The following is a 48,717-nucleotide window of genomic DNA, read 5'->3' as shown; positions in this document are numbered from 1 at the left end:
GTTCAACTTTAGGGGTGCACTTCAAAAGAAGGCACTCTCTTCGGGTTTTCGGTCTGTACTGAAATCAAGGTATTATTGGGAATCCCAGCTTAAATCATAGATACCGTAAGGGATTTTATTCTTTATTTAAAACTTTGCAACAGAACCTTTTTGTTTATATTATTTTATTTTTAAATTTGCTATTATTAAATGGAATTTAAAAACTCCAGGTAGAGAAGTAGAGGATGTTGTTATTTCTGGTACTGTTGAAAATACTACAGATTCTAAAGAGCTTTTAGAAGCGATCATTGTTGCTGTCGGTGGTAAAGATAATATTGAAAAAGTAGATGCTTGTTTTACACGTTTGAGAATAACTTTAAAAGAGCCAAGTAAAGTTGAATCAAGTACTCATTTCATGGAAAAACTAGGGGCAAATGGTGTTGTTAATGTTCCATCTGGTATTCAAATTATTTATGGTAATAAAGCAGCAGTCTATAAGACAGAAATGAGAGAATTACTAGAAATGGAGTAATTGTTTCTTTGAAGGGAAGATAAAGTGTGAATTTATTTAAAAAATTTAAAAAGAAGACGAACCAATTAACCCTACATAGCATAAATACAGGGGTATTTGTTCCAATTACAGAGGTGAAAGATGATGTGTTTTCTCAGAAAATGTTAGGGGATGGTTTTGCTATTAGACCTAATATAAAAGAGGTATATTCACCGATTAGTGGTAGAAGCATTTAGAGGGTCAGGATACCCTGATATGCCAGAGTTAGAACTGGCTCCTCATTTAGATTGGTATAAAGATGTAGATATACGTAAAGAATACAATTGAGTTATATAATATCTGTAGAATCGAATAAACTAAAACGCATTTTAAGACTGTTTCGTGGAGAGTCATCCACTCGGAGATTCGAAACTGCCTTAAAATGCTTTTTTTTTTTACTATTTTAAATATCGATAGAGTGTAGCTTTACTAATACCAGTCATTTCCGTAATTTCTTTTACACTATATTCCTGACTGTCATATAGTTTCACTGCTCTTTCAATATCTCGTTGATTAACGCGTGGGCGACCACCTTTTCTACCTCTAGCCCGCGCGCTTTTTAAACCTTCTTTCGTACGCTCTACAATCAAATCACGCTCAAACTGACTGAATGCTTGGAAAACGGTCATCATTAAGCGTCCTTGGGGTGTACTAGTATCGAAGTTTTCTTTCAGACTTACAAGCTTCACTTTATGCTCTTCAAAGTAAGTAACGAGATCAATTAAATCTTTAGTACTACGACCTAGACGCGAGAAACTTTCCACTATAATTGTGTCTCCAGGGCGTATCTTATCTTTTAGTCGGTTCAGCTGAGGCCGATCGGATTTTGTTCCAGTCATTTTTTCAGTAAGGATCTCATTGCAATTTTGTTCATTGAGTAAATCTAGTTGTCGGTTTAACTCTTGTGATCGTGTACTCACTCTAGCATAGCCATATATATATCCATTCATAAAACTCATCCTTTTTTTGATTTTATTGTATCATAAATGGTGGTTAAAGATTCATACATAAAGAAAAAAGTTTTGATACTGAAAAGGACTACTTTTTTAGTAAAAAACAGTCCTTAAAAATCGTATCATAATCGACTGTTTTTGAGACAAAGTAATTTATAAAAAATATGCCTCTAACGTTTTTAGAACGTTAAAGGCATATTAACTTCAGACAGTTATTACTATACCCTAGCTTTATGGGTTTTGATAGAATTAATTAGATTTTAATAAACGAAGTCCATTCAGAATAACGACCAACGTACTTCCTTCATGAAGGAAGACACTAATTGCAATATCCATCAAACCTAAGAAACTAGCAATAATTAAAAAGACAACAACGGCCATTGAGAAAAAAATATTTTGCCAAATGACACGATTCATTTTGGTTGCAATATTATGAGATTGTACCAATTTGGATAAATTATTCTGCATTAAAACCAAATCAGACACTTCTACTGCTACATCTGTTCCGTCCCCCATGGCAATACCTACATCTGCATTAACAAGGGCAGGGGCATCATTTACACCATCACCCACCATTGCTGTTACGCCGTATTTCTCTTTTTGCTCGTCAATAATTCGAGATTTATCTTCTGGCATGACATTCGCGATTACTTCATCTATTCCTAATTGTTCTGCAACTGCTTTTCCTGTCATTTCTGAGTCACCAGTAATTAAAGTGGTGTGTATGCCGTGTTCTTTAAAGTAATTAATAGTTTCTTTTGCATGTTCACTTGGAATGTCCATGAGAGCTATAAGTCCAATGACATTCTCATCTTCTGCTACGTATACGACTGTCTTACCTTCTGATGCCCATTCCTTATTTAAACGAATATATTCATTTTCAACATTGTCAAACGAAGTTGGTTTTCCAATCCGATAATTTCTTCCGTTATAATCTCCCGTCAACCCTTTACCAATCTGATTTTCTACTTCAATGGTAAGCTTATTTTTTTGTTCAAACTTTCTTAGAATGGCATCTGCTAAAGGGTGATTGGATTCTTTTTCAAGAGCCACTACGATATCAATAATATTTTCTTCATTCACAGAATCGGCAAAATAATAATTGGTTACTTCTGGTTTTCCTTTGGTCAAAGTTCCCGTCTTATCAAACGCAATTGCTTGAGTATCAGCTAATTGAGACAGATAAGAACTACCTTTTGAAAGGACACCTTTTTTGGCCAGGTTAGAGGTTGTTGATAAGGTTACCGATACGGTAGCTGCTGCTAAAGCACAGGGTGAAGCTGCAACTAAAAGAACCAATCCCCTATAAATACTTTGTGACCATGTCCAATCAAGTAGAACAGGAGCCAATAACACGAACAGGGGAATGGCAATTAAAACAACTGTGACGTATTTCGGTTCGAATTTTTGGATAATACTCGCAGCTTTTGTTTGATTATCTTGGTTCTGGTTCACTAATTGTAAAATTTTTGAAAATACTGTATCTTCGTTTTCTTTGGTGACTTCCATTGTAAACGTGCCTGTCCCATTAATCGTACTCCCAAAAACGGTATCTCCTTTTGTTTTTTCATTGGGTATACTTTCACCATTAATAGACGATTCATCAATGGAAGTAGAGCCAGATAAAATGACTCCATCAATGGGTACTTGGTCACCGTTTAGTACTTGAAGTTGGTCCCCAACTGTTAATTCACTGACGTCAACAATCTTTGTATTCCCATCAGGCAAAATTAACCGAGCAGTTGTTGGGTTCATTTCGAGTAATTTCGTTATTTCTCGTCTACTTCTTCCTTCAGCGTAATCTTCCAGGAAATGTGCGCCTGAAAAAATGAGAATCAACAACGTTCCTTCCCAAAAATTCCCTATCGCTGAAGCTCCTATAGCCGCTAATCCCATTAAAATATGAGAATTAGGCGTAAACTTATTATTTGCTTTTGTATTCTCAATTGTCTCTCCAAGACCTTCCAGAACAATGACATGATAGCCCGCACTAATTGTGGCGAGTGAGAACATGATGTTTTTAATTAATTGATATTCTCCACTTAAGAACAATGCAACAATTGCCAATGCCAAACCAATAAAGTATAGAATAATAGGCATCTTCCCGTGATTGTGATCATGGTCGTGGTTATGTTTCTCTTTTTCCTGTGAATGTTGCTCTTTGGTAGTTTCCATTTCTATCACCTTTCTATTAAATTTCTTTGATTTTTGTTGACTTTTTTTGTGCCTTGCAAATTCTGAGCTCGTTTGTTTGCTTAAGTAAGGCAAGGATTCAAATGGTTTGGGCTTATCCAGTCTCCATCTCCTTTTATTTGTAAATCGGAATGATTATGATAAAGATATGAAGTTATATTCATATGTTTACAAAATCATATTAACTCACTGTATGAGTTTTGTCAAGACAAGATGCTTCTTATTCAAATGGACTACTATTGCTGATACAAAAGTCTTAATTTTGTCTATAAACAAAAAACTAGCATCGTTTTACTCACGTGGTATTATATATATATGAATGAAAAATCATGTGAGAGGAATAAGATCATATGGATACATCAACAACTTCGCCAATCAATAAAGAGAAGATCCAATCAATAAGCAAAGTATTCAAAGTGATTAGTGACCCTACACGCTTGTCAATTCTCTTTCTTTTACAGAAAGAAGAGCTCAGTGTTGGAAACATTGTGCTTGCATTGGATATGGAACAGTCCGCGATTTCACACCAACTAAAAATATTGAAAGATTCACGTTTAGTGAAGGCAAGAAGAGAAGGGAAAAGCATGGTTTACAGTCTTGATGATCTTCATGTTTTCAGTATTCTCGAACAAGTCTTAACTCATATCAATGAACAAGAACAATAAAAGCTAATAAGGTATAAAAGGTTCTGTTGCAAAGTTTTAAATAAAGAATAAAATCCCTTACGGTATCTATGATTTAAGCTGGGATTCCCAATAATACCTTGATTTCAGTACAGACCGAAAACCCGAAGAGAGTGCCTTCTTTTGTAGTGAACCCAAAAAGTTGAACTTTTTATTAAGCTACTTTCATTAAAGCAAGATTTCTGTATTCTACAGGAGTCTTGCTTTTTAATTTTCTCTTCTTTCTGACTAAATTATAATACTCCATATAGTCAATAATCTCCTCTTCTAGTTCATCATAAGAATCAAATGTTTCTCCATAAAACATTTCTTGTTTTAAAATACCAAAGAAATTCTCCATCGGAGAATTATCAAGACAATTACCTTTTCTAGACATGCTTTGAATAATTCTATTCTTTTTCAAAGATTGTACCCAAGATTTATGCTGATATTGCCACCCTTGATCGGAATGGATTGTAGTTCTATAGGGAAGGTCTGGAATTACATTAATTGCTTTTAACAATGATTCCATAACGAATTCCAATGTTGGACGCTTACTAATTGAATAAGAAATAATCTCTTTCGAACATACATCAAAAATTGTTGACAGATATAGCTTAGTTCCATTTTTAATGTTGAATTGTGTTACATCAGTAAGTAATTTTTGATATGGGCGATTAGTTACGAATCTGCGATTCAATTTATTCTTAGCTGTTTTGCCAACTTTCCCTTTGTACGACTTATATGTTCTATTTCTATGCTTAAACTTTGTACAAAGTAAATTATTTTCTCTCATTATTCTAAGAACTTTTTTATGGTTAACTACAAAACCTAACTCTCTTAGTTCGTCGGTTACTGTACGATAACCTATCCTATTTTTATGTTTGTTAATGATTTCTTTAATCAAAGTAATTAAATAATTGTCTTTATGTTTAGTGACACTAAGTCGTAATTTCCAATAATGGTATACACTTTTCGCTATCATAGCTACTGATAATATTTCTTTTAACTTATAGTTAGATTCATTCCTTAACTCAATAATAGCAGCTACTATTTCTTTGTTTGATTTTTTCGAGCTAAGGATTGTAACTTTTTTTCGAGAGCAATTGCGATTTCTAATCTCCTGTTTTCCTCACGTAAGCGTATTAATTCTTGTCGTTCACTTTCGTTTAAACTAGTGTTATCAACCTTTTTATTTTTCATAGTTTTAGACGCACGACCCTTCGGTTTTGATTCTAAACCTAGGATACCATATTGATTGTATTTCATCTGCCACTGAGCTATTAAAGTAGGATTAGTAATCTCAAAGATTCTAGCAGTTTCTTTATATGAAAGTTGATTAGTAATTCTATACTGAATGATTCTTAATTTTTCATCTGTTGAATATTTCTTTCTGGTCATACTAGATATAAGGCCGTCAATACCGAAGGTATCAAATTGGTAAGTCCATGTTTTTAGTTGTGAAGGATCGATATCATATTTGTTACTTAATGAATCATAACCAATATTTCCTTCTTTATATTCTTTGATTAGTTTTAATTTAAAATCAAGATCATGCTTTTTATTCAAAATAAACACCCCTAAAGTTGAATTTTAAGGTTCAACTTTAGGGGTGCACTTCAATTTTGCGGTTTTTTTATTTTTGATTATTTTGCTGATTCGCTATATATCTTTTTCTGTTTCGAGTTGCTCCGATAATAAATAAAGTGAATAATATGATAATCGCACCAGCAGCAATTAGGTAACCATTGTTAAATCCTTGATTCTTCACAACTGCATATAGTTCCGCTTCTTCACGATTTGTAATCAGTGAAAACTTATTATCTTTATAATGAATACGGTCTCCTATTAATAATCCACTTAACATTTTATCTTTAGGGACACGGTTGCTATCCAGCTTAATATTCGTTGCCTTGCTCGTATTATTAATGTTATAGATAAAGTCAACCTTGTTTGTATCAAAATAAATTAATTGATTACCTTCATTATTATAGATAACCTCAGATTTACCATCAAACATTTCATTATACTTTTTGTAAACACCACTCGTAACTTCTAAGTATTCAATAACTTCTTTATCAACACGGAAATCAAGTAACTGATGAATATCAGGTGCTTTATCTCCGTTCATTGCTATTTCAGTACCATACGTCATACTAATAGGCATTTTCTGAACCATCAAATAGCTCATAAGCTGCTTTATACGAGTACCCGGAAACATATTTTCATTCGCTGCATAATTTGTAAACCTCGGCATAAAGAAGTTATCACTTGCTAGTAATTCATTCATTTCGTACTTTTTAGGAATATCTTGATCAGTTGTCTTAAAAGCATTAGCGATTGCTTTTGTAGTAGCTAATTTTTGTATGTGTTTGAAACCTGTCACATTAATATCTTCATTTAATATTGCAATCGTTTCAACATTCTCAGGGAATATTGCTTTTGCATCGATGCCATCCTGCATAACGTACATCGAAACACCGTCAATATTATATTTATCAACAAATTGCGTCACTGATGTTTTGAATTTTTTTTGGTTATTACTATTTTTTAAGTCTATGATTTTCATGTCCTTAAAATAAGCTCTTTGAAAGTCATTCATCTTCGTGTCATTTGTCTCAGTATAACCTTCTGTCACAGTAGACGGAATATCTACAATAACTTTCATCTTCTTATTATGAGCGAGTTTAATCATCTTTTTAAATTGTTTCTCGCCACCGTAAACATCATCAATCGTATTATAATTCTTAACTTTATAACCTAAATAATCATTTTGGTCTTTTTCGAATACTGGAGAAAGATGAATGGTATTAAACCCCATCTTCTTAATATAATCCATCTTATTGATAACACCATTTAAATCTCCACCATATGGTAGTGTATTATCTTTTTCGTTATGAATATGTTTGTTATTCGCAGCATTGGCATTCATAAAACGATCGATTATTAAACTATAAATACGTAAATCCTTTTTTGTAGCAGCATCAGCATTCTGATGAAACGTTAATAATAAAAGAATGCTTGCTAGTAGTGTTATAAATTTTTTCATTCTAATTACCTCACTTTAGTCGTTATCTTTGATTATACTAAAATAAACAGAACGTGGGGAGAAATTCATAAAAAGTTCATGAATTAAAAAAAGAACCTCAATTCTGAGATTCTTAACGGATTACTTAAACATACCTGTGATTGGTCCAAGTGGTAAATGAACACCTAGTCCAATCGTAATGAGTGCAACTAAAATCACAATGTAGAAGAAGTTTCTTGAAGGTTTCTTTCTCTTCTTACGTGCTAAAGTTACTTCCATCAAAGCAATTGTTGCTAGTCCTAATAAAAATTTAAATCCATACATCATTGCATCTGCATTCATTGCTTTAAAGAAGATGTAACCTCCACTTACTAGAGCAAGTAAAGCAAAGATACGTAATAACATCATCAGTGGTTTAAAATATTTGCTTGGTCCTAAGCGATCTGAGAAGTTTTCATATGCTGCAAAAAAGACGATTAATAAAACAACCCAACTCATGATGTGTAAATGTAACATACCAGTAATCAACTGTATTCCCCCTATCTATAATACATACTCATATAGTTTAACATATATTTAATTTTTTCGTTACTAATGCGTATAGTTTATTAAAACTGTTATTATATTTATTCATAAAAAGAGACAGTCCGTTTAAAAAACTGTCCCTCTCATAAAAAGTTTTATTCGCCTACCGTGTTCATCAATGTACCAATACCATCAATCGTAACTTTGATTTCATCGCCACGTTTTAAGTAAACTGGAGGATTCATACCAGCTCCAACCCCACTTGGCGTACCAGTTGCAATAACATCTCCCGGGTGAAGTGCTACATATTTTGAAATTTCAGCAATTAAATCATCAATCTTTAATACCATATCCTTCGTATTACCGTCCTGACGAATTTCATTGTTAACTTTCGTCACAATATTTGTATTTTCAGGCATAGGTAATTCATCTTTCGTAACGATGTATGGCCCCATCGGACAACCACCAATTAAACTTTTCGAAAGAAATGCCTGTGAATGTGTTTTCTGTAGGTCACGTGCTGTAATATCGTTGATGATCGTATAACCATAAACATAATCTAATGCCATCGCTTTTGGAATCTTATGTCCGTACTTACCGATAACAACACCTAGTTCACCTTCATAATCCAGCGCATTCGTTACGTCACTATGTGAAGGAATTTCATTTCCATCACCAATTAAACTTGATGGTGCCTTTGTAAATACATATAATGCATCCACTTCATTATTTAGTTCAGATGCATGTTCTTCATAGTTACGACCGATTGCAATAACGTTATTTGTAGGTGTAACAGGTGGTAAGAATTGAATCGCTGTGAATTCATATTTATAATCAGCCTTTTTTTCAGATGCTTCAACTTTTTCAATTGTTGCACGCACTAACTCCTGAAAATCTACTGTATTATTTTGCTGTAAAGCTTCAAGTAACGTTTTAGGATAATCCCCTTCCTTGAAATCAGCAAATACTTTTACTAAATCCCAAGCTGCATCCTCACGTTTAACTTTAACACCATATGTTTCTTTATCGCCAACCTTAAATGTTAAAAACTTCATTCTGCTTCCACTCCTCTTCTGTGTTGCCCTCATTATACAGAATATTGTCATAACTTTCATGCTTTTTAGATTTATCTATTATTATTTTTATAATGTTTATCACTCAATTTACTTAAAACAATGAATAATATAGCTATAACAAGTGCCACTATCAAAGAATACTGTAATAAATTTATGATAGATGTTGAAGGATACGGTAATTTATATATTCCAGTAAATAAACTATAAATAATCAGTTCAATTAAACACATCATGCTTATAAATAATAATGCATGCTGTGTCATCTCTTCTGCCTTATACTTCCTCTCAATATATCTTACACACAAGATAATTAATAGCATTACTCCTATACCTTGTAAGCCTGAACCAAGAATTGCTAATGAAAATTGCAGAAAGCTATAGCTAAATTTAAAAATAAGTAACTTTACAGCTGTTCCACTAATTAAAAAAATGAGCGCCTGAATGATGATATTAATTGAGTCTTCCCTTTTATTACGATGATACATCCCCATTAACAATCCCGGCATAATTCCGACAAATAATACAACGATATAATGTAATAAGTGTGAAATAAATAACGTTATATTTAAACGTAAGAAATCAAATAATTGATGCTTATTATAAATCTCTATAAACTGCTGAAACTGATTTACATTTAAAAATGCTTCATAATCTTTATAAAGAATCATTAACGGAATGATGATAATAAACAAAAATCCAGCATATATACTGCCAGACAACAACAAATATTGTCTGGAAGATATTTGTTTTCTGCTTAAAAACTTTAATATCGGTAATATAACTGCTAGCTCTAACATCACACTCATTCTTGTGATAAATAATGAAAATAATAAACTAAATAGTATAAATAATAGCATCGATTTATTATTGAGCTTACTTAGAATAGAAAAACGATAAGCAATAATAAATCCGAACATACTAAAACTTACAAATAAAATCATCATAATATATAAAGATAAAGTTGGCATCTCCATTGCATTATAATATTCAAACGGATTAATCAGTTCAATCGGCTGATTGATTAAAAATGCCACACTTAATGTATATAATATAAGTGGTATTGCATATAACACATGTACTAAAGTTTGTTTCATGCTTTCACCTCTACTAATCCACCTTCAAAGAAATACAGATAAGGTGTTACAGGGGCATTCAACACCGTTTCTAGCGCTGCTTTATAATAAGTCATCTGAATACGATAATTCTCTGCCATAGAATGTATTGTTTCATCAATCGTTCTGCCTAACCTTGGCACAACTTTATCTGTCTTATAATCTAATAGATAATATTCATCATGATATTTAAACACACAGTCGATCATCCCCTGTACAAGTTGATCTGGATGTGCATCGACTAAATATTGTTTGCCGATAACAAAGGGCAGTTCATGATATACTTCTTCAGCCTCTATTAACATACTGAAAATTTCAGATGACATAAAGGTCTTTATATGCGCGATATTAATATATGCTACGTCTTCAGCAGCAATCAATTTCTTATCAACTAAACTTTCAATGAAGTCGTGTAATTCACTATCATTCATTCTCTTCTGTGGTAAGTGCTGCATAACGAGATGCATTAATGTTCCGACTTCCTGCGCTGTTTTCTTCTGTTCTGTCATAAACTTCGGTCGGTCAAATTGTTTCTTACCAAGTTTATATTGATTGACATACGTCCACATTGTTAAGTCGTCTTCTAATTCTGCTTTCTTAATATCAGATACACTTTCTTTTGTCGGTAGCGTAAATTCTTCCTCATATGGATAACGATAATTTTCTAAGTCAGTTAACCATTTTAATGCTTCTAAATCTGCATCGACTGAAGGTTCAGTAATATCTGGTTGAATAAACTCAAGTTCAGAAATCATAGTGACCGGAATATGCAGTGGTGCATCAGGCTGTAATATCGCAGGCAGGATAAATGCTAGAGGCGTCGTAGCATTCATACGATAGAAAAGATCAAGTTTATCGTGCATATCAATATTGTGATATTTCTCTATTGCTTCTTCCGTTCTAACAGAACCAAGTAAAATTAATTTCTCACGTGCACGTGTAAATGCTACATACATGAGACGTAATTCCTCAGATACTTGTGACAATCTGAGCTGATGCTTGAATATACCGTTTAACATTAAAGGAAATGAAACATTTGCTTTTGCATCGAAATAATTAATTGACAATCCCATACGCTGGTCCAGTAATACATCTGAATTCATATCTCTTAAGTTAAATTTTTTATTTAGACCTGCATAGATTACAAATGGAAACTCTAATCCTTTTGAAGCATGGACTGTCATCATTCTTACGACATCCGCTTCATCCGATATGATATTCACTTCACCAAAATCCTTTTGGTTATTTAACATATTATCGATATATCGAATAAACTGGAAAACACCGCGATAACTTGATTGTTCAAAGTTATCAGCTAAACTAAGTAACTTATTTAAATTTGCTTCTCGCTGTTGCCCGCCAGCTAGTAATAAATATTTTTCAACAAAATGTGTATCCTCATATATATATGACACTAACTGACTTACACTCATCGATTGTTGACAGTTACGATAATCTTCAATATCACTTAATACTTTTATTACTTTTGTTTTTAAAGTATCATTGCCACCACTCTCTTTATACTGCAATAAGTTTTGATAAAGATAGATTGAAGTATCGATAGATCGAATCGTTGCAATTTCATCAGCGCTAAACTGATAGATAATACTACGCAATATACCTGCTAACGGAATATCCTGCAGCGGATTATCAATAACACGTAAATAACTCATGATAGATTCAATTTCATCGGTCTTGAAATAACCTTCTTTACTGCTTACATGGAATGGTATATTATATGCTTTCATCACCTGCATATGTGTCACTGCATTACTAAAACCACGTTCAAGAATCGCAATATCTTTATATGTAGCTTTACGGTATTGTTGAGTTTTTACGTCATATACTTGCTCATTTTCAATAATTTGCTGAATACGTTGTGCAATATAATGACTTTCGGGATGTTCTAACTCAATATGCGCTTTATTAATGACAACCATTTCTGTTGATTGTGGTTCATCATCAAATGGTGCCCCGTAATATAGTTTTTGTGCAGCATCATACTCAATATCACCTATCGTTGTATCCATAATACGTTCAAATATTGCATTCGTATCATCAATAACAGAAAGACGTGATCTAAAGTTTTTAGAAAGTTCTACAACTTTGCCGGTTTTCTCTGTTTTAAATTCAGCATATTTTTGCAGAAATAGCTCAGGTTCAGCCTGTCTAAATTTGTATATTGATTGCTTAACATCTCCAACCATAAATAGATTACCTGAAGCTTCCGGATGTTTTTTGATTGCCTGAATAATACTTTCCTGCACACGGTTAGTATCCTGATATTCATCGACTAAAATTTCATGATAATGCTCACGTAAATTTTGTGCAATTTCAGTTGGTTTACCGTCAGATAATAATATCTTTAATGCAAAATGCTCATAATCACTGAAATCAATGACTTTACGTTCGCGTTTTAATGTTGCAAAACGCTCTATCACTTGAGCTGTTAGTTCAGTTAGTGCTGATACTTCACCGTACATTGCCTGTATATCTTCTGCCATTTCTTGTGGTGGCGCATATAACATACTTTGAAGCGTGGCAATAATACCCTTTACTTCAGATAGATCTTTAGTGATTAAATCATTCATCGTCTTCGCTTCAGGGTCGTCTTTTGTCTTTACAGCTGGTTTGCGTCCAAACGCAATATCTTTAATATGTTCATATTGAGCGTCTAATCCATTCGGCATTTCAAGACTTTTATCGATATTCTGTAAATATTCTAACGTCTTCTCAAACACTTCATCCATGCAGTAATTTTCTGCACGTCTGATGAGATATCGTGCATGCTGAATAGACGTGTCTATAATCTCAGCTAAACGTTTAAAATTTTCATCTTCTACATGTGCATCTCTGTATGCTGCTCGCATTTTTTGTAACCATAATAGTGGTTCACTATTAGCGATCGTAAAGTAATATAATTTAGATAGTAAGGCGCGTAATTCATTGTCACTGCGTTCATTTGTTAAATGTAGGATTAACTTTAAATAGTCATCATCCAGACGTTCATACGCCTCTTCTAAAACTTCATCAATCGCCTGCATCAATAATAGTGACATTTCTTCATCGTTTCCTGTCCTGAAAGTAGGATCCAGATCGATTGTATAGTAATATTTCTCGATTAAATTCAAACAGAAACGATGAAGCGTTGATATTTCTGCCTGATGAATTTTAATGAGCTGGTTTTTAAGATGTTCCGTTGGATTATTTCTTAATTCACTTAATATTCTTGCATGAATACGTTCGCGCATTTCTTTGGCACTCGCATTCGTAAATGTCACAATCAGCATTTCATCGATATTTATTTTTTGATCGATTATTTTTCGTATAATTCGTTCAACGAGAACAGCAGTCTTACCACTGCCTGCTGCCGCTGATACTAAAGTATCCTGACCAACTGTTTCTATCGCAAGCAACTGGTCTTCAGTCCACGTCATCGCCATCATTTTGTTCTCCTTTCATTACTTCTTGAATAGCATCTATCTTCTCATCTTTCACACGGATATCCTGTGCATTTAAAATTGGATCGATATGACATACCGGTTTGAAATCACAAAAATCACACGGTAACTTATTATCATATGATAAAGGCATAATACTACAGTCTCCAGATAACACATTTTGCGCCGTCTGTTTAAAGTTATTTCGATTATGTTCAATAAAGCGATAAAGCACATCGACAGGTAATACTTTTGATGCAGCAGTAAATTCTCCTGATTTTTTTAAACTAGCAGGTACAATATCAGATTTATTCGATTCACTAATCGCATTATCAAAATAACTCACCAAGTCTAAATCATCAATAATATAACCGTCCATCTTGTATGCCGCAGCTCTTTTCTTTAACAGATCTTCAGACATTTCATTTTTATGATTTAACTTAAGCTTTGGTTCATAAACATGAAAATACAGCATCCCTGCAGGAAGTGTTGTCTCTTTAAGTCCAAGGGCTGATTTATTTTGTAATACGACATCCATATACGTCATCATCTGCATCTGAATGCCATAATAAACTTTTCGTAAGTCAAGGGCTGTAGACCCGGATTTATAGTCTATAACAGAGACATAATCCTGATTCATATGATTTAATATATCAATTCTATCTATCTGACCACTAATTTCGACCTTTTTTCCTGCAGGTAAATTAATCTTCTGGCTTTCAAGTGCTCCGCCTTTACCAAATCGAGTTTCAAATTTAGCCATCTTAAATTTACTTTGTTTCTGATGTGACTGAATCATGCTAAATGTATCCGTCAGCATCGCTTCAATCTTAAGCATCATAAAACGATAATGTTGTTTAGAATACATTATTTCAAACTGTACGTTCGGTAAATATTGTGCTAAATATTGACGTACTGCTTGTCTGATATCCTCTTTAGAAATGTTAAATAATTGGTCTTTAAACGTTTCACCTAAATAGGCCAATACTTCATGATAAATATTTCCAAGCTGGAAACTTTGCAGTTCATAATTATCACGAGGTCTCAGTCTTAATCCATGATCAGCAAAATGTTTAAAAGCACATTGATTATAGCTTTCAAAGCGCGATACACTTGCTTTTATAACATCACCATATAGTGTATCAATATTTATTTCATTCAGCGGTTTTGTCTGGTTACGGTATCTACCTAAATCAAATATGTCGCTGTAGCCATTGTTAATGTAGTAGTTAATAATAGCCTGCCACTCAGCATCCTGATAATGATGCGCTGCAACATTAATACCAGTATTTATCGTCGTTATTCGTTCGTTTGGTTTAAATTGTGACGTGTTAACTGTATGGGTAAGAGTGATGCCTTTAATATCGTTAATAAAAGGAGAAGGACGCATCGCCTCATAAGACTGATTCATCAAACTATATGACAGGAAAAGCAATTCAGCTGCATTGGTCATCGCTATATACGCAACAAAACGTTCATCTTGCGTCAATAAATCAGTGGTTGGTGCTAATTTTAAGCCACCGATATCTGATATATTTCTTTTTTCATAATCAGTAATAATTGCATCTTCTTTGATGCGACGTGGTAATATTTCATCATTCAGTCCACAAATAAAGATAACTTTTTTATTTTCAACTTTAGCTAAATCTAAGTTCAAAATTTGTATTTGGTCCAAGCCTTGTGGCGCAGCACTATATTCTAAAGCAACAAGTCCAACATCTAAGATTTCTGCCATTACTTGATAAGGTAAATCTTTATCACGTAGTACTTCAACAAAATCGTCCAGCACTTGGTTAATCCCTGTTAACAATTGATCAAACTCAAGCGCCTTATAATTTTGTCCCACTTCATGCATCTTATCACGGCTTGCCATCAAATATTCAGGTAACTGAATATTTAAAAGGAATTGATATAAGTGTGTAGCAAATTCATTCGCATTCGTAGCATTCATCAAACTAATTCTTAAAGGCTCAATAATTTCCAGTGTCGTATCTATGTATTGTAAAAACTGCTCCCACACTTCCGTGGAATACATATCATCTTTATTAAATTGAAGCTTTCTTCTTTGAATCAAGTCTTTATATTGCATACCTCGTGTTATCATTACATTTTCAAGCATATCAACAAACTGTATGTCTAAACGTTCAACATTTTTCGTGAGTAAACCTGTTTTTAGTGCTCTAAACAGATGATCGATTTGATAAGTATTTTTAAAGAAATCAAGTAATGAACGAATTAATTCTATACTATGGTGATGATGCATCACTTCTTTTTTATCCGTATGATAAGGAATCTTCAGTTGATTTGCTCTTTTTATTAAAGCATCCGCATAAGATTGATCGCGATATAATACGGCGATATCTTTATACCTGTATTCAGATTTTCCTAGATTATATATTTTATGCATAATTGCATTCACTTCAGACTGGATGTTATCTGATTCTAATATTTCAATTGAAGATTCAGGATAAGCATCTACATGAATTGCATCGAAATTTTCTTCTAAATGGTTTAAAGCTGCATTTTTAAAACGATATTTCGTAATAAATTTTTTGATTTCAAAATCAATATGAACAGTCTTTAAGTATTCTGTAATATCATGATAAGTTTCTTCTGTTTTACGAAATAGATCACTTCGCTTTTCCGGATCAATCGTTAATGCAATCGTCACAGATTTTGCATGTCTGCACAGCGCTATAATAACTAAATATTCGATTGTCGTAAAATTATAAAATCCATCTATATATATATCAGATTGCTTTATTGATGCAGATGATTCTATCAGCTGAATTAAATGATAGAGTGTGTCTTCAGATTGCATAAATTCATTGTTCATTTCATTATTTAAATGATCATAAACAAGTGCAATATCATGCAGTTTATCCTGCGTTCTTACTTCTAAGTTAGCAGTCGATAAAGCTTTTAATTGCTCAACTGTTACATTATATTTTTTTAATTCACTGATCGTCTGACTGAGTTTTTGACTAAATCCATAGTACTGGCTCGATGTCTGGAAACGACGTAATTGCGTTTGTTGCTGCAATAATACGTCATACGTCAACATCTCAATGCCCGCTTTTGAAATCAATGATAAATCCGTGCCACCAAGTTCACTTTTCAGACGCCAATATAATCGATCAAAAGAATATATTGCAGTACGCATACTTCCTTTGATTAATTCATCATGACTTAACGCTTGTTCAATTGAAAATGTACTCTGTCTCGGTGCAATCATAATAATTGGATCACCTAATGCTTGTTCTTTCAATTTATCTTTAATGGATTCGATAATATAATGCGTTTTACCGGTACCACGTCTACCCATCAAAAATTTAACGGACATAAAATTTACCTCCTAAAAAAAATGCACTTCTTATAATAAATTATAAAAAGTGCGTTAGTTTTTATTTTGAATCAAAATTGTAATGAAAACTATTGAATGGCCAGTAGCGTAATGCAACTTCTCCGACCACCTGTTCCTCTTTAATTAAACCAAAATAACGACTATCTTTACTTACTTCACGATTATCACCTAATACTAATAAGCTACCTTCTGGTATCTTATTTTTCCCATTTGCATTTACTAGATCTTTAACACTAAAATTTTCAGTTAATAATATATTTGTTTTTGCTACTTTATTTTCTTCTAGATATGGTTCATCTACTTTTTTGCCATTAACATATAATTGGTCATCTTTGTACTCAACTGTATCACCAGCATTACCGATAACACGTTTTACATAGTCTGCTTTTTCATCTGCATGGAAAACAATCACATCTCCATTGTCAATATTTCCTAATGTGTAACCAATCTTGTTCACGATAACTTTTTCACCGTCTTTTAAAGTAGGATCCATTGAATCTCCTTTAACGGTATACGTTACAAATAAAAATTGATTAATTACAAATATTAGAGCTACTGCAACTGCTATCGCAATCAACCATTCTACGATTTCCTTTTTCAAATTGCCACCTCTTATTTTTTATTCTGCCAATACGTATATATCACTTTTCCTAACATCTGATTTCGACTGATACATCCATATGTTCTTGAGTCAGTACTATCATCTATATTATCTCCAAGAACTAAGTAACAATCCTGCGGAACAGTACGATATTTTCTCACCTTATCATCTAGCAATAGCTGCATCGACGAATCACTGTATCTTGACTTCTTTCCATTAATATAAAGCGTGTTCTTAGATATTTTTATGTAATCACCCGGCGTTGCAATAATACGTTTTATCATAGTTTCATTTTCATTCAGTTTAAAAAAGTATACATCATCTATTTGCGGTTCAATTATAATATCAATGAATTGATTGACGAGTACGCGATCACCATCATGATATGTAGGTTCCATTGAATGACCAGCAATTATATAGTTAGAAATAAAAAAAGAACGTAATAACATGATAAAAATCAGTGAAAATACTAACGAAAAAACAATACTTTTAATTTTCATCGTTTGGCCTCGTTATGTGTAATACTCCTTTCAATAAGCTTTCCGATCATCCATAAAATGAATAAAGCTATAGCTACAATTATACTCTTTTTCGGCTCTCTAACAAAGGAATATATATCGTTACCGATAAAACTTAATATGAATAGCATTACTGCTTTTCCACTTAAAACAGCAATAAGATATTGTTTCAAGGGTATTGTACTTAACCCAGCGACAACGTTTATCACACTTGATGGTGTAAAAGGAAAACACAATAAAATGAATAACGGCATGACACCTTTTTCATCAATACGTCTAATGAATTTCAAAGTATGAGGGTGGTTATTGAGGTGTCTCAGAAATTTGTGTTGTCCGTATTTCCTTATTAATAGAAATACGATATATGCACCACAAAAAGCACCCAACCAAGTAATAATAAACCCCCAAAAAAGACCATATGTATTTACATTAACAACTGCAAATAAAGCAATCGGTAATATCGGTAAAAATGCTTCGATAAAAGGTAGTAAGAATGCAATGATGATACCAAATGATTCAAAAGTATCAAAGTATCCTTTGATTGCTTCTTCACTAAAATACTGCATTATAAAATCCATAACGCCACCTACTCTCATCTCATTTTATCGAAATTAAAGAAAAAGTGCATTAAAAAAGCTAAGGCAATACACCTTAGCTCAATTAGACAACGATATTATTTATTAAAGCGTGCTTCAAGTTCAGCTTTTTTATCTTCGAATCCTGGTTTACCTAATAATGCAAACATGTTTTGTTTATAAGCTTCAACACCAGGTTGGTTAAATGGATTCACACCTAAAATATAACCACTCATTGCAACACTTAATTCAAAGAAATAAACCATATATCCGAAAGTAAATGCATCAAGTTGAGGTACTTCTACAACTAAGTTTGGAACTCCTCCATCACTATGTGCTAAAATTGTACCTTCAAATGCTTTCGTATTGACGAAATCTAACGTTTTACCCGCTAAGAAGTTTAAACCATCTAAATCATTTTCGTCCGCTTCAATTGTGATATCCGCTCTTGGATTTTGTACTTTCACAACTGTTTCAAAAATATCACGACGACCTTCCTGAACATATTGTCCTAATGAATGTAAGTCAGTAGAGAAGTTGGCACTTGATGGATAAATACCTTTAAAGTCTTTACCTTCAGATTCACCGAATAATTGTTTCCACCATTCATTGAAGTACTGAAGGCTCGGCTCATAGTTGATTAACATTTCGATTGTGTAACCTTTATTATAAAGAACATTACGAATAACGGCATATTGATATGCAATATTTTCTTTTAAGCTATCTGAACCTAAATCGATACGCGCTTGATCTGCACCTTGCATCATTGCTTCAATATCATGACCACTTGCTGCAATCGGTAATAATCCTACAGCTGTTAATACTGAGAAACGTCCTCCCACATCATCAGGTACAACAAATGTCTCATATCCTTCAGTTGTTGCAAGTGATTTTAAAGCGCCTTTAGCTTTGTCAGTAGTCGCATAAATTCTAGACTTCGCGTCTTCTTTACCGTATTTTTCTTCTAATAATTTCTTAAATACACGGAATGCTACAGCAGGTTCAGTTGTCGTTCCTGATTTTGAGATAACGTTAACTGAGAATTCTTTATCTTTTACATATTCGATTAAGTCGCTTAAGTATGAAGAAGATAATTGGTGGCCTGCAAAGATGATTTGAGGTTTACCTTGTTCAGTTTTTAAATGATCAAACGATTTGTTTAACATTTCAATCGCTGCACGCGCTCCTAAATAAGACCCGCCGATACCGATAACTACCAGCACTTCACTATCAGACTGAATCTTTTTCGCAGCAGCCTGAATACGTGCAAATTCTTCTTTGTCATAATCTTTCGGTAAGTTCACCCATCCTAGAAAGTCGCTACCTGCACCTGTTCCATCATGAATTGTGCTATGTACATTCTTAACAATCGACTGCATTTGCTCTAATTCGTGCTGACCAAAAAAAGTTTCAGCTGTACTGTAATCAAATTTAATATGTGTCATCATAAATCCTCCTGTTTGTAAATTCACATTTATTGTACTCTAACCAAACATACATCTCAATGGAATCGCATTTTGTAAGCGTATACATATTTATAAAATTTAAATTTTTATGACATTTGATTCTTTCTTAGAATACTTGTTATAGAGCACTTAAATAATAATTAAACAAAATTATTATTCTATAATTATGCACTTTTATGAATAAAACACTTGAAATCAATTTTCTATTCTGCTATCTTTATATGTATATTAATTCATAATATCAAATATTTATTATAAAGGGGTTTTTATTTATGGCAAAAGAAAAAGTTGTACTTGCATATTCAGGAGGTTTAGATACAAGTGTTGCTATTCAATGGCTTATTGAAAAAGGTTATGATGTCATCGCTTGTTGTCTAGACGTTGGCGAAGGTAAAGATCTTCAGACTGTAAAAGAAAAAGCTCTTACAGTTGGAGCAATTGAATCCATTATGTTAGACCAGGTAGAAGTTTATGCACAAGATTATTTAAGCTATGCGATTAAAGGTAATACTTTATATGAAAATACATATCCTTTAATTTCTGCCCTTAGCCGTCCACTTATCGCTAAAGAACTTGTAAAAGTTGCACATCAGTTCGATGCGCAATATATCGCACATGGTTGTACAGGAAAAGGAAATGACCAGGTACGTTTCGAGGTTGCAATCCATAGTTTAGATCCGAGTATAAAGACGTTAGCACCTGTGCGTGATTGGGGATTTAGTCGTGAAGAAGAAATTGAATACGCTAAAGTACATAACATCCCGATTCCAATCAATCTTGATTCACCGTATTCTATCGATCAAAATTTATGGGGAAGAAGTAACGAATGTGGTATTTTAGAAAATCCATATATAGAACCACCAGAAGATGCCTACGAATTAACAAAGTCACCCGTTGATGCTCAAGACAATCCAGTTTATCTCGAAATTACGTTTAAAGACGGACTGCCAACTGCAATCGATGGAGAAAACTTACCATTACATACACTGATTAAACAACTGAATAAAATAGGTGGGGAACACGGCGTCGGTAGAATTGATCACGTTGAAAATAGACTTGTCGGTATTAAATCTCGTGAAGTGTATGAAGCACCAGGTGCTATGATTATTATTAATGCCCACCAGGCTTTAGAAACAATAACGCTTACGAAAGATGTGCAACACTTTAAACCATATGTTGAACAACAATTTGCAAACCTCATCTATAATGGACTATACTTCTCTCCATTATCAGATCATATTAGAAATATGCTCAATGATATGCAGCAATATGTAAATGGAAAAGTTAAAGTTAAACTGTATAAAGGTAATATTACTGTTGTTGGACGTACAAGTGATAACTCACTATATAATGAGAAACTCGCAACATATACAAAAGAGGATGCGTTTAATCAACAAGCAAGTGTCGGCTTTATTGAAATATACGAATTACCTACAAAATTAGCAACAGAGGTTTACAGAGGTGATTTTAATGAGTGATGCATTATGGGGAGGACGCTTTGAAGCATCCATGGATGCGCTCGTTGAGAAATTCAATCAGTCTATCGATGTTGATCAGGCTCTATTTTATGAAGATATTGAAGGCAGTATTGCTCATGTCACAATGCTTGGTGATAGTAATATCTTAACGCATGATGAAACAAAACAAATTAAAGAAGGACTCGAATCACTTAAGCTGGATCATCAAAACAATACACTTACTTTTTCATCAAAGTATGAAGATATTCACTTGAATATTGAACATCTGTTGACTGAAAAAATTGGGCCAGTTGCTGGAAAACTGCATACTGGGCGTTCACGTAATGATCAGGTGGCGACAGATATGCATTTATTTACTGTGAAAAAAGTGAAGTTAATGATTGATGCGCTCACAAAACTTCAGCAAAGTATCCTTCATGTTTCAGAAGATAATATTGAAGTCATTATTCCAGGCTATACACATCTACAACGTGCACAACCGATACTATTATCACATCATTTGATGAGTTATTTCTGGATGTTACAACGTGATAAAGAAAGATTAGAGGAAAGTCTATCACGTATTAATATCTCACCGCTTGGTTCAGGTGCTTTAGCAGGAACTACTTATCCAATCAATCAGCAACAGACTGCTGAACTATTAAACTTTGATCACATTTACCCAAATAGTATCGATGCAGTAAGTGATCGAGATTATATTCTTGAGACAATGAACAATATCAATCTAATCATGATGCATCTATCCAGATTATCAGAAGAAATCATCATTTGGTGTTCTCATGAATTTAACTTTATTACGTTGAGTGATGCTTATTCTACAGGATCATCTATTATGCCTCAAAAGAAAAATCCTGATATGGCAGAACTCGTACGTGGCAAATCCGGAACAGTCGCTGGCAATTATATTGGTATGCTAATGACACTTAAATCATTACCGCTTGCCTATAATAAAGATTTACAGGAAGATAAGAAATCATTCTTCGACTCAATTGAGACTTGTTTAGATAGTTTAACAATTTATAGCGGCATGATCGATACAATGCAAATTAATAAAGAAAATATTTCAAATACGCTTGAACAAGACTTTTCAAATGCAACTGAACTTGCTGATTACCTCGTCGGATTCGGTATACCATTTAGAGAAGCACATGCTATAACAGGTAAACTCGTCGCTGAATGTATAAAAGAGAACATATATTTAAAAGATGTTTCGTTAGAAAGATACAAAGCAATTCATCCTGAAATTAATGATGAAATTTATATAATATTAGCTCCAAAATCTGCCGTTGAACGAAGAACAAATTATAACGGTACAAGCACGCAATCAGTTTTAGCACAAATAAAACAAGGCAAGTCTAAGTTAAATTAGACTCGCCTTGTTTTTATTTTTCATTTGAAATACGTTCGTAAACGTCCGGGTAATTTGTGAATACACCATCGACACCATAATCATTTAAACGTCGCATATCTTCTTTATTAACTGTATAAGGATGTATTTCAAAACCAATTGATTTTAGTAATGCTGTATTTTCTTTCGTTAAGTCCTGAAAGCTTGGACCAAAGCCATCAGCATATGTTTTAATTTGACGTAATGTTGCTTCTGTTGCTGAAGACATAAATCCTTTACTTGTTAATTGTACCAAAGGAACATCTGAATTGAGTTGATGCATTTTTAATAAACTCTCGCTTGAGAATGATTGTACTAAAACATGTCCTTGTTTTAAACGCCCTTTTTTAAGTAAACCATGTTGATCTAGCACTGCTAATAAAGCTTCTTCCATTCCAGGGTAAACGTCCGGTGACTTCGTTTCAATATAGTAATTAGCATTTTTCCCGTATCTACTGATCACTTCATCCAATGTTGGTACTTGAGCGCCAACATATGCTTCATTTGCATACTCAGGATACTTTTCATTAAACCATGAGCCAGCATCTAGTTGTTTAATTTCCGCTAATGTGTGGTCTTTAACTAAACCTGTACCGTTTGTCGTACGATCTAACTTTTCATCATGCAATGCAATTAAATGACCATCTTTCGTCATTTGTAAATCAATCTCAATATAATCTGCACCAATTTCATAATGCCCTTTGTCATATGCAAAGAACGTGTGTTCAGGTGCGTAACCACTAGCTCCACGATGTGCAACATTCATAAATGCTTCGTGTTTCAACGTTTTTGCATTGACTGAAAGTGGTGTAGTTAAAGTAATACCTAATAAAGTAGCAATGATCACTTGAATTGTTTTTCTCATTGTATAACCTCCGCAAAATTTAATTAATGTAACAAATAAATTTTAATAGAAGTTAATCAATAAATGTGAATTAAGAAATAAACTTTAGAATTTTTACATTTAGCTTACAAAATTAATCAAAAATCTAAAAAAAAGAAAGCCTATGTTAGGCTTTCAAAGATTTATAATGCGGCTTGATAAATTGCCATAATATCTTCTTTTTGAAGTTTATAGAAGTTACCATAAGGTCCATAGATTAAAGTTTTCTCTGCAAATACTTCTAAGTCTTCTTCTTTTACGCCAACTTCGGATAATTTCGTTGGTGCACCAAGAGAAGTCCAGAAATTAGAAATCGCATCAATTCCGAAATTAATTTTCTCTTCATCAGATAAACGACTATCGACATCAAATACATCCTCAGCAAACTTAACGAATCGCGCTGGAGATTTCTTGCTCACATAACGCATCCATTCCGGGAAGATAATTGCTAATCCGACACCGTGTGGGATATCATATACAGCACTAACTGCATGCTCTAAATTATGTGTCGCCCAGTCCCCAGCATATCCTAATCGCATGAAACCATTTAATGCAACTGTTGCGCCAAGCATTGTTGTCTCACGTGCTTCGTAGTTTTCAGGTTGTTCCATTGCTACAGGACCAGCTTTCATGATTGCTTTCATTACCCCACTGATCATCGCATCTCCGATTTCAGTATTTGACGCTTCATTGAAATATTGCTCCAGTAAATGACTCATACTATCGATAATACCATTTGCTGTCTGATTTTTAGGTAATGTATATAGTAATTCTGGATTTAACAAGCTAAATTTAGGAAATACAAGTGGAGAACCCCAACCAAGTTTTTCATTTGTTTCCCAGTTAGTTATCACACTACCTGAATTCATTTCTGAACCAGTAGCTGAGATTGTAAGAATCGTTCCAAAAGGAACTGCACTTTCAACAGTTGCCTTTCTTGTAACGATATCCCACGGATCAACATCACTTGTTGAAGCAGCAGAGATTAACTTAGTACCGTCAATAACTGAACCCCCACCTATTGCAACAATAAAGTCAATATTGTTATCTTTTACTGCCTGCACACCTTTTTTTACAGTTGAAAGACGTGGATTTGGTTCAATACCAGCAAGTTCAAACACATTGTAGCCTTCTAATAATTTGATAACACGATCATAAAGACCTGTTTTCTTAATGCTACCTCCACCATATGTTAATAAGATGTTCTTACCCTCAGTAAATTTTTCAATCATTTGTGGTAATTGGTCAGTACTCTCTTTACCAAAGACTAAAGTCGTTGGATTTTGAAATGTAAAATCGTTCATTTTTTATAATCTCCTTTATATTTGTGTTTATTGTATTAGAAATATTCGATTTTTGGTATTTATTCGACTTAAAAATGACTCATTACATAGAATATCCACTTTTGAAATTGGTGATTCCCCAATTTCAGTCCACTTTTTTATTTCGAAATTGGTGATTCCCCAATTTCAGACTACTTTTTTATTTCGAAATTGGTGATTCCCCAATTTCAGACTACTTTTCTCTTTCGAAATTTGTGATTCCCCAATTTCAGACTACTTTTCTCTTTCGAAATTGGTGATTCCCCAATTTCAGAACTTATTAATAAAAAAGACACACCCATAAAAGAGTGTGTCTCAATAATCTTATGCCCATCCACGGTAACGTGCAGCTTCTGCTGTACGTTTAATACCTACGATGTATGCTGCTAAACGCATATCTACTTTTCTAGCTTCTGCTAATGAATAAACATTATCAAACGCTTTAACTAATTTTTCACGTAATTTTTCATTTACTTCTTCTTCTGTCCAGTAGTAACCTTGGTTATTTTGTACCCACTCGAAGTAAGATACAGTAACACCACCAGCACTTGCTAAAACGTCTGGTACAAGTAAGATACCACGTTCAGTTAATATCTTAGTTGCTTCTGGTGTAGTTGGACCATTTGCTGCTTCAACTACGATTTCAGCTTTAATATCATGTGCGTTATCTTTCGTAATTTGGTTAGAGATTGCTGCTGGTACTAAAATATCACAATCTAACTCAAATAATTCTTTGTTTGTAATTGTATCTTCAAAAAGGTTCGTTACAGTACCGAAGCTGTCACGACGGTCTAATAAATAGTCGATATCTAATCCGTTTGGATCATGTAATGCACCATGTGCATCAGAGATACCTACAACTTTAGCACCCATGTCATATAAGAATTTCGCTAAAAAGCTTCCTGCATTACCGAAACCTTGTATAACAACACGTGAGTCTTCAATTTTTTTTCCACGACGTTTCGCCGCTTCTTCAATCGCAATTACAACACCTAATGCAGTAGAACGGTCACGTCCTTGTGATCCACCTAATACAATCGGTTTACCTGTAATAAATCCTGGAGAGTTGAACGCATCCATCATGCTATATTCATCCATCATCCAAGCCATGATTTGTGAGTTTGTAAATACATCCGGTGCAGGAATATCTTTTGTTGGTCCAACAATTTGAGAAATTGCACGTACATAGCCACGTGATAAACGTTCTACTTCGTGAATACTCATTTGACGTGGGTCACAAACGATTCCACCTTTACCACCACCATATGGTAGATCAACGATACCGCATTTTAAAGTCATCCACATTGATAAAGCTTTAACTTCATCTTCGTCAACATCTGGATGGAAACGAACGCCACCTTTAGTAGGTCCTACTGCATCGTTATGTTGTGCACGGTAACCTGTAAAAGTTTTTACTGTTCCATCATCCATCTTAACTGGAATACGCACTGTTAATAAACGTAAAGGTTCTTTAACTAGATCGTACATTCCTTCATCGAAACCAAGTTTATCCAATGCTTCATGAATTATATTTTGTGTAGATGATACTAAACTTGTAGTGTTTTCTGACATGTTATTCGCCCTCTTTTTCATTCTTAAGTACTTCAATTTTTATTGTAACATATTTAAAATCTTTTAAAAGCCCTTTTTGAAAACGCTACCATTTATTTTTCGAATACAGATTTAACTTTTTCAATCGCCCAGTCTAAATCTTCTTGAGAAATGATTAATGGTGGCGCAAAACGAATTACAGTATCATGTGTTTCTTTACATAATAAGCCTAATTCTTTTAATTGTTCACAATATGGACGTGCATTTTCAGTTAATTCAACACCGATAAATAATCCTTTACCACGAACTTCTTTAATAATTGGATTGTCGATTTCTTTTAATTTAGATTGGAAGTATTCCCCTAATTCTAAAGAACGTTCAGATAACTTCTCATCAACCAGAACATCTAAAGCTGCCATTGAAACTGCACAAGCTAATGGGTTACCACCGAATGTAGAACCGTGGCTTCCTGCATTAAATACTTCTAGAATTTCTTTATCTGCTAATACACATGAGATAGGGAATACTCCGCCACCCAATGCTTTACCTAAAATGTACATGTCTGGCACTACGTTATCCCAATCAGTAGCAAACATTTTACCAGAACGTCCAAGACCAGCTTGAATTTCATCAGCGATAAATAATACATTGTTTTCAGTACAAAGATCACGAACTTCTTTTAAGAATCCGTCTTTTGGAATATTGATTCCTGCTTCACCTTGAATTGGCTCAAGTAATACTGCAGCTGTATTAGGTGTAATTGCTGCTTTGATTTGTTCAATATCACCAAATTCAACTAATTTGAATCCACCTAATAATGGACCGTATCCACGTTGATATTCTGCTTCACTTGATAAAGATACTGCAGCCATCGTACGACCATGGAAATTACCTTTCATTGCGATAATTTCAGCTTGATCTTTTGCTACACCTTTAACATCATATGCCCAACGACGTGCAGCTTTAATAGCAGTTTCAACCGCTTCAGCCCCAGTATTCATAGGTAATACCATTTCTTTACCAGCAAGCTTACAAATCTTTTCATACCAAGGACCTAATTGATCACTGTGGAATGCACGTGAAGTTAAAGTAACACGATCAGCCTGGTCTTTTAATGCTTGAATAATTTTAGGATGACGGTGCCCTTGGTTAACTGCTGAATAAGCAGATAACATATCCATGTATTTATTCCCTTCAGGATCCTTTACCCATACTCCTTCAGCTTCAGAGATAACGATTGGAAGTGGGTGATAGTTTGGTGCACCGTAATGATTTGTAATTTCAATGATATCTTGTGATTTAGTCATTATTATTCCCCTTTTTACAATTTTTTATAAAAGCAGTAGTGAATTCACACTACTGCTTTATTAAATTAATTATTTGATTGTTAAAGTACAAACATCGAAATTAAAGCATTTCTGAAGTTGTTTTACCTTGCATGTGAAGTACTAAGTAATCAGGTCCACCAGCTTTAGAGTCTGTACCTGACATTTTGAATCCACCAAATGGTTGGTATCCAACAATCGCACCAGTACATCCACGGTTGAAGTATAAGTTACCTACATGGAAGTCACGACGTGCTTCTTCTAAATGTTCACGATTATTTGTAATGACTGCACCAGTTAAACCGTAGTCAGTATCGTTTGCAAATTTAATCGCTTCTTTGAAATCTTTTGCTTTAGCAATTCCTACAACAGGACCAAAGATTTCTTCCTGCATAATACGATCATCATGTTTAACATCTACAAATACTGTTGGATTCACGAAGTTACCAACAGACTCTTCTGTCGTTCCTCCAACTAATAATTTACCTTCTTGTTTACCAATTTCAATGTATTCTTTAATTTTATTTAAAGATTTTTCGTCGATAACAGGTCCCATGAAGTGTTCGTTCGTTTCTGGATTACCTACAGTTAATTTTTCAGTTTTTTCTTTTACTTTTGCAACAACTTCATCATAAACATCTTCTAATACAATTGCACGAGAACATGCAGAACATTTTTGACCTGAGAATCCGAATGCAGATTTAACAATTGATTCAGCAGCTAACTCTAAATCAGCTTCGCTATCAACAACGATCGTATCTTTTCCACCCATTTCAGCGATAACACGTTTTAAGTTTAATTGACCTTCGTGTACTTTTGCTGCGCGCTCATAAATATGAACACCAACATCACGTGAACCTGTGAATGAAATGAAACGTGTGTCAACGTGATCCACAATGAAGTCTCCAATATCACGGCTTGAACCAGGAATATAGTTTACTACACCTTTAGGCATACCCGCTTCTTCTAAAACTTCTACGAATTTATATGCAACTACAGAAGTGTTTGAAGATGGTTTCAATAATACTGTGTTTCCAGTTACTAATGGTGCAACAGTAGTTCCTGCCATAATCGCTAATGGGAAGTTCCATGGTGAGATAACCACACCAACACCTAATGCGATGTAATCATATCTATTGTATTCGCCTGGACGGCTTTCAACTTTAACACCGTCTTTTAAACGTAACATTTCACGCGCATAGAATTCTAAGAAGTCAATACATTCTGCAGTATCAGCATCTGCTTCATTCCATGGCTTACCAGCTTCTTTAACTAAAAGTGCTGAGAATTCCATTTTTCTGCGGCGAATAATCGCTGCTGCACGGAATAAGATATCTGCGCGCATAGCTGGATTAGTTGATCTCCAAGTTTCAAATGTTTCTTTTGCAATAGCCATAGCTTTCTCAGCATGTTCTTGAGTTGCTTGAGATACATGACCAATAGTTTCTTCTCTATTTGAAGGATTGAAAGAACGTAATTTGTTATCAGTCATTACACGTTCTCCACCAATTACTAATGGATAATCTTCTCCTAAATATGCATTTACTGTTTCTAAGCTTTTTAACATCGCTTGTTTGTTTTCTTCGACGCTAAAATCTGTGAATGGTTCGTGTTTGTACGAAATCATTACATTGCCTCCTCTTTGTTTGTTTAATAGAAAACCCTTACATACTATATAATGACTAATTTTAAGAAATACTTCAACCCTTAATACTTAAATTTTGCAAAATAATTTTTTATGCACAAACATGCATAAATTAAAGAAAGAAACCACTGTACTTATTGTAGTTTCTTTCCCTTTTCTACCCATTCTGGCAGTTTTTCTCGTAACGATTCGAAACCAATATTTTCTGGTTGTTTAAGTTCTTCAAGTACTGATTTCTTTTCCTTTTTTCGTTCCTGACGTTTAAAATAATCGTTTTCTTTTAAAGATAAATTTAATTTACCATCTTCAGAAATGTCGAGAATTTTCGCTTTAACAATTTGACCCACTGAGAGAAATAAATTTAAGTTGTGGACATAATCATTCATCACTTCAGAAATGTGTATTAATCCCTCTGTATGCTGATCAGTCTCAACAAATGCTCCATATGGTTGTATGCCTGTCACTTTAACTTTAATAAACTGTCCCTTTTTGTACTTTTTATTCATCATATTTATCCCTCATTTTTAATATCATTATTTTACCATAAAAATGAGTATAAAAAAATCATGTAGCTAGTAAGTTGCTACACGATTTCACAAGTTGCACGTAATTTATAAATTTCATTTAAAATATCTTTAATTTCTTGTTTATCAGGTGACTGTTCAAAACTATGCATGAAAATTTCTGATATTCTCTGAATTGTTTCGTCAATAGATAATTTTTGATGTACGATATCCATTATTTCGTAATATTCCATATCTCCTTGAGAAGCATCTTCAAGTTGCATCGGGTTCCAGTTGTTTAAAATTTTGTACATTGCTATATTAAAATCTGGATTCATGGCGTTCATCCTCAAGTTTTCGCATCACTTCAGCTTCAAATATTTTAAACTTTTCTTCTTGTTTCAGTGAATTTCTTTTAAACATTTTAAAAGAAATATACGCAAGTGTCATAAAGAATATTAATGATAACACTGCCGGGACATATTCCCACTTATTTTCCGGAAAATATAAAAATTCCATCATCATGCATCACCCCTAATCTAATAAATTATTATATCATTAAAAATTCACAAAAAAAGAATAAGTCATGAACATTTCATGACTTATTCCAGGTCGTCGACAAAGCGTTTAGACGCAAGCAAACTGGAAACAATGCTAAAAAATCGCTCTTTGATTTTGAATGCTTTGTTGAAGTTTGCCTAGCGTCTGCTTTGAAGACGCCGTTTATCCAGGTCGTCGAACTTGCGTTTAGTGCTAAGCAAAATAAAAAACTTTCCTATAAATCGCTCTTTGATTTAAGGAAAGTTTTGTTTTTGTCGAAAGGACTGCAAGTGCGACGCCGTTTATCCAGGTCGTCGACAAAGCGTTTAGCCCTATGCAACATTTATTTTAATACGTTAATCTTTTCAATCACTACGTCTTCTACCGGCTTGTCTTGTGGACCAACTTGAACATTAGCGATTGTTTCTAATACATCAAATCCTTCAACGACTTGACCAAATACTGTATGCTTTTGATCTAACCAAGGTGTTCCACCAACTTCAGCATATTTATCAACAATCTCTTCTGGCCATCCACCTTGTTTTAATTGTGATAACATTTGAGCTGGTACTTGTTTCATCTGAACGATGAAGAATTGAGAGCCATTAGTGTTTGGCCCAGCATTGGCCATAGATAAAGCGCCATATAAGTTGAATGCATCCATAGAGAATTCATCTTCAAATTTATCTCCATAAATACTTTCTCCACCCATACCAGTGCCAGTTGGGTCTCCCCCTTGAATCATAAAATCATTAATTACACGGTGGAAGATAATACCCTCGTAGTATCCTTTTTCAGATAACTGAATAAAGTTTTCTACAGTTTTAGGTGCAACTTCCGGGAATAATTTAATTTTCATAGTCCCTTTTGTTGTTACCATTTCAACTAAGCGTTCATTTTCTGAAATTTCTGTATTTAATTGCGGAAAATTAGTCATTTTTAAGCTCCTTCATGATATGATTATTACCATAATATATTAACACAAAAAGGATGAGAAATATGTATTTTAGACTTATGCACAAATCTGGTATTTATATTGTAGAGAAAGTTCAGGAACAGCCAAATGGTGTTCTGGTTAGCGTTGAAAGTGTTATCACCCACCCAATGCAGGGAGATTTGCATAATAGAGGAGAGGTTGAAAATGTATTTTTCCATGAACGTAAAGCACTCTCTCATAAAGAAAAACGTATCGTAGATGAAAATTTACTGAAACCTTATACAGATGAAATACTCCCATATGTCGATTCATTAATTCAGGCAGTATCAAAAATGGAGCAAAAATTAATGAGCGAAGACACTCCATTTAATAGGAAAGCGCTCGAAACATTAACAAATTTAAAGCATGATTATGAACGTCAGTACAAGTTTTCTTTCCCGGAATAAAAAAGTGACAATTATATGACGATTTTTTAATTTTAATCTGTTTCTTCTTATTTAAGGAATAGATGATACGTTGTCATCGAATTAAACCATTAGAAATAAATCCGTGTATTTTTCTTGTATAATAAAATATTAAAGGAGGTTTTAAGATGACTTTATGGATAGTATTGCTGTCATTTATAGCAGCGTTATTTCCAATTATTCTACAGAAACAACTTCGTACTATTCATACGGGTTGGTTTGTACTACCCATTCCTGTAATTGCTTCAATATTCTTTATCAGCAAATTATCTTCATTAGGTCAGACATTGTTTGAAAAAAATAACTGGATGTCACGTATAGGATTAAATTTAAACTTTAAAATAGATGGCATTAGTTTACTTTTTGCTCTGCTTATTTCTGTGATAGGTATGCTCGTAGTATTCTATTCTATTTCATATCTTAGTAAACGAGAAGAACTTGGAAAATTCTATACATATTTATTGTTATTTATGGGTGCAATGTTTGGCGTTGTACTGAGCGATAATATTTTAGCACTTTATATGTTCTGGGAACTGACGAGTATTTCAAGTTTCTTATTGATTTCATTCTGGTATTTTAAAGAAAAATCAATTCAGGGTGCTTTGAAATCGATGTTAATCACCGTCTTTGGTGGTTTAATGTTACTAGGTGCTATTGCCATCTTAGTTAGTATTACACACACGACTTCAATAGATGCAATGATTCAAAACGCAAATTTAATTCAGCATCACAAATTATTTCCGTTAGCTATCGTATTAATCTTATTAGCTGCATTTACTAAATCAGCTCAGTTTCCATTTCATATATGGTTACCAGATGCTATGGAAGCACCGACACCAGTAAGTGCATATCTCCATTCAGCAACAATGGTTAAAGCCGGTATTTATCTCGTAGCAAGGTTTACTCCTATTTTTGCTGTCAGTAATATATGGACAAACAGCTTAATCTTTATCGGCTTATTCACAATGTGTTTTGCATCGATGAAAGCTGTTAATCAAAAAGATTTAAAAGGGATTCTTGCATTCAGTACAATCAGTCAGTTAGGACTTATTATGTCTTTACTTGGATTTGGCTCATTTGCACTAAAAAATAATCATAATGAACTTTTCGTTATTGCAGTTACGGCTAGTGTGTTCCACATTTTAAATCATGCCTCATTTAAAGGCGCTCTATTTATGGCTGTAGGTATTATCGACCACGAAACAGGATCACGTGATATCCGTAAGCTTAATGGATTACTAACATTAATGCCTGTAACTTTCACAATTGCAGTGCTTGGCTTATTAAGTATGGCTGGTGTCCCACCCTTTAACGGATTTTTAAGTAAAGAAATGTTTATTACATCTGTTTTAAATGCAGTAAAGAGTAGTTTCTCAGGTCAACCATTGCTTTCAAGTAGTGCATTAATACTTATGTTTATAGGGAGTATATTTACTTTTATATACTGTATAAAGTTAATCATCGATATATTCTTTGGCTCCCCTAAAGATAATACAACTGAGAAACAGCCTCACGAAGCTCCAAAGTTATTACTAGCTTCACCTATTATATTAATCAGCATCATGGTTGTGATTTCACTTGTTCCAAATATATTTTTACCATTATTAAATGCGGCGACAAACAGTATATTAAATCAGTCTGTTCATATAGAGCAAATCAATCATTTTCATGGATTTAATACACCACTATTTATTACATTAGCTATCATTATTTTTGGTGTACTACTCGTTGCTACTTTTAAATACTGGGAAAAAATATATACTATCTTCCCTGCTCAGTTCAGTCTGAATAGGGGATATGATCTGTTACTTACACAATCACAAAAGAAAAGTAAGTTAATCAATCAGTTTCTCGTGTTAAGAACCATTCGTTTCAGTATGTCTGCAATACTGATTACGTTTATTATCATAACGATCTATGTATTTATCAATAATCCGATTCATTTTAATTTTGAGTCGCTAGGTTCAATCCAGCCATATGAGTTGATTCTCGTTGGCATCATATTAATTGCAAATATTATGATCTTAAAATCAAAATCGCGTTTATTTAGTATTATCATGTTAAGTACTATCGGTTATTCCATTGCACTATTATTCGTTTTCTTTGATGCACCAGACTTAGCGTTAACACAATTAGCAATCGAAACAATTTCAACCGCATTATTCTTAATGTGTTTCTATCATCTACCACGTCAGTATCGTCATGAAGAAAGTTCAAGATTTAAAATTTCGAATTTTGTGATTGCATTGCTTTCAGGTATTTGTGTCACAATCATTGCTTTAGCAGCATTTAGTAACAAACTTTATCCATCCATTGCAGAATATTATATTAAAAATGTATATGAACTTGCCGCAGGAAAAAATATGGTCAACGTAATTTTAGTAGACTTCCGTGGATTTGATACTTTATTCGAATCAAGTGTACTAGGAATAGCAGGTATAGGTATCTATACATTAATACGATTAAGACAGAATAGAGGTGATAATAATGAAAAAGCAAAATAATGATGTCATTCTACAGTTTTGTACGCTGGTTGTCTTCTTCATTATTATCACTTTCGCCTTTGCCATATTTATGGGTGGTCATTATACACCAGGCGGAGGGTTTGTAGGGGGATTGCTCATATCATCTGCACTTCTCATTATTTTAATTGCTTATGATATTAAAACTTTACAACAGATTATTCCTATAGATTTCAAAAAGGTCATTGCTATCGGATTAATGTTTTGTTACGGCACACCGTTAATCAGTATCTTACAGGGTAAACCCTTTTTCACGCATACTTTTGGTGACCTGCATTTACCGCTCCTGGGTGAACTACATCTTCATACTGCAGTATTATTTGATACTGGAGTAATGCTTGCAGTAATTGGAACGACTTTAACGATAATATTAACGATTGGAGAGAATGAATAATGGAAATATTAATCATTATATTAAGTGGCATACTTGTTACTTGTGGAGTATATTTGATTCTCTCTAAAAGTTTGCTCAGAATTATTATCGGATCATCTATCATTTCTCATGCAGTCAATTTAATATTACTTACGAGTGGTGGCTTAAAAAAAGGTGCATCACCCATCTATGAAGAGGATCAGCATTTTTATACAGATCCAATTCCACAGGCATTAATATTAACAGCAATCGTAATAAGTTTTGCTGTAACTGCGTTTTTCTTAGTACTTGCTTTTAGAAGTTATAAAGAGTTAGGTACTGACAATGTATCAGATTATAAGGGGGTACCTGAAGATGAGTAATTTAATCGTATTCCCAATTATATTACCAGCGCTCACTGCTATTATTTTAATTTGTATCGGAAAAAAACCTATTATTAAAAGAATGGTAGCATTTTTTGGTACTTTAATAACATTTTTAGTTACACTTTATCAGTTTATACATGTTTTTAAACACGGTACAATATATCTAGAACTTGGAAACTGGAAAGTACCATATAGTATTGTGCTCGTTTCTGATATGCTATCGACAATTTTAGTCCTCACAACAACATTAATTACTTTGATTATAATCTATTATTCTTATCAATCAATCGGACTTGACCGAGAAACATATTATTATTACGCATCAGTGATGTTTATGCTGGCTGGTTTAAATGGCGCATTTACAACTGGAGATATCTTTAACTTATTCGTATTCTTTGAAGTATTCTTAATCAGTTCATATGTATTAATGATTATCGGAGGAACGAAGATACAATTACAGGAAAGTATTAAATATATACTTGTGAATGTTACGAGTTCGGCATTTTTCGTACTCGCAATCGCTATGCTGTATTCAGTTATCGGCTCATTAAATATGGCTGATATGAGCAGTAGAATCGATGGCATAGAAAACCAAAATATTATTGTGATCTGTGCGATATTATTTATCTTCGTATTCGCTACAAAAGCAGGTATGTTTCCTTTATATTTCTGGTTACCTGGCGCATATTACGCTCCACCGATACCAATTCTTGCTTTATTCGGTGCGTTGCTTACTAAAGTGGGTGTTTATGCACTATACAGAACGTACAGTTTATTCTTCAGTCAATCTGGAGAATTCGTGCAGAACATACTGCTTGTATTAGCAATACTCACAATTATATTTGGGTGTATTGGTGCACTTGCATATCGTGATATGAAGAAAATTATCATCTATAATATTATGATTGCCGTGGGAGTAATTATCGTGGGACTTGCAATTTTTACAAAAGAAGCTACAATTGGCGGCATTTATTACTTAATTCATGACATGATTATTAAAGCGAGTTTATTTATGCTTATCGGTATCATTATGAAAGTTACGAATGAAACAGACATTAGAAAAATTGGTGGACTTATAAAAGATTATCCGCTGCTTGGCTTTACGTATTTTATTGCAGCGTTATCACTTGCTGGTATTCCACCACTAAGTGGTTTCTACGGAAAATACTTTATCGTAAAAGCAGCGATGAATGAAGGATATGTGATGACTGCTATCATCGTATTAATCAGTAGTTTAGTCGTATTATATTCAGTAATCAATATCTTTTTACAAGTTTTCTTTGGTACTGGTAAAAAATACGTGCAACCAACTATCAATAAGATGATGTTTGCGGCAGTATTAATGACAGTTCTCGCAGTATTATTCGGGGTTATGAGTGACGCTTTATATCCAGTCATTGAAAAAGCTGCATTATCAATTCATTCACCAGAAACTTATGTCAAAGCACTAGGGGTGAAATAATGGCGATACAAATGATTATACATACAGGACTAGTCATACTATGGTGTATCTTAACTGGTTCTGTATCTTTCGGTAATATGTTACTAGGTTATTTATTCGGACTCATAGGGATATATATCATGAGACCATTTTTACCTGGGGGGTTTTATCTCATTCCTTTCTTAAAAGTGCTACGATTAATCGTAATATTTATTATCGAATTATTTAAAGCAAATATCAGTGTTTTAAAAATCGTTATTGCACCAAAAATCGATATACAGCCTGCATTTTTTATGTATCCAACCGATTTAAGAAAAGATTGGGAAATCAGTTTATTATCTTTACTGATTACGTTAACACCAGGAACCGTCGTTGTAGCAGTTAGTGATGATAAAAGCAAGCTTTATATCCATGCAATTGACTTCAGTGATTTAGATTCAGAAATAGATGGCATTAAGCATTCTTTTGAAGATGCGATAAAGGAGATTGGATTAACATGACAATAGAATTTACCAATATTATCATCATTATCGCATTGATCATCGTTTCTTTATCGATGCTCGGTATATTATACCGTGTCATAAAAGGACCAACTTTAGCCGACAGAGTTGTTGCACTTGATGCTTTAGGTATCTCTCTCATGGCTATGATTGCTCTATTCTCTGTACTGTTAAATACTAAATATTATATCAGCATCATTATGCTACTTGGCGTACTTGCTTTCTTAGGAACAACTGCTTTTGCGAAGTTTATGGAGAAAGGAGAAATCGTTGAATATGATCGACACAATCGTCATCGTCATTAGTATGTTCTTTATAATTATCGGTGCATTGCTGACAGTAATAAGTGCTATCGGTTTAATCCGCTTACCAGACGTGTATACTCGTGCACATGCTGCCAGTAAATCTTCAACGCTTGGTGTTATGTTTATGATGTTCGGCGTATTTCTTTACTTTTTAGGTCGAGATCATCATTTTGAACCGACATTGATTCTCGCAATTCTATTTATATTCTCTACGGGACCGATTGGTGCTCATTTAATTATGCGCAGTGCTTATTATTCTGGTACTGCTTATACAAATTCAACTGTTAGAGATGACCTTAAGAATGCAGAATAGTAAGGTTAAAAGTTTAAAATAAATAAGCTGAGATAAGGATTTCGTCCTTATCTCAGCTTTTTAATTGCAACGGTACATCGTGACGTGGAAATTAATCTATCACTGTCATCATATACTTTTATTTCCCAAACATGAGTCGATTTCCCTTGATGAATAATCAATGCTTTAGCATATACATCGCCTGACTTTGCGCTTGATATATGATTAGCATTAATCTCTAGACCTAATGGAATCTCATCTTTACCGATAAGTAACGATGAGCCATATGATGCTGCTGTTTCACAAAGTGCAACAGTTGCTCCTCCATGTAGGTAACCAAATGGTTGACGGACAACATCAGTAATTGGCATTTTCATTACTAATAAATCACCATCAAAACTTACTTGTTCAATCTTAAAATGTGTTATTAAACTTGGTACAGATAATAAATTTGAATCCATGATATCCTCCATGACTTCTTTTTATCTATAATACCATTGCTGCAATAAATCCGAAAATAATGAGCGGTATATTAAACAATAAGAATGTCGGTACACACGTATCCCAAATATGGTTATGCTGACCATCCATGTTAAGCCCTGCTGTTGGGCCAAGTGTAGAGTCACTGGCCGGACTACCTGCATCACCAAGTGCACCTGCAGTACCAATAATAGCTATAATCGCCATGCTGCTAAGTCCAATAGAATCTCCTAACGGAATAAATAATGCAGCAATGATTGGAATGGTTGCAAACGAAGATCCGATACCAAGTGTCACAATGAGACCAACGATTAACATAAAAATTATTGTTAATACTTTTGAACCATCAGTGAATGCTACCATATCCTGAACTAGACGTTCTACATCTCCAGTAGCGCTCATAAGACTCGCAAAACCATTTGCAGTAAGCATCACCACTCCAATGTAAGCCATAATCTTAATTCCATCTGTTAAAGTTTCATCTAACGCTTTCCATTCATATGCAAATGATAAAAAGAAAATTAATATCCCTGCTAATGCACCAAAGATCATTGATTCAGTCATAGTCTGCACAATAAATGTACTTAAAATCGCAAGAATTGTAATAAATATGACATATGGTCTAAGCGGTGGTCTATTCTCAGTCGGTGCTAAAGCTACGGTATGATATGTTCTCGGTTTTCTAAATATTATAAAGGCAAGAATAAGTCCTACAATAAATCCCATAGAAGGTATAATCATCGCTTTATATATATCACTAAATTCAATCGCATAGTTTGCTTTATCGAATCCTTTTTTAATAATACCGTGGAAGATGTATCCATAACCGTATGGCATCAATACATATGGAAAGTTTAATCCAAAACAAAGGATTACTGCTAATAATCTTCTATCTATCTTTAACTCATTAAATAAACTAAGTAAAGGTGGTATGATAATCGGAATAAATGCAATATGCACCGGAATAATATTTTGAGACATACAAGAAATAATAATTAAAGAAACAAGTAATATTACTTTAGTATATATTCTCGTATTTTTTTTATTTTCAACTTTAAGTTTATTTATTATTTTTTCAACAAAATAATCTGTAATACCACTATAAGAAATTAATGCTGCAAAACCTCCGAGTAAAGCATAGCTTAATGCGACTTCACTTCCATCCACTATACCTTCAGTGAATATTTTAATGGTCTTTTCAATTCCCAGCCCTGAAACAAGACCACCTGTTAATGCTCCTATAAAAAGTGATAGCACAACGTTAAGTCTACATAAACTTAATATAACCATCACTAGTACTGCGATTAAAACTGCATTCATAAATAAATAACCCCCAAATACTTTAGTTCGCTAATGTACTACCATGATAAAGGAATTATTTATTTTCGTCAAGCGCTATATGCATTAATTTTATAATATGGGAATAAACATGTTGATTATCAGGATAATTGAATAAATCAACTTCAAGAACATTTGGACTTATAACATTAAGGCCAAATTGTTCAAGGGTAATTAAATCCAGAACATCTTTAGGTTCTATCTGATGCTGAAATTGATACGTAAACTCAAAGTTTTCCTGGATAAGTTTCGAAATGAATTGTAAATTATTATGTTTTATAATTATCTGTCTTTTGTCAATTTGGCTCATACTTCCTATCTGTTCTACTTCATATTCATGATTTTTTAACTGTATACAAGCTGTATTTAAACGATATTGTTTTGCATAGAACAACACATCATATAATATATTAAAGTAATTTTGACGATGTGTTCTGACAGTCTTACCATTGAAAGCAATGCGTTCTTCACTTTCTTGCAGCAATTCACTGTATTGAATATAGATCATACCAACAGAAGATAGTAATAATGCTTTTAGTAATGTTTCAGGAACAGAACTGTCATGACCTATAACGATAAATAATGTAGTGGCACTTTTGGGAATATATTCATACATCTTAATATTTTCATCATTGATTAAACATATCGTTCTTTCTGTAACTTCTTCTGGAATTGCTGTTAGCGTATTTACCGCGTCGCCATCATTATTATATATTTTAAATAAGTTAAACAACGCTGCTTGAATCATCATCACTTGTTCATGTGACAAATATTTTGTAAGTAATGCCAGATGAATGTCTACATGAGCAGCTCGTTTTACTAACTCTGAATTTTCAAGATATAAATTTTCAATTACTGTAACGAGATCAATAATCTTCTGCATATCAAAATGCTTTATATTTCCGACCGGTATAAATAAAAATAGAGTATTCTCCGATGAAATAAAGTATGGTAATGCCTTATCCCGTAGAGGATACTGTGCTTCAATAATTGCTTTATGATTTTCCAGTAACGGTCTTAACTGACTGATTTGTGATGGTAAAAAACACACATAGCTCGTGTCTATGTGTGTCTGTATATGTTTATTTAGCATATGCCCACTCCTTAAAACATTGTATATCCGCTGCGTCTTAAATTTCTAATAACAAAACCCGCAGTGATTGCTCCTATCAAGCCACCTGATAACATAATAATATCCGCAGGTAAAAGGTGGGTTAAGCCTGTCCATAATTTATTAAAAGCGAACTTTGGTTTTAATAAATAATCCGCTGTAGAAATTTTATCGACAATTGCAAATACAACAAAAGGATAAAGAGCCGTCATAATCCAAGTTGATTTCAGTAACATATTTAAAATAAATGCGATACCAAAAAATAAAACAAAAAATAAAAGTGTTGAAATAATCAACTGAATAAGTGCTGTCAAAAGTGCCCCTCCTAAGTAAATAAGTGATAATGTGTATAATTAAAATGTGCTCCAGGAGACTCAGTACTTGTAAGCGTTATTGCTTCGCTTTTTTCCTGTAAAAGATGATGAATCATCGGTGACACAGTTTTGTCCTGAAGAATTGCTTCTGGTGTTCTCCATGCTACAACTTCAATTTCATCATTTGGAAACTGAATAGTAATATCCGTTGTATGCGGTTTGACAAGAAATAATATCATATTATCAGATATTTCATTATTAATAACACCACTTCTTAGTCCGATTACACCTTGAACTTCTCCTTTAATACCTGTTTCCTCATATAATTCTCTTAATACAGCCTGATCTGCAGTTTCACCATTATCAATAAAACCTGCAGGTGTACTCCACATGCCACGCATACCGCTATATTGTTTCTTAAGTAAGAGCCATTCACCTGCATCATTAATTACTATTGCATTGACCCCTAACCAAACTTTATTTCGTGCCATAATCTTCTCCTTACTTATAAAAAAAGTGAGGTAGGCAATCATTATGCCCCGCTCACTTTTTAAGCATTTAATATTGAGACAATATTAAAATTTACCTTTTTTATATGCAACACCAGCGCCACCAATTTTGAATAAGGCACGTGTATCGATTAATTTTTTCATGAATGCAGCTTTTTTACCAGTAATTTCTTTACCGAATACAACACCGACACCATCATGAGAACCTAAAGAACATACAGTTCCTTTATCATCATAAGCAAATGCTGATAATTTCTCACCATTTAATAATTTTTGGATAGCAGAAGCAGTAAATTCACCTTGTTGCATAGCAATTTGAGCAGTCGTTGGTAAAGGACGCTCTCCGCTCATTACTGCTGAACAGTCACCAATTACAAAGATATCGTCATAGCCATCGATACGTAAATCTTCACGTACTACGATACGACCACGTTTAACACCATCAAATGATTCTTCCATTAATTTAGAACCACGAACACCCGCAGCCCAAATAACAGTGTTTGCATATAATTGTTCTTCCTGCTCATTAACTTTAACAACAAAACCATTTTCGTTAGCAGCAACGATAGGTGTAGCGATTTTAAATTCAACACCACGTTTTTCTAAGTAATCCATAACATATTTCACTAAATCTTCAGAGAACATTGGAAGCATTTTCGGTGCCGCTTCAACACATGTTAATTTCACTTTAGATTGATCAATATTGTATTCTTTACATAAAGTAGGTACTTTTTCTACTAATTCCCCTAATAATTCAATACCAGTAAAGCCGGCACCACCAACTAAAATTGCTAAATCTTTTTCATCTTTTTCTGTACTGTTTGCATAGTGTGCAAAACGTTCTTCAATATGCGCAGCAATACGACGCGCAGTATTAATATTTTCAATTTGGAATGCATGTTCTTTCATGCCTGCAATACCAAATGTTTCTGATTCGAAACCTAATGCTACAACTAAAATATCAAACTTGTAAGTACCGTTTGTTGTTTCTACAGTTTTTTCATCTTTATTGATTTTAGTAACTTCGTCAACGACGAAATTTACTTTTGAATGATTTAAAACACTTGCGATTGGATATAAACAATCCTGATATTCACGCGTACCAGCTGAAGCTTCATGTAACCAAGTTGCTTCATAGTGATATTCATTTTTGTTGATTAGTGTAATATCACAATCTTGTGTTGAAACTAATTTCTGTAATTTAGTTACAGTTTGTAGACCTGCATATCCTCCACCTAATACAACAACTTTTTTTCTTTCAAATCCCATTTGTATTCACCCATTCTCAATAATTTTTTTAATATATCAATCTTTCAACTCATAAAATGTGATTTTTGTCACAAATTTATTTTTGAATATTCCAACTTATATATTAAGACTTTTACACTATAAATACAAGTGTATTGTAAATTTTTAATTAAAGGGGCTTAACAATTTTCTGGTGTACCTGCGACATCTTTTGTTCTAAATGAACTACCACATCCACAAGAGGCAATCGCATTTGGATTTTCAATTGCAAATCCTCCACCCATTAATGATTGTTTAAAATCTACAGTCGTTCCATTTAAAATAGGCGCATCTGATTTATCAACTAATACTTTCACACCATAATAATCTAAAACTTCATCATTTTCGTTAGGATTCTCTTCTGCACTCATACCGTATGATAAACCAGTACATCCGCCACCTTTTACCGAAATTCGTAAGTAACCATTCGGTAAACCATTGCTTTCCATCATTGATTTAACTTCATATGCAGCTGCTTCTGTTAAAATTACAGTACTCATAATAAATTCCTCCTTAAAATAACCATGTTTCTTCGATATGTTTGTAAATATTTTGTTTTAATAATTCTGGTGTGTCGCCTGTGACGATATCCCCGTTCACAAGCGCATAAAGACTATCATTACACTGCCCACAATATGTTAGACAACCATAGTCTAACACATCAATATTTGGATCATTAGATAATTCATCAAAAACACTTTGACTGCCTTTGGCTAAATTTGAAATACAAAACTCCACAATTGGATTCATTTTCATCTTCCTTAATAATGATAACTTTTACTTATCATTTTATATCAACTTTTATTATCGTTAGTATTATATAATCGCTATAATTTAATGGTAATCTATATTATAATTTAGATTGAGGAAAAACAATAGAACTTTGACTTACGAAGGGGATTAAAACAATGAAAAATTTAGTATTACTTGGTGGGGGCTATGGTAATATGCGTATTATGCAAAGACTCCTGCCAAATACATTACCAGCGGAATACAATATCACATTAATCGATAAGATTCCATTTCATGGTTTAAAGACAGAGTTTTATGCACTAGCTGCCGGAACAGAATCTGATAAAGATGTACGTGTAGAATTTCCACAAGATAAGCGTCTAAATATTGTCTATGGAGAAGTTACACAAATTGACCTTGAAAAACAAATTGTATCTATCGGTGAAAATCATGTGGATTATGATGAGTTAGTAATAGGTCTTGGTTGTGAAGATAAATATCATAACGTTCCTGGTGCAGAAGAATATACATACAGCATTCAGACAATGACAAAAGCACGTAAAACTTATCAAGCGATAGCTGACTTGCCATCTGGCTCTACAGTGGGGATTGTAGGTGCTGGCTTAAGCGGTATCGAACTTGCTAGTGAATTACGTGAATCAAGGAAAGATTTAAAGATACAACTATTTGACAGAGGTGAAAGAATTTTACCGGCTTTTCCTGAGAAATTAAGTAATTATGTTAAGAAATGGTTCGATAAAAACGATGTAGAAGTTATTCCTAATTCAAACGTCGTTAAAGTTGAACCTGGTACGCTTTATAATAATGACGTTTCCTACTCAGTAGATATTTGTGTATGGACGGCAGGTATACAACCTGTTGAAATTGTACGTAATCTACCTGTTGAAATCGGTGATGGTAATCGTGTTAAATTAAATCAATATCACCAAATCCCGACGCATCCAAATGTCTATGTCGTTGGTGATTGTGCAGCTTTACCACATGCACCAAGTGCTCAACTTGCTGAAGTTCAAGCAGAACAAATCATCGATGTTATGAAAATGATCTGGACAGATAAACCATTACCTGAAGTGATGCCAGAACTAAAATTACAAGGGTTTATGGGATCTTTAGGAGAAAAAGAAGGCTTTGCTTATTTAATGGAGAAAACAGTGACTGGAAGACTCGCACGATTAATGAAATCAGGTGTCTTATGGTTATATAAATATCATAATGGATAAAATAAAACGATTAGGTCATCCTAATCGTTTTATTTTACATAATGTTCTTCTACGAATTTAGTAACCTGTGGTAATTGAATATATCCATCAGCCACAATTTCATCATCCATCGTAATTAACGGATAGAATAATTCATCGTTGTTAATCTGTTCAATGATATTTTCATCATGATCTGTTAAGTTTTCAGATTTATTAATGTCAATATAGTTATAGTTAAATTGTAAATCCGGAAACTTTCGATCTAAATTCGGTTGAACCCAGTCATAAATATCTTTAGATGTCGGTGCATTTACACAACTTGCACATACAACATCAGCGCCGTAAATGATAACATTTATCATTTATGATACATCCCCCTTTAAACTATCGTATTTATATGCTATATTGATTATACTAAAAAAGTTAGAGTAAACCACTACATTTACTCGAAAGGAGTTAAAATGACAACTGAACAACAAACAATGTTTGATGCTGTGAATGAAGTATTAGAGAAATTACGTCCATTCTTATTAAGAGATGGTGGCGATTGTGAATTAGTAGATGTTGAAGATGGAATCGTTAAACTTCGCCTTTTAGGTGCATGTGGTACTTGTCCTTCATCAACAATTACATTAAAAGCTGGTATTGAACGCGCGTTACTTGAAGAAGTACCTGGCGTAGTAGAAGTAGAACAAGTATTTTAATGATGATTTGAACCGAGACAACAGTCTCGGTTTTTTATTTTGACTCTTTTAGCGGTATTTTGACGGTAGTAATCTCAATTCCGCTATATCTTTAATACAAAATAAATGAGATTGATTAATAAATAACTTAAATCAATTTTATGACCTACTACTAATTTAATCTCCGTCTATTGTAAACCTATGATATAATTTAGTTAACTAATCATTAGGGGGACTAAAATTGAATTATGCAGAAAGTGTTATTAATGGCTATACGTTAACAAAAGAAGAAGCACTCCAAATACTACAAACACCTGACCATCATTTATTATCATTATTAAATGATGCTTACCAAGTACGTTATCACTATTATCAAAACAAGGTAAAACTTAATATGATCTTAAATGCAAAAAGTGGTCTCTGTGCGGAGGACTGTGGCTATTGTGGTCAATCAATCAAAGTAGATAAAAATGAAACAGGTTGTACACCCTACGCTTTAGTCGATGTGAATAAGATTATTCAAGGGGCAGATAGTGCAGTTAAAAATAAAGTAGGTACTTATTGCATCGTTATGAGTGGACGTAAGCCTACAAACCGTGAAGTAGATCGAGTTACGAACGCTGTTGAAGCGATCAAAGCAAATCATCCACAGCTTAAAATTTGTGCTTGTCTTGGATTAACGAATGATGAGCAGGCAAAAAAATTAAAAGCTGCAGGCGTAGATCGATATAACCATAATCTCAACACGAGTGAACGATATCATGAAGAAGTCGTTTCTACACATACATATGAAGATCGCGTAAATACTGTTGAAATTATGAAAGCTAATAATATCTCACCTTGTTCCGGCGTAATTTGTGGTATGGGGGAAACAGATGAAGATATCGTTGATATGGCATTTGCACTTAAAGCAATTGATGCTGATAGTATCCCGGTAAACTTCTTACATGCGATCAAGGGAACAAAGTTTGAAGATAAAGATGAACTGACTCCAAATAAATGCTTAAAAATTTTATCTTTATTCCGTCTTGTTAATCCAACGAAAGAAATTCGCGTTTCAGGCGGCCGTGAAGTCAACCTTCGTTCTTTACAACCTCTTGCCTTGTATGCTGCAAACTCTATCTTTGTTGGTGATTATTTAGTAACTGAAGGTCAACCGAACAAAGAAGATTATCAGATCATCGAAGATTTAGGTTTTGAAATTGAATCAAATGCCTTTTTACAGTCTCCCGATAAAATAGAAAATAAAGACAAAAAAATAGAAATTTAAAAGTAATATAATCACTAAAAAAGAATGATCCTGATAATGGATCATTCTTTTAATTATTTTTCACTTCACTTACAGGCTTCTTACCTTCAATAATTAACTCAGCATTTTTTATACACAGCTCAATCATCGCATTTCTCGTACCTACTGTTGCACTTCCGATATGCGGAAGAACTGTAATGCGCTTTTCAGATAGAAATGGATGTTCTTTCCCTACAGGTTCGTTATTTAATACATCAACCCCTGCTGCATAAATCTCTTCGTTTTGAATGGCTTCCAGTAAGTCATTTTCAACCACATGCCCACCACGACCAATATTTATAAATATCGCACTTGATTTCATCTTTTTAAATGCATCTTTATTAAATATATTTTTTGTTTCATTAGTTAATGGTGCAGTACATATGATAAAGTCACTTGTTTCAAGTAATTCATCAAAAGATAAATAATTTGCTCCAAGTGCTTTTGCAGCTTCGATTTCACTACGGTTATGATATTGAACATGCATGTTTAGTCCGATGCAGCGTTTCGCTAATGCCGTACCGATATTTCCCATACCAAATATTCCGACTGTCTTTTTATACACATCAACTCCGGCAAGTAAATAAGGAGACCATCCAACCCAGTTACCCCCTTTTACTAATTCATTTGCTTCAATGATGCGTCTTGCTGTTACAAACATTAAAGTAAATGCGAGTTCAGCAGTTGTTTCTGTAAGTACGTCAGGTGTATTACATACCGTTATATCTTTACTACGTGCATAATCGATATCAATATTGTCATAACCAACGGCAAGATTGATTACTGCTTTAAGGTCCGGGTTATTATCGATAAATTCTTTATCAATAGTATCACTTAGCATTGAAATAACAATAGATTTATCTTTTGATGATTCTAGTAATGCTTCTCTTGGCATCGGTTTAATCGTCTCTGGATAAACTTCTACCTCTGCAACAGATTCTAATTGCTCAACATAATGCTTTGGAATACTTCTTGTAATCAATACTTTCATATTATTCCCCTTCATACATGTCGATTACTTCTAATAGGTTCTTAACACTATATGTCGGTGGTACCGCTTCAGCCATAACCTGTTCATAAGTTGAAACACCTGTCTGTACATGAAGTGTATCGATATCACTATTAATACCACTCATAATATCTGTCATATATAAGTCACCAATCATAACAAGTTCTGACTTATCCAGGCCAATCATTTCAACAGCTTTATTCATAATTGTAGGCATCGGTTTACCGATAAACTTAGGTTCCACGCCAGTTGAAACAGTGATAATACTCGTTAATGCACCGTTACCAGGTAAGAAACCACGTTCAGTTGGAATTGATGTATCTGGATTAGTAGAAATAAATTTCGCACCATTTCGTACAGCTAAACAAGCGATCGATAATTTTTCATAGTTGATATCTACATCCAGACCGATTACAACATAATCTACATGTTCATCTTCTTTGATCTCTAAACCTTCATCTTCTAAGGCTTGACGAATACCTGTTCCACCGATAACATAGACCGTTGCCCCAGGTTTTTCATCAGCTATATATGATGCTGTAGCCATCGCGCTTGTCACTACGTTATCAGCATGTGCTACAAATCCCATCTTAGAAAGTTTATCTGCTACTTCATCCGGTCTTTTTGATGCGTTATTCGTTACAAATAAATAAGGTAAGTTATTATTCGCTAAATATGCAATAAATTCTCTAGCACCTTCAATGACTTCTGTTCCGGCATACATCGTGCCATCTAAATCTAATAGGTATCCACTATATTTTTTCATTTTTACTACCTTTCCCAAATGCTGATACAGGACCAAGTTCATTTGCTATAAACGTATCAACATCGTTTTTGAATTTTTGATAGGCATTGATGTTCTCCATAAAAA

Annotated in this window: 50 protein-coding genes and 1 pseudogene (1 of these 51 only partly in view); 16 read left to right on the top strand and 35 right to left on the bottom strand. The window is 33.6% G+C overall.

The features are described 5' to 3' along the window. Nucleotides 1-166: 166 nt before the first annotated feature. Complete coding sequence (locus JJJ02_RS06515) at nt 167-511, top strand: glucose PTS transporter subunit EIIB (protein WP_396614726.1); 345 nt, start codon at nt 167-169, stop codon at nt 509-511. 26 nt (nt 512-537) lie between these two features. Next, nucleotides 538-726 (top strand): PTS glucose transporter subunit IIA, encoded by a 189-nt coding sequence (locus tag JJJ02_RS06510; RefSeq protein ID WP_198337171.1) that lies wholly within the window; start codon nt 538-540, stop codon nt 724-726. A gap of 204 nt (nt 727-930) precedes the next feature. On the opposite strand, the pseudogene JJJ02_RS06505 reads toward JJJ02_RS06510, so the two are convergent. Next, nucleotides 931-1,479: pseudogene (locus tag JJJ02_RS06505) on the bottom strand (recombinase family protein); the annotation flags it as partial. Nucleotides 1,480-1,731: 252 nt separating this feature from the next. Beyond that, nucleotides 1,732-3,657, bottom strand: a complete 1,926-nt coding sequence (locus JJJ02_RS06500; RefSeq protein ID WP_198337172.1) for a heavy metal translocating P-type ATPase — start codon at nt 3,655-3,657, stop codon at nt 1,732-1,734. Nucleotides 3,658-4,025: 368 nt separating this feature from the next. Here JJJ02_RS06500 and JJJ02_RS06495 point away from each other — a divergent pair, with 368 nt between their 5' ends. After that, nucleotides 4,026-4,340 (top strand): ArsR/SmtB family transcription factor, encoded by a 315-nt coding sequence (locus JJJ02_RS06495; RefSeq protein ID WP_048728532.1) that lies wholly within the window; start codon nt 4,026-4,028, stop codon nt 4,338-4,340. Between the two features lie 172 nt (nt 4,341-4,512). Here the strand turns inward: JJJ02_RS06495 and JJJ02_RS06485 are convergent, their stop codons facing one another. The 12 genes from JJJ02_RS06485 to JJJ02_RS06430 form a co-directional block, all read right to left on the bottom strand. Then, a complete protein-coding gene (locus JJJ02_RS06485) occupies nt 4,513-5,376 on the bottom strand; it encodes an IS3 family transposase (RefSeq protein WP_232779643.1) in 864 nt (287 codons plus the stop codon). Between the two features lie 11 nt (nt 5,377-5,387). Next, nucleotides 5,388-5,915: a helix-turn-helix domain-containing protein gene (locus JJJ02_RS06480; RefSeq protein WP_101042853.1), complete on the bottom strand. Its 528-nt coding sequence runs from the start codon at nt 5,913-5,915 to the stop codon at nt 5,388-5,390. Nucleotides 5,916-5,973: 58 nt separating this feature from the next. Further along, nucleotides 5,974-7,386, bottom strand: coding sequence for an alpha-amylase family protein (locus JJJ02_RS06475; protein WP_203546362.1), 1,413 nt, complete (start codon nt 7,384-7,386; stop codon nt 5,974-5,976). 120 nt (nt 7,387-7,506) lie between these two features. Further along, nucleotides 7,507-7,893, bottom strand: a complete 387-nt coding sequence (locus tag JJJ02_RS06470) for a YisL family protein (RefSeq protein ID WP_238999321.1) — start codon at nt 7,891-7,893, stop codon at nt 7,507-7,509. A gap of 152 nt (nt 7,894-8,045) precedes the next feature. After that, complete coding sequence (locus JJJ02_RS06465) at nt 8,046-8,945, bottom strand: fumarylacetoacetate hydrolase family protein (RefSeq protein ID WP_239242295.1); 900 nt, start codon at nt 8,943-8,945, stop codon at nt 8,046-8,048. A 71-nt stretch (nt 8,946-9,016) separates the two neighbouring features. After that, complete coding sequence (locus tag JJJ02_RS06460; protein ID WP_240838087.1) at nt 9,017-10,060, bottom strand: hypothetical protein; 1,044 nt, start codon at nt 10,058-10,060, stop codon at nt 9,017-9,019. Continuing rightward, entirely contained in the window at nt 10,057-13,521 is a 3,465-nt protein-coding gene (addA, locus tag JJJ02_RS06455; protein WP_240838085.1) for a helicase-exonuclease AddAB subunit AddA, read from the bottom strand. The genes JJJ02_RS06460 and addA overlap by 4 nt, the downstream gene beginning before the upstream one ends. Further along, nucleotides 13,502-16,861 (bottom strand): helicase-exonuclease AddAB subunit AddB, encoded by a 3,360-nt coding sequence (addB, locus tag JJJ02_RS06450; RefSeq protein WP_240838083.1) that lies wholly within the window; start codon nt 16,859-16,861, stop codon nt 13,502-13,504. The genes addA and addB overlap by 20 nt, the downstream gene beginning before the upstream one ends. 61 nt (nt 16,862-16,922) lie before the next feature. Continuing rightward, on the bottom strand, nt 16,923-17,483 hold the full coding sequence (gene lepB, locus JJJ02_RS06445; protein ID WP_239242299.1) for a signal peptidase I: 561 nt from the start codon (nt 17,481-17,483) through the stop codon (nt 16,923-16,925). A gap of 11 nt (nt 17,484-17,494) precedes the next feature. Then, the gene (lepB, locus tag JJJ02_RS06440; RefSeq protein ID WP_255724809.1) at nt 17,495-17,983 is read right to left on the bottom strand and encodes a signal peptidase I; all 489 of its coding nucleotides are present in this window, start codon (nt 17,981-17,983) and stop codon (nt 17,495-17,497) included. After that, nucleotides 17,980-18,579, bottom strand: a complete 600-nt coding sequence (locus tag JJJ02_RS06435; protein WP_111714364.1) for a TVP38/TMEM64 family protein — start codon at nt 18,577-18,579, stop codon at nt 17,980-17,982. Before JJJ02_RS06435 ends, lepB (JJJ02_RS06440) begins: the two co-directional genes overlap by 4 nt. Nucleotides 18,580-18,674: 95 nt before the next feature. Then, nucleotides 18,675-20,021, bottom strand: coding sequence for a glucose-6-phosphate isomerase (locus JJJ02_RS06430; protein ID WP_240838079.1), 1,347 nt, complete (start codon nt 20,019-20,021; stop codon nt 18,675-18,677). Nucleotides 20,022-20,314: 293 nt separating this feature from the next. On the opposite strand from JJJ02_RS06430, the gene JJJ02_RS06425 reads away from it, so the two are divergent. Both JJJ02_RS06425 and argH read left to right on the top strand, forming a co-directional pair. After that, a complete protein-coding gene (locus JJJ02_RS06425; RefSeq protein ID WP_111714362.1) occupies nt 20,315-21,520 on the top strand; it encodes an argininosuccinate synthase in 1,206 nt (401 codons plus the stop codon). Continuing rightward, nucleotides 21,513-22,889: an argininosuccinate lyase gene (gene argH / locus JJJ02_RS06420; protein WP_111714361.1), complete on the top strand. Its 1,377-nt coding sequence runs from the start codon at nt 21,513-21,515 to the stop codon at nt 22,887-22,889. The genes JJJ02_RS06425 and argH overlap by 8 nt, the downstream gene beginning before the upstream one ends. A gap of 13 nt (nt 22,890-22,902) precedes the next feature. Here argH and JJJ02_RS06415 read toward each other — a convergent pair whose 3' ends face one another. From JJJ02_RS06415 to JJJ02_RS06375, 9 genes are all read right to left on the bottom strand, one after another. Further along, the gene (locus JJJ02_RS06415; protein ID WP_240838076.1) at nt 22,903-23,772 is read right to left on the bottom strand and encodes a glycerophosphodiester phosphodiesterase; all 870 of its coding nucleotides are present in this window, start codon (nt 23,770-23,772) and stop codon (nt 22,903-22,905) included. 161 nt (nt 23,773-23,933) lie between these two features. Next, entirely contained in the window at nt 23,934-25,094 is a 1,161-nt protein-coding gene (locus JJJ02_RS06410) for an iron-containing alcohol dehydrogenase (RefSeq protein ID WP_240838074.1), read from the bottom strand. Between the two features lie 342 nt (nt 25,095-25,436). After that, nucleotides 25,437-26,684 carry a Glu/Leu/Phe/Val family dehydrogenase gene (locus JJJ02_RS06405; RefSeq protein ID WP_111714358.1) on the bottom strand — a complete coding sequence of 416 codons (1,248 nt, stop codon included), beginning with the start codon at nt 26,682-26,684 and terminating at the stop codon, nt 25,437-25,439. Between the two features lie 92 nt (nt 26,685-26,776). Next, nucleotides 26,777-27,970, bottom strand: a complete 1,194-nt coding sequence (locus tag JJJ02_RS06400) for an ornithine--oxo-acid transaminase (protein WP_099580466.1) — start codon at nt 27,968-27,970, stop codon at nt 26,777-26,779. 100 nt (nt 27,971-28,070) lie between these two features. Next, nucleotides 28,071-29,615 carry an L-glutamate gamma-semialdehyde dehydrogenase gene (gene pruA / locus JJJ02_RS06395; RefSeq protein ID WP_240838072.1) on the bottom strand — a complete coding sequence of 515 codons (1,545 nt, stop codon included), beginning with the start codon at nt 29,613-29,615 and terminating at the stop codon, nt 28,071-28,073. Nucleotides 29,616-29,767: 152 nt separating this feature from the next. Beyond that, nucleotides 29,768-30,139, bottom strand: coding sequence for a S1 domain-containing post-transcriptional regulator Ygs (gene ygs, locus JJJ02_RS06390; RefSeq protein WP_096078102.1), 372 nt, complete (start codon nt 30,137-30,139; stop codon nt 29,768-29,770). Nucleotides 30,140-30,216: 77 nt separating this feature from the next. Continuing rightward, entirely contained in the window at nt 30,217-30,474 is a 258-nt protein-coding gene (locus JJJ02_RS06385; protein WP_170122427.1) for a DUF1871 family protein, read from the bottom strand. Continuing rightward, nucleotides 30,458-30,658, bottom strand: a complete 201-nt coding sequence (locus JJJ02_RS06380) for a hypothetical protein (protein ID WP_111715502.1) — start codon at nt 30,656-30,658, stop codon at nt 30,458-30,460. The genes JJJ02_RS06385 and JJJ02_RS06380 overlap by 17 nt, the downstream gene beginning before the upstream one ends. Nucleotides 30,659-31,019: 361 nt before the next feature. Next, nucleotides 31,020-31,613, bottom strand: coding sequence for a peptidylprolyl isomerase (locus JJJ02_RS06375; RefSeq protein WP_240838070.1), 594 nt, complete (start codon nt 31,611-31,613; stop codon nt 31,020-31,022). 62 nt (nt 31,614-31,675) lie between these two features. Here JJJ02_RS06375 and kapB point away from each other — a divergent pair, with 62 nt between their 5' ends. From kapB to mnhG, 8 genes are all read left to right on the top strand, one after another. Continuing rightward, nucleotides 31,676-32,059 carry a kinase-associated lipoprotein B gene (gene kapB, locus JJJ02_RS06370; protein ID WP_240838068.1) on the top strand — a complete coding sequence of 128 codons (384 nt, stop codon included), beginning with the start codon at nt 31,676-31,678 and terminating at the stop codon, nt 32,057-32,059. A 146-nt stretch (nt 32,060-32,205) separates the two neighbouring features. Continuing rightward, nucleotides 32,206-34,581, top strand: a complete 2,376-nt coding sequence (locus JJJ02_RS06365) for a Na+/H+ antiporter subunit A (protein ID WP_240838066.1) — start codon at nt 32,206-32,208, stop codon at nt 34,579-34,581. Further along, nucleotides 34,565-34,993 (top strand): Na(+)/H(+) antiporter subunit B, encoded by a 429-nt coding sequence (locus JJJ02_RS06360; protein ID WP_111714352.1) that lies wholly within the window; start codon nt 34,565-34,567, stop codon nt 34,991-34,993. The genes JJJ02_RS06365 and JJJ02_RS06360 overlap by 17 nt, the downstream gene beginning before the upstream one ends. Beyond that, nucleotides 34,993-35,334, top strand: a complete 342-nt coding sequence (locus JJJ02_RS06355; protein ID WP_096077027.1) for a Na(+)/H(+) antiporter subunit C — start codon at nt 34,993-34,995, stop codon at nt 35,332-35,334. Before JJJ02_RS06360 ends, JJJ02_RS06355 begins: the two co-directional genes overlap by 1 nt. Further along, nucleotides 35,327-36,799, top strand: a complete 1,473-nt coding sequence (locus JJJ02_RS06350; protein ID WP_396614725.1) for a Na+/H+ antiporter subunit D — start codon at nt 35,327-35,329, stop codon at nt 36,797-36,799. Before JJJ02_RS06355 ends, JJJ02_RS06350 begins: the two co-directional genes overlap by 8 nt. Beyond that, the gene (locus JJJ02_RS06345; RefSeq protein WP_111714350.1) at nt 36,799-37,278 is read left to right on the top strand and encodes a Na+/H+ antiporter subunit E; all 480 of its coding nucleotides are present in this window, start codon (nt 36,799-36,801) and stop codon (nt 37,276-37,278) included. Before JJJ02_RS06350 ends, JJJ02_RS06345 begins: the two co-directional genes overlap by 1 nt. Further along, complete coding sequence (locus JJJ02_RS06340; protein ID WP_240838064.1) at nt 37,275-37,583, top strand: Na(+)/H(+) antiporter subunit F1; 309 nt, start codon at nt 37,275-37,277, stop codon at nt 37,581-37,583. The genes JJJ02_RS06345 and JJJ02_RS06340 overlap by 4 nt, the downstream gene beginning before the upstream one ends. Beyond that, entirely contained in the window at nt 37,555-37,896 is a 342-nt protein-coding gene (mnhG, locus tag JJJ02_RS06335) for a monovalent cation/H(+) antiporter subunit G (protein ID WP_111714348.1), read from the top strand. The genes JJJ02_RS06340 and mnhG overlap by 29 nt, the downstream gene beginning before the upstream one ends. A gap of 47 nt (nt 37,897-37,943) precedes the next feature. Here the strand turns inward: mnhG and JJJ02_RS06330 are convergent, their stop codons facing one another. The 8 genes from JJJ02_RS06330 to JJJ02_RS06295 all read right to left on the bottom strand — a co-directional run bounded on the left by JJJ02_RS06330 (nt 37,944) and on the right by JJJ02_RS06295 (nt 43,664). Further along, entirely contained in the window at nt 37,944-38,336 is a 393-nt protein-coding gene (locus JJJ02_RS06330; RefSeq protein WP_255724808.1) for a PaaI family thioesterase, read from the bottom strand. Between the two features lie 25 nt (nt 38,337-38,361). Then, on the bottom strand, nt 38,362-39,675 hold the full coding sequence (locus JJJ02_RS06325; protein ID WP_240838062.1) for a Na+/H+ antiporter family protein: 1,314 nt from the start codon (nt 39,673-39,675) through the stop codon (nt 38,362-38,364). Nucleotides 39,676-39,730: 55 nt separating this feature from the next. Next, nucleotides 39,731-40,786 carry a hypothetical protein gene (locus JJJ02_RS06320; protein ID WP_240838060.1) on the bottom strand — a complete coding sequence of 352 codons (1,056 nt, stop codon included), beginning with the start codon at nt 40,784-40,786 and terminating at the stop codon, nt 39,731-39,733. An 11-nt stretch (nt 40,787-40,797) separates the two neighbouring features. Next, complete coding sequence (locus tag JJJ02_RS06315) at nt 40,798-41,118, bottom strand: YuiB family protein (RefSeq protein WP_099580438.1); 321 nt, start codon at nt 41,116-41,118, stop codon at nt 40,798-40,800. An 11-nt stretch (nt 41,119-41,129) separates the two neighbouring features. Then, on the bottom strand, nt 41,130-41,609 hold the full coding sequence (locus JJJ02_RS06310; protein WP_255724807.1) for an NUDIX domain-containing protein: 480 nt from the start codon (nt 41,607-41,609) through the stop codon (nt 41,130-41,132). A gap of 84 nt (nt 41,610-41,693) precedes the next feature. Beyond that, nucleotides 41,694-42,896 carry an NAD(P)/FAD-dependent oxidoreductase gene (locus JJJ02_RS06305; RefSeq protein ID WP_240838058.1) on the bottom strand — a complete coding sequence of 401 codons (1,203 nt, stop codon included), beginning with the start codon at nt 42,894-42,896 and terminating at the stop codon, nt 41,694-41,696. Between the two features lie 158 nt (nt 42,897-43,054). After that, nucleotides 43,055-43,414 carry a HesB/IscA family protein gene (locus JJJ02_RS06300; protein WP_111714343.1) on the bottom strand — a complete coding sequence of 120 codons (360 nt, stop codon included), beginning with the start codon at nt 43,412-43,414 and terminating at the stop codon, nt 43,055-43,057. A gap of 13 nt (nt 43,415-43,427) precedes the next feature. Next, nucleotides 43,428-43,664, bottom strand: coding sequence for a YuzB family protein (locus JJJ02_RS06295; RefSeq protein WP_099580433.1), 237 nt, complete (start codon nt 43,662-43,664; stop codon nt 43,428-43,430). A gap of 158 nt (nt 43,665-43,822) precedes the next feature. Between JJJ02_RS06295 and JJJ02_RS06290 the strand changes: the two genes are divergently transcribed. Beyond that, entirely contained in the window at nt 43,823-44,887 is a 1,065-nt protein-coding gene (locus tag JJJ02_RS06290) for an NAD(P)/FAD-dependent oxidoreductase (protein ID WP_111714342.1), read from the top strand. 29 nt (nt 44,888-44,916) lie between these two features. Here the strand turns inward: JJJ02_RS06290 and JJJ02_RS06285 are convergent, their stop codons facing one another. Further along, nucleotides 44,917-45,228: a YuzD family protein gene (locus tag JJJ02_RS06285; protein WP_096077041.1), complete on the bottom strand. Its 312-nt coding sequence runs from the start codon at nt 45,226-45,228 to the stop codon at nt 44,917-44,919. A 24-nt stretch (nt 45,229-45,252) separates the two neighbouring features. On the opposite strand from JJJ02_RS06285, the gene JJJ02_RS06280 reads away from it, so the two are divergent. After that, complete coding sequence (locus JJJ02_RS06280) at nt 45,253-45,570, top strand: NifU family protein (RefSeq protein ID WP_372486722.1); 318 nt, start codon at nt 45,253-45,255, stop codon at nt 45,568-45,570. Between the two features lie 220 nt (nt 45,571-45,790). After that, nucleotides 45,791-46,819, top strand: a complete 1,029-nt coding sequence (bioB, locus tag JJJ02_RS06275) for a biotin synthase BioB (protein ID WP_240838056.1) — start codon at nt 45,791-45,793, stop codon at nt 46,817-46,819. A gap of 49 nt (nt 46,820-46,868) precedes the next feature. Here the strand turns inward: bioB and JJJ02_RS06270 are convergent, their stop codons facing one another. The 3 genes in view from JJJ02_RS06270 to JJJ02_RS06260 are tightly spaced (at most 1 nt apart) and all read right to left on the bottom strand, a layout consistent with a single transcriptional unit that may run on beyond the window. Then, entirely contained in the window at nt 46,869-47,828 is a 960-nt protein-coding gene (locus JJJ02_RS06270; RefSeq protein WP_240838054.1) for a 2-hydroxyacid dehydrogenase, read from the bottom strand. A 1-nt stretch (nt 47,829) separates the two neighbouring features. Beyond that, a complete protein-coding gene (locus tag JJJ02_RS06265; RefSeq protein ID WP_239242307.1) occupies nt 47,830-48,612 on the bottom strand; it encodes a TIGR01457 family HAD-type hydrolase in 783 nt (260 codons plus the stop codon). Then, nucleotides 48,599-48,717, bottom strand: the final stretch of a protein-coding gene (locus tag JJJ02_RS06260; protein WP_240838052.1) for a DUF86 domain-containing protein. 319 nt of this gene lie beyond the right edge of the window; the window shows 119 of its 438 coding nt (coding positions 320-438); its start codon lies off the right edge, out of view; it ends in the stop codon at nt 48,599-48,601. The genes JJJ02_RS06265 and JJJ02_RS06260 overlap by 14 nt, the downstream gene beginning before the upstream one ends.

Origin of the sequence: Macrococcus sp. PK (assembly GCF_022501545.1) — a bacterium.
Lineage (GTDB): Bacteria > Bacillota > Bacilli > Staphylococcales > Staphylococcaceae > Macrococcoides > Macrococcoides epidermidis.
This window is presented reverse-complemented; position numbering and strand designations above follow the sequence as displayed.

Coding starts and splice junctions, on each gene's coding strand:
- JJJ02_RS06360 (WP_111714352.1), top strand. CDS start 34,565: ATGAAAAAGCAAAATAATGATGTCATTCTACAGTTTTGTACGCTGGTT.
- JJJ02_RS06365 (WP_240838066.1), top strand. CDS start 32,206: ATGACTTTATGGATAGTATTGCTGTCATTTATAGCAGCGTTATTTCCA.
- lepB (WP_255724809.1), bottom strand. CDS start 17,983: ATGAAAATTAAAAGTATTGTTTTTTCGTTAGTATTTTCACTGATTTTT.
- JJJ02_RS06430 (WP_240838079.1), bottom strand. CDS start 20,021: ATGACACATATTAAATTTGATTACAGTACAGCTGAAACTTTTTTTGGT.
- JJJ02_RS06410 (WP_240838074.1), bottom strand. CDS start 25,094: ATGAACGATTTTACATTTCAAAATCCAACGACTTTAGTCTTTGGTAAA.
- JJJ02_RS06350 (WP_396614725.1), top strand. CDS start 35,327: ATGAGTAATTTAATCGTATTCCCAATTATATTACCAGCGCTCACTGCT.
- JJJ02_RS06375 (WP_240838070.1), bottom strand. CDS start 31,613: ATGACTAATTTTCCGCAATTAAATACAGAAATTTCAGAAAATGAACGC.
- JJJ02_RS06465 (WP_239242295.1), bottom strand. CDS start 8,945: ATGAAGTTTTTAACATTTAAGGTTGGCGATAAAGAAACATATGGTGTT.
- JJJ02_RS06285 (WP_096077041.1), bottom strand. CDS start 45,228: ATGATAAATGTTATCATTTACGGCGCTGATGTTGTATGTGCAAGTTGT.
- JJJ02_RS06415 (WP_240838076.1), bottom strand. CDS start 23,772: ATGAGAAAAACAATTCAAGTGATCATTGCTACTTTATTAGGTATTACT.
- JJJ02_RS06340 (WP_240838064.1), top strand. CDS start 37,275: ATGACAATAGAATTTACCAATATTATCATCATTATCGCATTGATCATC.
- JJJ02_RS06310 (WP_255724807.1), bottom strand. CDS start 41,609: ATGGCACGAAATAAAGTTTGGTTAGGGGTCAATGCAATAGTAATTAAT.
- JJJ02_RS06435 (WP_111714364.1), bottom strand. CDS start 18,579: ATGGATTTTATAATGCAGTATTTTAGTGAAGAAGCAATCAAAGGATAC.
- JJJ02_RS06355 (WP_096077027.1), top strand. CDS start 34,993: ATGGAAATATTAATCATTATATTAAGTGGCATACTTGTTACTTGTGGA.
- JJJ02_RS06400 (WP_099580466.1), bottom strand. CDS start 27,970: ATGACTAAATCACAAGATATCATTGAAATTACAAATCATTACGGTGCA.
- JJJ02_RS06320 (WP_240838060.1), bottom strand. CDS start 40,786: ATGCTAAATAAACATATACAGACACACATAGACACGAGCTATGTGTGT.
- JJJ02_RS06425 (WP_111714362.1), top strand. CDS start 20,315: ATGGCAAAAGAAAAAGTTGTACTTGCATATTCAGGAGGTTTAGATACA.
- JJJ02_RS06345 (WP_111714350.1), top strand. CDS start 36,799: ATGGCGATACAAATGATTATACATACAGGACTAGTCATACTATGGTGT.
- pruA (WP_240838072.1), bottom strand. CDS start 29,615: ATGATTTCGTACAAACACGAACCATTCACAGATTTTAGCGTCGAAGAA.
- mnhG (WP_111714348.1), top strand. CDS start 37,555: ATGATCGACACAATCGTCATCGTCATTAGTATGTTCTTTATAATTATC.
- JJJ02_RS06295 (WP_099580433.1), bottom strand. CDS start 43,664: ATGAATCCAATTGTGGAGTTTTGTATTTCAAATTTAGCCAAAGGCAGT.
- JJJ02_RS06305 (WP_240838058.1), bottom strand. CDS start 42,896: ATGGGATTTGAAAGAAAAAAAGTTGTTGTATTAGGTGGAGGATATGCA.
- addB (WP_240838083.1), bottom strand. CDS start 16,861: ATGTCCGTTAAATTTTTGATGGGTAGACGTGGTACCGGTAAAACGCAT.
- JJJ02_RS06405 (WP_111714358.1), bottom strand. CDS start 26,684: ATGTCAGAAAACACTACAAGTTTAGTATCATCTACACAAAATATAATT.
- addA (WP_240838085.1), bottom strand. CDS start 13,521: ATGGCGATGACGTGGACTGAAGACCAGTTGCTTGCGATAGAAACAGTT.
- argH (WP_111714361.1), top strand. CDS start 21,513: ATGAGTGATGCATTATGGGGAGGACGCTTTGAAGCATCCATGGATGCG.
- JJJ02_RS06475 (WP_203546362.1), bottom strand. CDS start 7,386: ATGAAAAAATTTATAACACTACTAGCAAGCATTCTTTTATTATTAACG.
- JJJ02_RS06385 (WP_170122427.1), bottom strand. CDS start 30,474: ATGAATCCAGATTTTAATATAGCAATGTACAAAATTTTAAACAACTGG.
- JJJ02_RS06330 (WP_255724808.1), bottom strand. CDS start 38,336: ATGGATTCAAATTTATTATCTGTACCAAGTTTAATAACACATTTTAAG.
- JJJ02_RS06495 (WP_048728532.1), top strand. CDS start 4,026: ATGGATACATCAACAACTTCGCCAATCAATAAAGAGAAGATCCAATCA.
- JJJ02_RS06500 (WP_198337172.1), bottom strand. CDS start 3,657: ATGGAAACTACCAAAGAGCAACATTCACAGGAAAAAGAGAAACATAAC.
- ygs (WP_096078102.1), bottom strand. CDS start 30,139: ATGAATAAAAAGTACAAAAAGGGACAGTTTATTAAAGTTAAAGTGACA.
- JJJ02_RS06300 (WP_111714343.1), bottom strand. CDS start 43,414: ATGAGTACTGTAATTTTAACAGAAGCAGCTGCATATGAAGTTAAATCA.
- JJJ02_RS06325 (WP_240838062.1), bottom strand. CDS start 39,675: ATGAATGCAGTTTTAATCGCAGTACTAGTGATGGTTATATTAAGTTTA.
- JJJ02_RS06290 (WP_111714342.1), top strand. CDS start 43,823: ATGAAAAATTTAGTATTACTTGGTGGGGGCTATGGTAATATGCGTATT.
- JJJ02_RS06460 (WP_240838087.1), bottom strand. CDS start 10,060: ATGAAACAAACTTTAGTACATGTGTTATATGCAATACCACTTATATTA.
- JJJ02_RS06380 (WP_111715502.1), bottom strand. CDS start 30,658: ATGATGGAATTTTTATATTTTCCGGAAAATAAGTGGGAATATGTCCCG.
- kapB (WP_240838068.1), top strand. CDS start 31,676: ATGTATTTTAGACTTATGCACAAATCTGGTATTTATATTGTAGAGAAA.
- JJJ02_RS06270 (WP_240838054.1), bottom strand. CDS start 47,828: ATGAAAGTATTGATTACAAGAAGTATTCCAAAGCATTATGTTGAGCAA.
- JJJ02_RS06265 (WP_239242307.1), bottom strand. CDS start 48,612: ATGAAAAAATATAGTGGATACCTATTAGATTTAGATGGCACGATGTAT.